Here is a 41,507-nt window from a genome sequence, read left to right on the forward strand (position 1 = left end):
ACAAAAGGCAACGAAAGAATCGCAGCGCTGCATCCTTCAAGGATGCGGCGCTGCGGTTGATGTTTAATTCCTAAAGCAGGCCCTTCTTGTAGAGAAGACGGCCTACTGCTATCGTTCCAAAAACGGAAGCAACGATAACAACCCAGGTCTTTGTGAGGTATGTTAAACCTACGGCAGGGGCTACAGTGTAAAGAAGCAGAGGAATAGCAAAACCAGCGACTGCCAATTTGGGATATTTCAGGGTGAACTGTCCAAAAACAGCACCGAAGATAGCGGCTACAGTGTACTGTTTAAAGGCGATAGCGATAGGTTCGGGGAAAATAGCCAAAAGAGCTGCTCCAGCGACAGCTGCCAATGTTGTGAAGAAAAGGTTGGTAACAACAGAACCTGATACACCGAGAGTAGAAATAATTTCAGCTTCAGGAGTTCCGGCTTCTACTCCAACAACTTCCTGAGCTACTGCGGAACAAGGCAAACGAAGGTTGCCGATATTTCCGCTCAAGAAGGAAATATATGTTCCTGTCAGACCGAGAACAGGATAGTATGAAACAGGTTCAACAACATAAAAAGCGCCGAAGATAGCTGCAATCATGCCCCATGACTTCAATGCTACAGAGATAGGAGGAAAAACGCCAAACTTCATATAGAGGTACAGGTTGGGTAAGAAGCACATAAGCATAGGAATCAATACAGTGACAACGCCTATTTTTATAACTGGTTTTTTCCATATATTTTCAAATTCGTCGTGAGATACCATAATGAGATCCCTCCTTCAACTAAACAAGAATGACGGCTACGGCCATTCCGATAAGCATGGCTATTCCGAGGGTATATTCTCTAAGCCAGGTCAGTTTCTTGGCAAGGGTCAACATCAAGACCATACCGAGAAGACCGCCGATGGCTGCATAAAGAGGGCCGCCGCCGCCAGCAGTACCAGCCTGAAGGCCCTTGAATCCAGCCATGATATTTCTGGAATTGAGGAATCCGAAGCAACCGAGCATGGCTCCACCAGAAACGATGGCAAGCCATTTGGCATCTCCACCGCCGATTTTTTCTCGAAGATCTTCGAGCTTGTGTGTAAACAGGGCTGTAACAAGAAGCCAGCCTGTTCCATTAATGGTCATGGTCCACCAAGAGGTAGCCAATGCCATCATATCGTAATCTGCAGAACCGAATTTGACACCGAGAGCCTCAGCTCCAACTGTTGCAGCGGTGAGCTCTGTGGGAGCAGCACCGATAATGGAAAGGCGGAGCCATGTGATAGGTCCACCGACAACGGACATCATACCAACCATAACGATAAAAACGGCAATAGAAGGACCAATAGCTGAAATGGCACCAGCACGAAGACCCTGAACACATTTTTCTCTTGGGAAACCGATCTGGTCTGCAGTTTTAAAAGAAAGGCGGATATACAGAAGAGACTGAATAAGAACTATAACTACGATTGCGATGGCAATAGCCCACACACCCCAGCCATTCGCTGCTTGAAGTACTGCTTCCGGCATAATAACACCTCCATTGAAGTATGAACAGTTTCATAGCGATTAAAACACTATTACACGCTCAATAGTTGTGAGTCTGAGTTGTCACCTCCTTAGTGTGCCTTCGATTAGATTATGATTAAATAAATTCGTTACATAAAGCCTAATGATGAAAAATTAATTTAGTTTTGATTTTCACGAAGTGATTCTATCTTGTAAAAGAGGGGGATTCATCGTTTCTGGCGTACAATAAAAATGATAATAATATGTCTTATAGATACAATAAAAAGAGTATTTTAGAACAGGAGAAACTAAAATACTATTATTTGTCAAGATATTTGTCCATGAGGTACAATTTTAATGAGAGCGCAACATTTAATCGTTGTTCACTGTCATAGACATCAAATTCCATAAGCTCGCAAATTTTTCTGAATCTATATTTTAAAGTGTTGTAATGTATAGACAGTTCTTCGGCGGCAGCTTTTAATTGCCAATTGCAACGAACTATGCTTTCTAAGGTTCCGACAAGTTGCGTTTTTTTATTTTTATCGTGCTCAATAAGTTTCCCAATATAGTCATAATAAAAATTTACAGCATCTTTTGTGTTGTAAAGATTGCCAAGAAGCTTGTAGACGCCTAAATCCTTCCAAAAGATTACATGTCCGGTTCCACACGTTTTGCGTATCATTTCGAGAGCTTTTCGAGCTTCATCGTAGCTTTGATAACAACTGAAGATGCTGTCTTTTATGCTGCCAACACCCACTGTAACAGAGAATTTTGTTTTTTTAGCAACTTCTTGTTGCATTAAAGAAATGGTAGAGTATAGCTTTTTTTTGAAAGATTCATACTCTGTAAACGGCGATGGTAGTATGAAGGCAATGGAGTCGCTCATCTCTGCATACGGGATATTAGAAAATTTCATTTTTATCATTGATGTAGCAATGTAGTAAATTCGTTTTTTTATTTCTTCGAGATTTGCTACAGCTTCATCGATTTGTTTTGCCATTTCAAACTGATGTTTATAGTTATCTATATCAACAACTACGACAGTTTGAGGGCCGCGTAAATCCCAATTGAAGAGTTGGGCTCGGTTCCAGACTTCTTTTTCAAAGCGAACATTTTTTAACAAAATATCTTGAACAAACTCATCTCTATAGCGTTTCTCTGCTTCGCTTTTTGCTAGTTTTTTTTGTGTAGATATGAGAAGGGCTGATATGGCATGAGAAAGAGAGATCCCCCAGCTTTTTTGGATATCTTGGGCATCAACATCAAAAAAAAGGTAGCCGTAAATTTTATCCCCGATAGCTACAGGACGGTTGGGAATTTCTCTAATAAGTTGAGGGAGATTGGTCTCTTTGATAATTTCTACAAAAGCATCAGATTGAGCACAAAAATAGCTTTGCCCAAAAAATGTATCAATAAAGGCAATGTCTACGTGAATAAAATTGCGTAAGTTATTGAGGATAGGCTCGACTTCTTCTCCGTTCATAATAAGTTCAAAAAAAGATTGACTTACTTTTTCCGAAAAGCGGAGTTCTTGTGCTTGCGCATTGACTACTCGCGAAAGAACAGGATTGATAATATCGCTAAAAGCATAATCAATAGGAATATCAACAACTGGGAAGTGAAGACGATCGGCCGCTTCTTTAACGTTGGGAGGGAGTGTTTTTAAAAACCGCTCTAATTTAATGCCAATAGCTGCCATTCCACCCTGACTGAGGTATTCTATAATTCGCACCAAAGAATCAGGATCATCTTTTAAGATATATCCAGATGTAATAACAAATTCTCCACCATGTACCCATCGTTGTATGTCTGGAGCGTCAAGTACAGTTACTGTTGTGACATAGTTTGTATCTAATCCACTTTCTCCGGCGACGACTTTCATTCTATTCAATTCTGGAATGCGAAGCATTTGGCGGACTGTAATTCCCATAACAATTGTTGCCCCCTCTGAATTATTGTTGCGTGTCAGTAGTGCTATCTTGCGAATCTCCTTCAGAGGGAGTTGTGGAATCGTCTCCGCTCTCTCCGGGTTTTATGATTTGCTTAAGCAGGTTTTCCATAAGTTGTTTTTTCACCTGTTCTCCAGGGCTTAAAGAGTTATCTTTTCCCTCTCCCGTAGGGAAGGATAACTTTATTTTTATGTCATCAACTTTTTCCTTTTCTTTCTCATCAGAAAAAGTACTGTCAAAAGGAATAGGAGTTGATTGTATTGGTTGTGAAACTTTCAAATCGTACATTTTCATATCGTTCCATGTGCCTGCAAGTGTAAAGCTTGTCTCTCGAAAATCGCGTACTGAATATCCCCCAACCAGTCCGGAAAGAAATTTTTGGAGTAAGAGCGGATCTGTAATATTATCTCCGACGCTGATGAGTCCGCGGATTGCTCCTAAAAATGTATTTAATGCTTTTAAATTTATATCTCCCAAACATTTTAGAGAGATACTTTTATCTCCTATTCCTACAGTACCACTGGCTGTAAAATATCTGTATATGGTGTCGTCTGGATAGGCAGCGGCACGGCTTCCCGGAAGAAGATAAAAACTTTTTCCATCTACGTTAAAATTGGCGAGAATAGATCGATAACGAATTTCATCGGATGTGCTGATCTTCTTCACCAGGGGGAACCCGGAAAGAGCTCCCTCTGTAGCATAGAGAGAACCATTGCCGAATACTAATTTTAACTGACCGAGAGTCCCAGACACTTTAAGATTCAATGTTCCTATTCCTGAAACTTTTCCTGGAGCTGTTAACCAATCAGCCGAGGCCTTCTCAAGATTCATCCCTTCAAAGTTCATAGTGCTTTCCCAGCGAAATTTATGAGGATCAAAGGAACCCGAGATCTCTCCTTCGCTGTCATATGCATTCGCGCTTCCTTTCGCAATGGCAATCAACCCTTGCTGTGTTATTTCAAAAGGCAAGCTAAGCTGAGAGAGAGAGAACCCATATAATTTTACCTCAGGTGATGTAATGATACCTTCTCCGGTCATTCCTTCCTTGGTTATCATGCTGTCTAGAGACACGTGTAACGCTCCTGAAAAGTATGTTTCATTGTTGCCGTTTGCTGTTAATTTTTCTAGGGGTAAACCATCATCTGTTGTAGATAGTAAAATGTGCCATCCACTGGGATCAGGAGTAATTGTTCCATTAAGAGAAACCGGACATTTCTTATGAATCCCGGCAAGAGAAAAGGTAAGAAGGCCTTTTTCTTCTGGAAGGATAGAGAAAACGACATCGTTGAAGGAAAAATCCCCAACATGGACAACCGGCATAGAGGCTTTAGCATTAATTGAAGGTTTAGTAAAAGGCCCTGAAATTGAAATTTCTCCAGCTATCGTGCCGCCCACCGCTGTTTCTGGATACCAAGGTGCTATAAGCGTTTGTATATTAGTTGGAGGAACGTTGATATTAAGCATGATTCCATTTTCATAAGAAATATTTCCAGCAGCTGTTAAAATTGAATCATCAAGAGCTGCCTCTGCTTTTTTAATCAATATCCCTTCCGTTGTGCTCTCTGTTTCCATGCTGAAGTGTTTAAACATAACGCCCATAACTGAAATATCTTCTCCCTCAAGAGATGCTGCTAACAAAGGAGTAGCGAGATTTCCTGATATTTTGAATGTACTAGAGATATTGCCTTCAAAAGAAGGCCAATGAGAAAGTTCTCTCGATACATTTGCAAGGTTGATTTTACGAAGCTCTCCGACCATTTGCATAGTAGGAACACTCTTTTCGAGAGAGATATCTCCAGCTAACGAGACGAGGCCGCCGAGTGCTCCTCCTTCCATTTTTTCTATCTTCAAATTCCCTTTTTCATACTGACCTGATAAAAAGATATTTTCAAGAGAAATATTTTCAAAAAGAGTCGCTTTTGTTGTTTCAGCACTGAAGGTAAGCTGCGGCTTTGAAAGTGGGCCGAAATATGCCCACGTAAGTGACAAAGGACCTTGCGCCTTTAATGTTTTTATAGAGGGCATGCTCTCTTCCAGAGAAGAAATTTCAAGACCCTTCCCTTCCCCCTTGAGGTCAATGAGAATCTCTTCTTCCGTGAAAAGATTAGAAAGAGTTCCCTGTCCAGATATGGAAGATTTCCCTAAAAGGGCATTGAAAGATGAAATTTTTGTCAGATTCCCTTGTTGTTCGAAGTCTAAAGAAATATTGTTAAGCAATGATCCATTAAAACGAATACGGTCAGAACGAAATTGTCCAGCGATGGAAAGAGAAGACGCAGGGCCTTTTATGGATATCATTCCCGAAGCGTCTCCCTCTAAACGTAGAGAATCAGATGTTTTAGAAATTTCACTAATACGTTTTAAATTTAGCCGATTAGTAGAAAAGGAAAGATCTAATAGTGTTTCTTCTTGAAGGGAGATTGTTCCTTGCCCATCAACAGGGGTTTTGTGCCATTCTCCTTGAGTTTGCAAAGATAGAGTGTTGTCGGGGTGAATTACAACTTCTCCATGAATGTTTTCAAGGGGAAAGCTTGAGACAATGGCGGATGGAGAAGAGAAACTGACGGATCCTTTCTCTGTTTGGCCTGTTATTACCAGATTTACATGCATTTTTTCAACATTTCCCTGAACGAAATCTAACCATGGAAAAACTTCGTACCACTTTGAAGTATGAAGATTTTCACCCAAAAGATCAAAGTGCACGCCTTGGTTTCGTGTCATACTAATAGAGCCGCTAACTGGAGATTCGAATATGTGTCCCTTTATATCAGTAAAACTGAGAGTTGTTCCATTCCAAGTCCAGAGACTTTTTGTTTTAGAAAGGAGAAAACCATCAAGATTAGCATTATCAATTGAAAGATTTCCCTCTACTACAAGATCAGGCCATTGTCCATGAATCATTAAGCTGGATGAGGCTTGTCCTGTAGCTATTACGTTTTCTTCTTTTGACAGGGCAGCAGATGCTTTTTGAAGGTCCGCCATATATAAAGATTCAATATTGCCGCTAAGAATAATTTCAGGAATTATACGCCCAGAAAGAACGATGCGGCTTTTCTGGCTTTTTGCAGTAAGATTCTGAATGAGAACGCTACTCTCCTCTGCTTTCCCAGATGCTTCTACTTGTACTGAAAGCGCATTAATATTGCCACGAGCTTTAACGTCAAAATCTCCATCTTTCAGAAGAAAGCGTCCTTTTTCTATGGCAATATTACCTAAATCGGATTTTTCTATAACTCCATCTTCCATACTTATATGAAGAGTACTAGGAAGAGAAAAATTCTTTTCCTCCTTTGAAGCAACGCTCAATGGGATAATATTATCTGCTGAAAAGAAAAACGATTCAAAGTGAAGAGAGCGTATCGTAGGATTTTTCGTCAAAAGAGAAAAAAGAGACGGTCTAACAAAAATAAGCGTAACCTTTCCAACAGGATTTTCTCGCGTGGAGAGTTCAGCATCATGTATAGTGAATCCAGAAAGGGGATTCCCTTCAATTGCTCCTATTGATAAAGAGTAAAGAGATTGAGATTCAGAAAACTCCTTTATAGCAGAACGAAAAGTTTTTGTGCCAAAATTAATCTGGCTGAACACATATATAAAGACAACACCTACGGTGAATATTGTCATTAAGGCAAGTAAAAGCCTATATTGTTTCTTCATAAATACACCTCAAATTTTTATCAAGCTGAAGTCAATGTTTACAATACCCTTTTATACAGAATTTGTCATCGGCCAGAGTACGTATGCAATACGATACTGATAATTCTAATTTTTCAGTTAAGAATTACCCACATATAGGGTGTAAAGTGTTCTTATATTGGTGTGGATAAGTGGATAAGTTAGTGGAAAAGTAGTGGATTTGTCAAGGGTTTTGTTGGATTTTATGGGGAATGTGGACAACTTATTCTCTTGTGGAGAGTTTTTTTCATGCCACTAGGAAGTTTTTAAGGTTTAATTAAAATTATCTGAGAAGGATCACTTAAAATGATTTCACTTCCTTTATAGCTACTGTATATTTTCCCCATAATAAGAATCTGATTTCCTTCGCGTAAAGAAAAATGGCGAAACCTATCCATATTGTTTCTATAGATAATAAGGGAAAAAGTTCCATCCTTAAAGAGCGTTCTGGATTGTGTTGTTGAAATATCTTTAATAGTAGCGGCAACAAGAATAAAATGTCCTCTTATGAAGGGCAAAAAGGTCCAGATCTCTTCTGGTGTGAATAATCGTCGTGAAGCTTTTTTCCACAATCCTACCTGTGTTTTCTTTGCTTCTGAACAAGCTTTCTGAATGGTATGAATATATTTTTCATTAGGAGCTATAACAAGTGGAAGTGCCAGTCCATTGCGTATAAGCTCCGCATTAATAAGTAAAAATCCTTGTTTATTTTTGCTCCAGATGTAGGCAAGGAGGCGGTTGTAACGATCTCTTTTTTCAATATCGAATTCAAGATATGCCTCTCCTGAAACTAGAAGTTCTCTGTTTCGTCGAAATGCTAATTCTCCAAGTTCTTCTTTTTTTCGCCGAGGGTGATGTATTTCAGGCGTATCAATAAGAAGATAACGTACTCGTTCAGACTTTCCGTCAGGCATTTGAACGACAATAGTATCTCCATCAATAACTTGCGTCACTACGACAGGAATCAAAGAGGAGCATGTTTGTGCACATAAATCGGAAGAGAAAAAAATAAGAAAAGCAATGCATAACGTAGTAATTTTTTTAAGGTTCATAGGAAATATACATTCCATGAAATGTCTCGACAAAGCATCGGGTGCCCGCCTGCAGATATATACTGTGTCACGTTCATTTCTTCAGTTGGGGATATTGTAGGTAGAATAAGATGTGTAATGCCTGCTTCTCGAAATAAGGATGGTAAACAGGGAAGGCCAGGCCCTTGTAAAAATATGCCTTTCATGTGACTGATATACGGTTGAATAAATGTAAACCACCTATTTCTGAAGGCTTCGGCCGTTAACCAACACCATTGACATGAAGGTAATTTTTCAGAAGCGGCATGTTCGGGAAAAATATCGGGAGCCTCACGTTGATTATCAAGAATAGACATATTCCATCCCCAATCTCTGAGATGAGGAATAAGGATTTTATCGTAACCAATGACGGCGACAGAGTCATTTTCTGGAATTCCTGCAATTGAATCAAGGGGAAGAGAGCATTTAGAAGCTGGTACAAGAGCAGAAACAATTGCAGAAGCAACTGCAAATTCTTGTGGATAAGGTGAGGCAAATAGAGAAACAAGACCGTGGGCAGATGAAGAAAGTAAATGACGCGTATGCTCTTCTCTAGTGTCGAGAGGAATCTTATCTCCAGGAGGAACCGTTCCTATTCCCACTCGCCCATCTCTAAGTCGAACAACGCTTGCATGCCAACCAAGCACAATACCTTCTATTGAAGAATCTTTTTCTTTTAATGCTTGAGCTATGAGTTTTTCAAAAAAGCGCACTCTCTTGCCTCCATTTCTAAATCAGTCTGCAGTATATATGCTATTCTATAATAATTATACTGTGTGTTCAGATAATGAGGAGGAAGGTTTTGTGGACTTGTATTGTAATGAAAATCTAGTTGCTGAAATAGCAGAAAGAAATCGCCCAATGCTTTTAAAATATATTGAGGGACTTGTCTCTTTTTCTGGACGGGTCCGTTTAACTGGTCCGCAAGATCCCGAGACCCTTTGGTCGGAACATATCGTAGATTGTCTTTATTCTGTTCCACTACTTCCTCCTGAAGGAAATATTATAGATGTTGGTACTGGAGGCGGACTTCCCGGTGTTGTCTGGGCAATTTGCAGACCCGACTTGACTATAACTCTTCTGGATAGCGTGCGAAAAAAGTGCAAAGCTTTGGAGGAGTTAACCGCTCTTTTAAAGCTGGAAAATGTTCGTATTGTATGCAGTAGAGCTGAAGAATATGCTCTAGAACGGAGAGAGCATTTTTCTCTAGCAGGTGCGAGAGCGGTTACAGGAACAGGTGTATTATTAGAATACCTCTCTCCTTTTGTCTCCTTGGGAGGAAAGGTTCTTGCGTTTAAGGGACCGTTGTATAAAGAAGAAATAGAACCTCTTAACGGAAAGGAAAAACGTTTAGGTCTTTCTGCCCCCTCTGTCTTCCCTTATTCTCTTAATGGAAAAGAACATTTCCTTTTAATATGGCAAAAGAAACAGCCATGTTCAAAGGAATTCCCAAGAAAAACTGGAATGGCAGAAAGGAAATTTTGGTGGAGGTGACATTGTGCTTTCTATAGCTGTAACGAACCAAAAAGGTGGCGTTGGCAAGACAACTACATGCATAAATCTTGCTGCAGAATTAGGACGATTGGGATATTCTGTTTTGGCTGTTGATATGGATCCTCAAGGTAATTGTAGCAGTGGTTTGGGCATTGAAGCTGACGCTGTCAATGTAAGCTTATACGATGTCCTTCTTGGCGGAGCATCTATCCAAGAGGCCCTTGTTGCTACTCCGTGGGAGGGCGTTTCGCTTCTTCCAGCTACAATTGACCTGGCAGGAGCAGAAGTGGAACTTGCATCTATTATTAGCCGTGAAACGTGTTTACGAAGACATATGGCTAAGCTTGATCACTATGATGTAGCTATTATCGATTGCCCCCCTTCTTTAGGTTTGTTGACAATTAATGCTCTTGTTGCTGCGCAAAAGTTGATAGTGCCTATTCAGTGTGAATATTATGCTTTAGAAGGCGTTGGTCAGCTTGCTAGAACAATAGGACTTGTTCGTGACTGCCTCAACCCTGACTTATCTATTGATGGGGTTCTTCTTACAATGTTTGATTCTCGAACACGTCTTGCCCACGATGTGGTAGAAGAGGTACGAAGGCAATTTGGGGAGATTGTTTTTTCTACTGTTATCCCTCGTAACGTAAAGCTATCAGAGGCACCAAGTTACGCCAAACCAATAACATACTACGAACCAGCCAGTACGGGGGCTCAGTCTTATACATTATTTTCCAGGGAGGTTGCGACACGATGGCTGCATCTAAAAACAAAGCGTTAGGACGAGGGCTTGGAGCTTTAATTCCAGGGGCTAGAGATAATGTAGAAAAAGGTACACATGATATAACAACACTTCCTCTATCTCTTCTTGAACCTAACGAAAATCAACCGCGAAAATCTTGGGATAAAGAAAAACTAGAGGCACTCGCTGATTCAATTCGTATGCATGGCATCATACAACCTCTTGTTGTACGTAAGCTTGAAAATAGTTATCAAATTGTTGCAGGAGAGCGTCGTTGGAGAGCTGCTCAAATAGCTGGACTACAGGAAGTTCCAGTCTTTTTCTTTGAGGGCACAGAGAAGGATGTTCAAGAAATTTCTCTCATAGAAAATATACAAAGGGAAGATCTTTCGCCAGTTGAAGTTGCTCGGGCTATTAAAGAGCTTTTAGATTCTTTTTCTTTAACCCAAGAAGATTTAGCACAGCGAATTGGTTGGAGTCGTACACTTCTTACGAATAAGTTGAGGTTATTGCAGCTTCCTGAAGAACTCCGAAATATGATAGATAGAGGAGAAATATCAGAAGGTCACGGTCGTACTCTTTTAGGGTTAGAGACTGAAAACCAGATGTTGGCATTAGCTCAAAGAGTTGTTCGAGACGGGATATCAGTTCGCAAATTAGAAGAAATGGTGAAGAAATTAAAAACGGATAGCCAAGAAAAAATTACTCCAGTAAAGCATCGTCCTCAAGAAGATTATCCTCAGTCGGTGCAATTAGTAACCCAAAAGCATGGTGTTAATATGAAAATTTCAGGTGCAGGTATAAAGAAAAGGTTATCTATAGAGGGTTTAACAATTTCACAAATAGAGATGTTAGCAAAACTTATAGAAGAATCAGCAGATATTTTATTTCCCGGGAAATAAATAGGAGGGGATTAAAATTCGTAAGGGGCAATCGGATCTTATTCTCTTTGGCAAGGTTATAGCTACAGCTTTGCTCATATCAGGTTATATTGTATTAGGGTATCTGATAGGCAAAAAGCTTGCCTCTATGGGATATCCGGATGCAACAATAATGTTGTGTGCAACATTAGGTGCTGCAATAGGGCTGTGGCAAGGTTGGTTGAACTTGCGGCAAATTTGGCAAAAAACGAAAAATGATAAACGCAACAAAAAGTAGACCACTTCACATATACCTCCCTACGGCATGCATGACATAACTATAAAAATTCATTATAAATTAATGACGATGCGGAAGATATGTTCTTTTAGCCTTTCAATAAAGACTAAAATTATATTATGATGTTTCACGTGAAACATCATAAGTATCAATTTTGGAGGTGTATTCGTTTTGGAAAGTATATTTGCACCCTGGAGAATGGCATATATAGCAAATTCGAGCAAACAGGAATCATGCATCTTTTGTGACTTCCCTAAAATGAATGAAGATGAAAAGAATCTGATTATTTATAGGGGAAAATGTTGTTTTGTTATTTGCAACGCTTTCCCTTACAACCCAGGTCACCTTATGGTTGCTCCCTATCGTCATACTGCTCTGTATGAAAGCTTATCAGACGAAGAGCTTTTAGAAATGCATCATTTGGCGGGGCATTGTTTAAAAGTTCTAAAGAAAGTTATGAATCCCCAAGGGTTTAATCTAGGTGTTAATCTTGGTAAAGTTGGCGGAGCTGGATTCGATGGACATCTTCATTTGCATATTGTTCCTCGATGGAATGGAGATACAAATTTTATGCCAGTTTTAGGTGATACAAGGGTTATAGCAGAGAGTCTTGAAGAGACATATAAGAAAATCAAAAAGGCATGGCCTTTGAGCGATGAGAGATGAGTTTTGGGAGCCTGCAAAAAAGGCAGTATATGAAATAAAGATAAAGCGTTCTCTTTTTATTTCTCATGCTGCCCTTACGAAAAACGAAGAAGAAGCCAAAGAATATATTTTAAAAACTTCACAGGAACATAAACAAGCGACTCATAATTGTTGGGCATATAGATTAGGTGTCGAGCCAGTGCTTGAATATTATTCCGATGATGGCGAACCTTCGGGAACAGCCGGTAAACCAATATTGGGTGCCATACTCCATTCTGGGCTAACAAATGTAACTCTTGTGGTGACAAGGTATTTCGGTGGGATAAAACTTGGAGTAAGAGGACTTATAGAAGCATATGGAGAAGCAGCGTCTTTATGCCTAGAAGGGGCCGGACGTAAAAAGGCATATCTTGAGAAGAATTGTATTATTGTAGTTCCCTATTCTTTTTATAGTTCATTACTCTATCAACTTAAAAATATGGGGTTGAGAGAAGAAACATTCATCCCTTCTTTTAAGGAAGTTGTAACTTTTAACTGTTGTGTTCCCTTATCTATGGAAAAGGCCTTAGAATCGTATCTATGTGATCTTCAAGGACAATCTCTTATTGAAGAATGGAAGTGGGAAGATAATTAAGGTCAAGTTAGGTCAACTTCTTCGTTCTCTTTTTATATTTAAAAAGTAGCTCTTTACACCTCCTATTGTCAACCTATATAATATTGGAGTTGACAATAGGAGGTGCTGTTTGTGAGATTTTCGATACGATCAATGGCTTTAACGTCTCTCTTTGCAGTTTTAACGGCAGTAGGAGCTCAAATACGTATTCCTTTCCCCTTTGTTCCCATGACATTACATGTTTTCTTCGTCTTCCTTTCTGGATTTGTTTTGGGCCCCAAATATGGATTTTTATCACAATTTCTTTATGTGATGCTTGGACTTATAGGTTTGCCCGTTTTCACATCGGGAGGAGGAATACAAGTATTTATCTCTCCAACTTTTGGCTATTTAATTGGTTTTATTTTCGCGGCCTATTGTATTGGATCTATTTCGCATAACGAGAGAATGCCTTTTTTTGTGAGATATGGAGTTGCGCCCTTAATAGGCCTTATTCTCATTTATACAGTGGGGACATTGGGTCTTTATTTGAATTTGAATTTTATAGCAGGTAAAAATGTAGGTTGGTTAAAGGTTTTGCAAATAGGAGTGTTCCCTTTCATTATTTCAGATGTAATAAAAGGAATAGGAGCATCAGCTCTTGCGTGGAAAATTTTGCCTCTCCTTAAGAAATCAAACATGGTTCCTAGAAATATTTCGTAAATATAGTTTTTATAAATAAAAGGGGCACCTAAAAAGAGAACGAAGACATTGACTAATGTTGATCATTTATTGCTGTTGCAATGATTTCATCGATGTATTGTTTCACGTGAAACTTTCTCTCTGCCCCTTTATAGTTCATATAACGCACTTTTCCAAAAACCTTTCGCTCAGGCCAAGGACGATCGTGAAGACCTCCTATACTCCATGCAATTCCAGTATATCCATTGGGGTCTCGTCCATCGATTTCATAGGCGTCATTGAGGTATATAGCATTTTTAAGTGCTTCTTCTGGTGACCTAGACCACTCTAATATTTTTTTTGCCCAGTACATGCGCAACCAACCGTGTAATTTCCCATAAAAAATCATATCTTTTTGACATGCGTTCCATAGCGGATCATGGGTGTTGCTTTTTTCAAGGTTTTCTAAGGAGTAAAGAAACTCTCTTTTATCTTCTCTGTGTTCGTTAAGTGTTTTTTGTCCCCAATCAGGGAGCCCGTTAAGGGAATCATAATCAGGGGTATAAAAACAAAAATTATCAGCGAGCTCCTTCCTGATAATGAGTTCTTCTAAGAAAATATCAGATTGAGCTTTCACTTTGTTATTGTTTTTAGCATATTCATTTATAGTAAGAGCAACACGTTGCGATGAAATTTGTCCAAAATGTAAAAAGGGGGAAAGACCTGAAAGACAATCTTTTGTTGGATCATTTCGATACTCATTGTAGAGATGTAATTTAGTGTGAATAAATCTTTGGAGTTGTTCCATTCCAGATACATATCCTGGTTTTTGCAAAAACTTTGGAATTTCTTGTTTTAAGTATTTATATTTTCTAAGTAGAGCCTCTGGACTAATCTTACTGGAAATACTGTCTTCGTTGAAGGGATGAAATTTTAAAGGAGGGAAGGAAATTAAAAAATCTGCGATTTTTTTTAAAATTTTAGGGCGAAAAGTGTGTGCTGAATATTCTTTTTTTGGCGATGCTTCCCAACATGGAACGATATTATGGGCATCGACTTCATATATTGGAATATTTATGTTTCTTTTTAATTGATCAAGCCATTCTTTTTTAATACGGAGGGGATTAAAATCAGTAAAAAGTGTAGATGCCTTACTTTTATGAATAAATTGGGGTAGAGCACTAGAAGCTTCTCCTTCTAATAATATAAAGGGGATATTCAAAAGTGAAAGTTTACTCTCTACTTCTTTAAAATTACTGAGCATAAAATGATATGCCCGATAAGAAGCTTGTAAGTAAATAGGTGTAAAGCAAAAGACAACAAAAAACTTTCTTTTGTGGCGAATCGCAAAATCCTGACTTAATAAGAGTGCCCAATTGTCATCTGCACGTTGATCTCTGTTCATCCAATAAATAACTGGCCCTTCTCCGTCCACTCCTTCTTGAATCAAACGAATTCTTTTATTTCTCATTGTTTTACCCCTTTGTCTTAAAGTTTAAAAAATGTTTATTTTTTATTAAATACGACAAAATGAGTAGCACTAATTCGTATTGATGATAAGATTATATTAACTACTTTTATAAACATTTATATACATACGTTATTTCCCGGGAAATAACTGTTGCATTAATTATGACATGAAGGGTGGCGTATTGTTCGATGATCCTGGCTTATATAGCACTCATTGGTCGAATTATTATGTTGGGTTTTGAAAGAATTGTTGTTAAAAAATTAGGTACTGGAGCAAATCCTAGCGCTGCCTTGATGTTGTTTGTTGGTTTAGCGGCATTATTTCTCTTTCCCTTCGCCATAGCAATCATTCTAAAAGGAAATATTGATTGGCTCTTTTTAAAATATGTAGCGACAAGCAGTCTAATTTATGCTTTTGCATTCCTTCTATATATCAAATCTTTGGCAGAAGGTGAAGCATCCCTTGTAGCACCTCTTTCTAACTTTAATATCCTCTTCTTGCTTTTTCTTTCCATAATTTTTCTTTCAGAAACGTTGTCTGTTTCTAAGGTGGTTGGGTTTCTTGTTCTGCTTTACGGCGCGACCTTTCTCAATAAACAGAAGAATATCTATTCTTCTGTAAAGGCGTTGCTAATTGATCGACCGTGTCAAATGATGATGATCTCTTCTCTTCTTGTTGCTGTGGGACGAGTTATAGATAAGGGAAATTCGACTTCTGCTTCGCCAGTTCTTTATTCATTTTTCCTCTATTTATTTATAGCGATCTATTTGGGGTTTTTTATGTTTTTGAAAGGAACAGCGAAAGAAGTATTTATTCTTTTTAAAGATCGTCCTTGGGTATCTCTGATAAGCGGGTTTATTAATGCGTATGCTTATTTATGCCTTCTTGTTTCGTTTAAATCTATAGAGGTAAGTATAGCGGAACCTCTTTCTATGTTAAGCATGGTTGTTACAGTTATTTTATCTTCGATTCTTTTGGGAGAAGACATCCGTTATCGTATAAAAGGGGTTATTTTTATGTTTGTAGGTGCCTGGTTTTTGTGCATAGCATAAAAAATTGTATTTTTAAAAATTTAACAAGAGATGAAGTGTTGAAATCTTTAACACTTCATCTCTTTAGAAACTTTTTATTCGAGCCATTCATCAATATTTAAAAGATAAATATGGTGTAGATGCTGGGTTAATTTTCCTGGTGTTCCATTACCCACTATTTGATCGCCTATTTTAACAACGGGTACAACTTCTTTTACTGTTCCCGTGATAAAGGCTTCTTCTGCATCTTTTAATTCTGATAAGAGAGGGCATCGTTCTTCAACTGGAATACTCTCTCTCTTGGCAAGTTCAAGTATAATTTGCCGTGTTGTACCAGAGAGAGCCCGACTTGTTGGCGCCGTAATAAGATGCCCATTTTTTACGAGAAAGAAGGTGCTGTGGGCTCCTTCTACGATTTCTCCTTCTGGACAATACAAAATTTCATAAGCTCCTTTGACATTCTTTTGCCCAGTGAAAGAAAGCATATAATTTATGCTCTTTGTGCTTGGAAGGTACCGCTCTGCATTTATGGGGTGGAGCATGACTCCTTTTTTATAGATATCTGGATTAGGCTTTTGTACAGCTTCAAAAACTACAAAAAATCTTGGTTCATTGAAAAGATGGTTTTCACCGAAGGAGTCTCCACCAGTAATATAGGGACGAATCATTGTTTCGCATCCCATTTTTTGAATTCCTTCACGAATAATGCGAGCAATGTTCTCTAGGGTAAGGGGCATGACTATAGACGAAGAAACAGCCGATCCTTCAAGACGTTTAAGATGAGGAGTCAACATGAGTGGCTTTCTTGAGTGAGTGCATATTGTCTCGAATACTCCAACGCCTCGCTGGATAATTAAATCAGTTACAGGAAGTTGAGCTTCATTGAGGGGTAAAAATTTCCCGTCGATATAACAAAGATTCATACAATTGTCACCTCTTTCGATCTCTGACGCCGTTTGCCATTATAACGTGGAAGATTGTATGTTGCATCTCTTTTTTGAAAGCCATGAGAAATGGTATTATTAATATATATGTGCAAGCAAAAGGGGGAAGGGGCCCTGCTTTTTTTCTTCGAAGGCGGCAAAAAAACAAGCAATAGAGCTGCATATTTTAGGATAAAGATAGGCAGAGTCCTTTTTATTTCGCTTATCTTAGGGGTATTATTTTACCTTCCTACAGGAGCCTATGCTCAAGAACGCTTAGTTCTTCTTCTTCATTCTTATCATAAAGGTTTCCCGTGGAGCGATGGAATAAGCAGAGGAGTATTAAATACTTTTCTTCAAAGTGACATAAACACTAGAGTTTTCATTGAGTATCTTGATGCCAAAAGATCTAGTCCTAAGCGGTATACATTCTTTCTGGAAAACACTCTTCGTTTAAAGTACCAAAAGAGAACTCCAGATGTTGTGATTTGTAGCGATGATGATGCCTACACTTTTATGCGTCATGCTGGGCGGCGAATTTTCCCTCATGTCCCTGTTGTATTTTGCGGGGTGAACAGCAGAGATTCTCTGCCAGTGGAAATAGATAGTCTTACAACTGGAGTTATAGAAAAATTGGATATCAAGGGGACGATGAATCTTGCCTTAAAAATGTTCCCCTCTACAGAAAATGTTGCTGTTATTTGCGATTTATCATCAACAGGAATGTGGGTTATAAATCAGCTACGAGAAGAAATGAGATTTTTTAAAGATAAAATTAATGAAATTGATTTAATTGGATTGCCTCACGAAAGTTTAGCCACGGAGCTTCAAAAACTTCCGCCTCAAACAATTATTTTCCTATTAATATACTTTCAAGATGGTGAAGGACATTTTTTCCCCACCGATGAAACGATTGCTTTTATACAAAAAGAGACTTCTTTCCCGATCTTTTCCGTGTGGGAAATGATGGTTGGAAATGGAGCCATTGGTGGGAGTGTCTTGCGAGCAGAACATCACGGGAAGCAAGCAGCGGAGCTTGCCATAGAAATACTTAAAGGTAAGGCACCGGCATCTATTCCAATAGGGGAGGATATCCCTGTCTTTATGGCTAATTATTCGGAACTTCGGCAACAAAATATTTCTATTCGTAGTTTGCCAAGAAAGACAATTCTGCTTGGTGAACCAGAAACTTTTTTTTATCGGTATAGGCGAATCATAGGTATAAATATTGCCATAATAATTATTCTTGCAATGCTGGTTCCAGCTCTTTATTTTAATGATAAGTTGCTTAAAAAAGAAATATCAGAATTACGAAAAGAGACAGAGCATTTAGAAAAACTTTTTGAAAACTCACCTCACGGAACAATCCTTACAAATGCTAAAGGTGAGATTCTGCGGGCTAATCGTGCCTTCCTTCGAATGTTTGGCTATGGTCGAGATGAAGTTAAAGGTAAAGAAATTGACTTCCTTTTGACAAAAGGAGGGACATTACAACAACACGCCCAAAATCTTACACGCATAACGACATTGGGGGGCGTTATATCGGAAAATGAAACATCAAGAGTATGTAAAGATGGAAATGTTATCCCAGTATCAATTTCAGGTTTTCCCTTAATGATAAACGGGGTATATCGTGGTAGTTACGGTATCTACACTGATATTTCCTCTCGTAAAGAAAATGAAAATATTATCCGTAAGCACTTAAAGTCCGAAGAAATCATTTCCTCCTTTTCAGCTCAACTTGTTAAAGGACAAGAGGTCGAAAATGTTATTTATACATCTCTTCATGAATTGAGACTTTTTTTAAATGCCCGATATATGGCTATATTTCTCTTTAGCGGAAGCGAATATGAAGACGGAAGAGCATATGTCAGGCACGAGAGAGAGAAAGAAAAAGATAGCTTTTTTACACTCTCTTTTGATGAGACGGAACCTTTGCGGCGAACATTGAAGTCTCAGCCTTTCTTTTCTTTGGATGATAGTCCCTTTACTTGGAACACCTCAGAGAAGAATGCAATTCTATTGCCTCGTAAGAATGAAACGATGGTTCTTTTTCCTCTTTTAAAAGAAGGGATCACTGCTGGTTGTATCTGTAGCGTTTTTGTGCGGAATAATGAAAATGAACATATTATTGAGGGGCTTTTAGGAATTTATTCTCATTTGTTGAGTTCTGCTTTTTTACGCAATGAAACAGAAAAGGTGCTTAAAAAAAATATACAGCTACTATCGAAAACATTTGAAGAGACATTCCACTTAATGAGCCGATTACTTGAAATAAAGGATCCCTACACAGCAGATCATCAGCAAAAAGTTGCCTTGCTTGCAAGAAGGATTGCCGAAAAAATGAATCTTACAGAAGAGCAAATAACAGCTGTTTATTACGCAGCCCTTGTTCATGATATAGGTAAAATCCCTATCCCCTCCTCAATTTTGAGCAAACCTGGACGTCTTAACGAGGCAGAATTTACCATTATTCAAAATCACGTAAATTTGGGGACAAATATCCTTTCTGCTATTGATTTTCCATGGCCCATTGCTGATATAGTGAGGCAACATCATGAACATATAGATGGAACTGGGTATCCCCGTAGGTTGAAAGGCGATGAGATTTCTATTGAAGCCAGAATAATCTGTATAGCAAATGTTGTAGAAGCCATGTCTTCTTTTCGTCCCTATCGACCGGCACTGGGCATTGAGGAAGCTTTGGAAGAAATACAGAAAAAACGGAATATATGGTTTGATAGTAGAGTTGTAGATGCATGTCTTTCAATTTTTGAAGAAACAAATGGAGTTTTTTGGGATAAAATATAAAAAGATATTCAATAATATATAAAGTAGAGCAATAGTGAGAGTAGGCAAAATTATAATCAAGGGAGGTCGTTTTATGGTATTCCAAGTGTTAGCCATCAATCCTGGATCCACAAGCACGAAGGTTGCCTGGTTTCATGATGATGAGGAACAGTGGAGAGAAACGGTTCGGCATGATCCTGACGAGTTGGCACACTTTGAAGCCATAGCGGATCAATTTGAATTTCGCCTTGCCACAATTGAAAGAGCGGCTTTTTCTCATGGTTCTTCTTTTGATAAACTTAGTGCAGTTGTTGGGCGAGGAGGTCTTGTTGATCCTATTCCTGGTGGGACTTTTGCCGTTGATGATACATTATTGAAACGTCTAAGAGTAGGTAAACCTTGGGAACACGCATCGAATCTTGGCGGCATCATCGCTGATGCCATTGCCCGACCTCGTCATATTCCTGCCTTTATTGTCGACCCTGTCGCTGTTGACGAAATGAACGATATCGCTCGTATCACGGGTTTCCCTGAGCTTCCTAAAGTTTCGCTAGCCCATGCCCTTAATATCAAGGCGACAGTTCGTCGTGCTGCTAAAGATCTTGGGCGAGAATGGAATAAGTTAAATGTTGTAGTTGCGCATATAGGAGGTGGGTCAACTGTTTGTGCTCATTGTCAGGGGCGAATGGTCGATCTTAACAGCGGAAATGATTTCGGTCCCTTTTCACCAGAAAGGGCTGGAGGCTTGCCTGCCGGAGATTTAGCCAGGCTTTGTTTTAGTGGTAAATACAGCGAAAAAGACTTACTTCGAAGGTTAGTTGGTAATGGGGGAATGAAGGCATATCTTGGAACCAGCGATGTTCGAGAGGTAAAAAAGCGAATTGAATCTGGAGATGAAGAAGCCAAGCTTGTTTACGAAGCAATGGCATATCATTTCTCTAAAGAAATTGCGGCTCAGGCAATTGCTATGTCTGGAGACGTAGACGCTATTCTTATTACTGGTGGAGTCGCTTATGATAGTGATTTTGTCGCGTTGTTACAGACGAGAATACAATGGATTGCGCCAGTACTTGTTTACCCAGGGGAAGACGAAATGAAGGCGCTGGCTGAGGGGGCTCTTCGTGTGTTAAGAGGCGAGGAGCAAGCTCAAAATTATGAACAAAGGGTTGCAGGAGGCGGTGGTAGACATGATGCATAATCTCGACTTTCTGCTTGAATTATGCCAAACAGGAAGACGCATGAATCTAGCTGTAGCTTGCCCTTATGGGGACGATGTTCTTGGAGCAGTTTGCGAAGCCCATAAGAGAGGATTAATTAATGGGATTCTTGTTGGAGATTCTGAACAAATTAAGAAAAAAGCGGAAGCGCATGGTTTTGACCTTAAGGGACTTTCTTTTGTAGATGAAAAGAATGACTACGCAGCTACAGAAAAAGCGGTGCAAATGGTTTCATCGAAAGATGCTGATTTGTTAATGAAGGGTTTTGTAAAGACAGCTGTTTTGCTTCATGCCGTTTTGAACAAAGAGTGGGGGCTACGTGCAGGCTCTTTACTTTCTCATCTTTTCCTCTTCGAAATACCACTTCTCGATCGCAGAATTTTAGGAATATCTGATGGTGGAATGAATATGTATCCTGACCTAAATGCTAAGGTTGGTATTATTGAAAATGCTGTAAAATGTTACCATAAGATTGGTGTGAGCAATCCTCTCATTGCTGCGTTGGGAGCCGTTGAGGTTGTAAACCCCGATATGCCCGCCACCCTAGATGCTGCGGCTTTGACACAAATGAACCGACGTGGACAAATCAAAGGTTGTACTGTTGATGGCCCCTTTGCTCTTGATAACGCAGTAAGCGATGAGGCCGCTCGAATAAAGAATATAGATTCTCCTGTTGCAGGAAAAGCTGATATGTTGCTTGTTCCCTCAATTGAAGCAGGAAATATGATCGGAAAAGTATTGCTCTATATGACAGGTGGACGCGGGGCAGGTGTTATCCTTGGAGCGAAAAAACCCATAGTTTTGACGAGTCGTTTTGATTCAATGGAAACAAAACTGCTCTCCATAGCTTTGGGTGCTGTCGTTGCAAGTAAGGAATAAATATATTTTTAATCTATATAAGGAGGTTCTTTATACTCATGGAACAAATTCGTTCTTTGTCTCAGTTACTTGAATATGCGAAAAAGATAGGTGCAGAAAAAGGGCCGAAAAAACTTTCTGTTGCAATGGCAGAAGATGCGGGTCTGCTTTCTGCTATTGAAGAGGCTCGTGTTGCTGGCATTGCTGAAGCAATTCTCGTTGGACGCAAAGAGAAGATTGAAGTAGCAGCTAAAGAAGCAGGTGTTGATCTTGCTAACTATGAGGTTGTGGATGAGCCCAGAGGAGAATCTGCAATGGCTATGACGGCTGTTGAAAAAGTATCTTCTGGTCAGGCACACATCTATATGAAAGGACAGCTTCATACCAATCATTTTCTTCGGGGAATGCTTAATAAGGAAGTTGGTCTTAGAAAAGGCAAAAACACGATTTCACACTGCTATTTCCATTCAGTAGAAGGATATGACAGAGTTTTCTTTGTAGCAGATGCGGCCTTTAATATGTATCCCGACCTTCCCGCTAAAGCAAATATACTTCAGAACACTGTCAATTTTGCAAGGGCTTTTGGCGTTGAGGAACCTAAAGTTGCTGTTTTAGCAGCTGTCGAAGTAGTTAATCCCGATATGCCTTGCACTATAGATGCATCTGCTTTAACTCAGATGAATCGCAGAGGTCAGATAAAGAATTGTGTTGTTGATGGTCCCTTTGCCCTTGATAATGCTGTAAGTGAAGAGTCTGCTAAAACAAAGGGTCTCGTTTCTCCTGTGGCTGGTAAGGCTGATGTATTGCTTGTGCCAGATATTGAGGCTGGCAATATGATGGTCAAGGCTCTTGTTTACTTCTCAAAGAATGAGACAGCAGGACTTATTCTTGGAGCAGCCGCTCCAGTTATTCTTACAAGCAGAGCAGATTCACCCAGAGCTAAACTCCTTTCCATTGCAGCAGCAGTTCTCCTTTCATCCTTTGAAGAAAAATAATAATTTTAATATATGGAAGGGCTACATAATGTAGCCCTTCTTAAAAACTGAGGGGGAAAAAAATGAGAGTGCTAGCAATTAACCCTGGTTCCACGAGCACAAAAGTAGCTCTTTATGAAGACGGAACAGAGCTTTGGAGCGACACTCAACGATATAGCGTAGATGACATTAAGCGATTTCCCTCAATTTCAGATCAAGAAGAATTCCGTCGCAATGAAATAAGAAAGGCACTAAATTCTCACAATACGGATTTATCCTCTCTTGACGCTGCAGTAGGACGTGGCGGCTTGCTAAAACCTATTCCAGGCGGAACGTATGTTGTAAACGAGCCTATGTTAGATGATTTACGTTCGTGCCGATATGGTTCTCATGCGTGTAATTTAGGTGCTCCTCTAGCGATTCACTTAGCGCAGGAAGGCGGATGCAACAAAGCATTTATCGTCGATCCTGTGGTTGTTGATGAAATGATTCCCGAAGCTCGTCTTTCCGGTTTGCCCGAGATTGAACGGCGGTCTTTATTTCATGCTCTTAATCAGAAAGCTGTTGCGCGACGTGCTGCAGCAGAGATTGGTAAAAAAGTTGATGACTGTAATTTTATCGTTGCCCACATGGGAGGAGGCGTATCGGTCGGTGCCCATGATCACGGCCGAGTCGTTGATGTAAATAATGCCCTTGATGGCGAAGGTCCATTTTCACCTGAAAGATCAGGTTCCCTTCCCGCAGGTGGATTAGTCCATTTAGCCTTTAGTGGAGAGTATGATCTTAACAGCCTTTTGAAGCGTATGGTTGGTGGAGGAGGTCTTGTTGCCCATCTTGGAACAAACGATTTACGGGAAGTTCAACGTAGAATCGTTGAAGATCATGACGAGAAGGCATCCCTTATTTTTGAAGCCCAGACATACCAGATTTCTAAAGAAATAGGTGCCTGTTCAGCTGTTCTAAAGGGATGTGTAGACGCTATAGTCCTAACAGGAGGTTTGGCCTATAGTGAAATGTTCGTTGAGAAAATCCGTCAACGAGTATCATTTATTGCTCCAGTAATAGTCTATCCTGGCGAGGACGAAATGAAGGCTCTTGCGGAAGGGGCCCTTCGTGTTCTTCAAGGAGTTGAAAAAGCGAAAGAGTACCGCTAAAAACAGATAAAGAATCAGGTTTTAACATGATTTTGAGGGACTGTCGTAGCCGGCTGTCCCTTTTTTTATGTTTACAGAAAATTCGTATAATGTTACCATAGAAATAATTTCATATAATAGATTTTAAATTCATGGAGTGAAACGAATGGTCGAAAATAAGGAGAACCCAAACAAAAGTCAGATACGCGTTATAGATCGTGTTTTTTCTATTCTTTTCTTTATGGGACACGCCAAGGAACCGCTTGGAGTAACAGAGATCGCTAAGAGCGTGGATTTGCCGAAGGCAACAGTATATCGCATTCTCGACAGTCTCATAACACATAGAGTCGTAACAGAGCGTGAAGGGCGATATGAGATAGGGCCCGCTACTCTTTTTTTAGCTGATGCATATCGCTCTCAAGTTGTATTTTCTGAGATAGCACGTCCTTTTCTTGAAAATCTGAATCATGAAACCAAAGAGACTATTCATCTCTTTATATTTGACCGCGAAGAACTTTTTTATATCGATAAGCTTGAAAGTCCCTATCAGGTAAGAATGCATTCTCGTGTAGGAGTAAAAGGTTCTCTCATTAACCTTTCTGCAGGTAAGGCTATTCTGTCCTCTCTTCAGTGGGAGGATGTTTGTCGTATTTTAGGTGCGGATGCAACACAGGAACTTCATGAAGAGTTAGAAGAAATTCGACTAAGAGGATATGCAGTGGATAACGAACGAAATGAGAAAGGCCTTCGATGTGTTGGATCTGTTATTGTAAATGGTAGCTTAAAACCATTGGGAGGGTTAAGTCTCTCTGCGCCCGTATATCGTTTTGATTCTGCAATGATAACTGACTATGGTGATAAGGTTCATAAAACAGCGCAAGCCATAAGTAGCGCATTGCTTCAATATGAGCAAAAAAGATTTAAAAAATAAAGAAGCTTCAAGGCGAAGGAGGAACATGAAATGCTTAAAACCCCTAAGTTAGTAATGATTCCAGGTCCCACTCCCGTAACCCGTTCCATTCAAGATCAAATGGGCAGAGAGACAGTAGCTTTTGGTGACTCATCCTTTGTTCAGGATTACAAAGAAGTTTTGGCTGATTTGAAAGAACTCTGGAAGTGTAGTGGCGAAGTTTTCGTTATTGCAGGTTCAGGAACATTAGCTATGGAGATGGCCATAGCTAATATTACCAAACGAGGCGATAGTGTTCTCATTTGTTCCAATGGTTTTTTCGGAGATCGTTTTATTGATATGTGCCAGAGAAAGGGGCTTGATGTCGAACTTCTTTCTGCCCCATGGGGTACATCTGTTACAGCTGAAGATGTGGAAAAAAAGCTTGCCGAAAAAAAATACGATGTGGTTACAGTGACTCACGTGGAAACGTCTACTGGCGTTATGGCTCCCATCGAAGCTATTGGAAAAGTTGTTAAAGCCCACGGAACTCTTTATGTTGTCGATGGTGTTGCTGCATCTGCAGGGGCAGAAGAATATGTTGATCCAATGGGAATTGACGTTCTTCTTACATGTTCACAAAAAGCTTTTGGAGTTGCCCCTGGCCTTGCAATCCTTTGGGCAAGTACCAAAGCAGTGGAAAAAAGACGTTCTCTTGAGACAATCCCCGAGTCATACGCAGACTTTGAAAAATGGCTTCCGGTAATGCATGATCCCTCTAAATATTGGGGAACTCCCGCTGTTAATCTCGTATGGGCACTTAAAGAATCTGTACGAATCATAAAGGAAGAAGGAATTGCTGAACGCTATGCACGCCATCTTCGCCAGGCCGATCTCTTTGATGGAGCTCTTGAGACGTTAGGTTTTAACGTAGCCGCAGAGAAAGCATTCCGTGCGCCGACCCTTTCAGTTTACCTTTACCCAGAAGGAAGCGCTGTTGATGACGCCACATTTAGAAAAATATTGGCTGAAGAAGGAGCGCAGACAGCTGGTTGTCTTGGAGATTTTGCAGGAAAGGGTTTTAGAATGGGGCATATGGGCAATGTTGATAAACATATTCTAGTTTCTGCTATTGCCGCAGTAGAGCGAACGGCTATGCGTTGCGGAATGGATATTGAACCAGGGAAAGGATTGGCTGTCTTGCAAAAAGGATTGGTGGAAGAACATTAATTTTTAGAGTGGGGGTATCTCTTATGTTTGAACCACGAGGTATTTTTGCTCCAGTAGCGACGACTTTTAACGACTTAGGTAACATTGATCTTCAGAAATATAAAGAGAATACTGTGAAATTTAGTAAAACAGGTCTGGCCGGTCTGGTTATTCTCGGAAGTAATGGCGAATTTGTTATGCTTGATATGGAAGAGAAAGTCTCCTTGGTTGAAACGGCGAGAAAAGCCCTTCCTTCCTCAATGAGAGTTATTGCGGGAACAGGATGTGAGTCTGTTCGAGATACTATAGAACTTACCAGGCGATGTGCAGATGTAGGGGCAAATGCTGCCCTTGTAATAACGCCTCACTTTTTTAAAAAAGATATGAATTCTCAGACACTTGAAAATTTCTTTATTGCTATAGCTGATGCCTCTCCTATCCCGATTATGCTTTATAACATGCCTGGAAATGCCGGAGTCAATATCCCCCCATCTCTAGCAGTAGCTCTTTCTAAGCATCCCAATATAGTGGGAATTAAAGATAGCTCTGGAAATATTGTTCAAATAGCTGAAGTTATTGCTGGGACAAAAGAAAATAAATTTTCGGTTTTTGCAGGATCAGGAAGTTTTCTCCTTCCTACCCTTCTACTTGGTGGAGTTGGTGGAACTCTCGCAGTTGCTAATGTGGTTCCTGAATATTGTGTATCCCTTTATAACGCCTGGAACAATAAGGAACTCGATAAAGCCAGGGAACTTCAATTGGGATTGCTTGAGCTTAATGCTGCTGTTACGGGACGTTTTGGTATTGGAGGCATGAAAGCCGCTATGGAAATGGCAGGATATTGGGGCGGAAAACCAAGATTGCCGATTCTCCCAGCCACTGAGTCAATGAGAGAAGAGATTCAAAGAATCTATGACAGGACGATTTCCCATTTCTCTCGAATTGAAGGAAAAGAATATTGAAAATAAGAGGCCAGGGATTATCTTTTCCTGGCCTCTTCGATTATACTTATGCCCGAGCTTGAACCGAAAATGGTTGCTCCTACGTCAATGAAAGCCTGAATTTGAGCTAGATTTCTAACACCGCCAGATACTTTTATTCCTTTTTCTCCATTGATTGTTTTTGCGATAACTTCCACCTCTTGTAAAGTAGTATCCTTTCCACAAAAACCTGTGCTTGTTTTTATGAAATGGATTCCTTTGTGATTCAGAGCGATACGGCACACTTGTTCTATTTCTTCATAGGAGAGAAGAGGTGTTTCTATAATCAGTTTAAGAATCTTTCCTTTGGCAGATTTGCAAAGTTCACTCATCTCTTGATCTATTTCGTTCCAGTTTCCCGACTTCACATTATTAATATTAATAACAACATCAAGGTCCGAAAGAGCGTTATCCAGATTTTTGTACAGGTCAATTTCATAACATTTTATGGCAATCGAAGTATATCCAAGAGGGAACCCAACAACGGCGGAGAAAAAACAGGGGATATTTTTAGAAAGAGAAGAGTGAATAACTTTTTCAATAGCAAAAGGAGGAATAACGAGAGATCTGAAATGATAAGGTAAGCTTTTTAAAACAAAATTTTTAATATCGGCCCACGTTGCCGTTTGTTTAAGCAGAGTATTGTCTACTATTTTTTCTACATTTTTGAAATCCATGCGAACCCCTCCGATCTTTTTATAACTATATCATTCTTGATAAAAATGCCTTTTTGACGGACGCTACGTCACCATGTAGAATAAGACAACACTCCTTATAAAAGGAGATGAGAGGAGGCCCTCATGGTTCAGATAAAAGAAGGTAACACGGTATCAGTGCATTACAAGGGCACTTTAGATGATGGTACAGTATTCGACACTTCAGAAGGCCGTGATCCGTTAAAATTTACAGTAGGCGCAGGCCAGGTTATTGAAGGGTTTGATAAAGCGGTTTTAGATATGTCTATCGGAGATTCTAAGACAGTTACAATCCCTGCAGCAGAAGCATATGGGGAATATGAGCCTAATTTGATGGCCGAGGTCCCTGCAGAGCATATTCCAGGTGATCTTGAACCCAAGACTGGGGAAGTGTTACAAGTCCAAACACCAGATGGGCATGTTTTCAATGCTTTAGTTGTGGATGTGAGTGAGAAAGGCATGATGCTTGATGCCAATCATCCCCTGGCAGGAAAAGCGCTTACGTTCGAAATAACAATTGTGGAAATCGAAGAATAAAAAGGGACCCTCCGAAGGAATGCTTAGCCTCTCGGGGGTTTTCGCTTATAAAAGGGTGCTATCATACAGAATCATTTCTTTTGTAGGCTTGAGACAAAACTTTTTCCAGTGTAAAGTAAGGGTAGAATAATAAATAATATGAAAAAGAAAAAATAAAAAAGAGGAATATATATTCCTCAAAATCCAGCCGCAAGGAGTGATGTGCATATGCTGACGGAGAACATCGTTACGGTGGCCGGGACTCTGCATCACGTCCAGGGTAAAAAGATTCTTCAAAATAGGTTGGGTGAGTATGTGACCTTTGCACTAAAGCAAGAAACCCCTTGGGACGATGGGAGTACCCGGCGCGATTTTCTACTTATGCGGGCGTATCAACCGGAACTGAGAAAATGGGTTCTGAGCCGTAAGGAGGGCACGACTGTACGAGTAGAAGGAGATGTTCGTTCGTCACTTGGCAGCGGAGAGATGTATGTTCTTGTTCGGGCGATAGAAGAAATTTAAGGGAGGTTTTGTGCCTCCCTTTTTTCGTGGCCTTGTTGCACTTGGCGAAAATGTCCTGTTCGTGGTATATATGTTCTCCATACGAAGCAAGGTAAAGGAGTTGGAAGAGGCAAAATGATGGAAAATAACGTAAAAATAACTGGAGTATTACATTTTATTGAAGGCGAAAAAGAGCAAGTCAGCCGTATGGGAAAGTATGTTGCTTTTGCGGTAAAACAGGATACGCCATGGGAAGATGGCAACGTTCGCCACGATTTTCTTCTGATGCGGGCGTTTGGTTCCACTGAGCAGGCTTGGGTATTGGCTCATGAGGAAGGGACGCCTGTTCGCGTCGAAGGGAAACTTCGCTCTTCTGCTGGAAGTGGCGAGATGTATATTCAGGTAGATACAATCGAAGAAGTAAAAGACTAATAAGTTATTAAAGAAAAAAGGCAGAAAACGGGGTATTTATAAATCCCGGTTTCCTGCCTTTTTGCGTAGCATCAGCGAACTATTGTTTCGAGAGCTTGAAGAGCTTTTTCATAATCTGGTTCGTTAGTAGCTTCTGGAACGATTTCTATATACCTAATAATATCGTCTTTATCTGCAATAAAGACGGCACGAGTAAGTAAACGAAGTTCTTTAATCAAAACACCCCAATTTGTGCCGAAAGAGGCATCTCTATGGTCAGAAAGAGCAATAGCGCTTTCAATGCCTTTGGTAGCGCAAAAACGTTTTAAGGCAAAAGGAAGATCCATTGAAATATTTAAGATGGCCACGTCATCAGGTTGATTGGCAGCATCTTCGTTGAACCAATGGATTTGCAAGTCGCAGACGGGAGTATCAAGTGACGGGGTTACAGAAATAACTTTAATGCATCCTGAAAAATCGCGTAGAGTTTTCGAAGTTAGATTCTGGTCAAGAACGTTGAATTCAGGAGCTTTGTCACCTATCGAAAGAGCAGGGCCAATAAGGGTTAACGGATTTCCCTTCATAGTTACGATTCCTGTTTTTTCCATAAAAAGTCACCTCCATATACTTCATACCAGTATTTAATTTTATCATAAAAAATATTTGAATACTGCACCCTGATAAAATAGTGGCGTAAATATGAAAAATGTGTAAAATAAAATAGGTATATGAAAAAATAACCAAAATGTAATCTAAGGTATTTTTAGAAAACGGGGGCGTAGCGCACACTGTAAAGTGGAGGGCGTTCAATGAACTTGGCACGGCGGATTCCAGTATGGGATATCCCTTGTTGTTCTGGCGTGATTATAGAAGACGTATTGTCTCCAGGAGGAGCCTTATTAGTTCCTAAAGGGATGAATCTCTCTAAACTGGGGGATTCACGCTTGTCTTTTGCCAATACACTTCAGGAGCGCGGAATTTGTTACGTAACTGTTAAAGAGGATGTTGATTTTGTCCTTGGAGAAGTTTTTGATGTTCTGGAAGCCTTGGATCTTCCTTCAAATCCTGTCGATTCGCGAATTGCCCTTCAAACTATTCATGAAGTTCGTCGTATTTTCAGTGCCATCGCATCAGGAGAGGTCTCTCAAGTTTGCCTTGTTCCTCTTTTACGAGTTGGAAGGTTGCTTGCGCAATGCATTACAAAGAACCCTCGAATCTTACTTTCATTGGGTAGTGTAAGAGAGCAGGATCAATATACGTTTGTTCATTCCTTTAATGTAGCGTTATTAAGTGGTTTTCTCGCATATCGTCTTTTTCCAGAAAATCTTGGTCTTGTAGAAGCTGTAACAACAGGAGGGCTACTTCACGATTTGGGGAAAGCCCGACTTCCTCTTTCCATTTTGAACAAACCATCTCGTTTATCTGAAAATGAATTCGAAGAAGTAAAAAAACACCCTGTATATGGTGCGAGTATTGCAAAACAATTAGGTATTGATGATGAACGAATTCTTACAGTGATAGAGTCTCATCACGAGAGAATTGATGGAACAGGCTACCCCTATGGTCTGAAATTAGGAGAGATACCGATTGAAGCTCGAATTGCTTCTGTAGCTGATGTTTATGATGCTCTTACTACAGTTCGTATTTATAAAGAATCCGTTCCTTTGCACCGAGCTATTTCTATCATTATAGAAAATACGGAGTATCAATTTGATAGAACAGTAGTTACCGCTTTTTTGAACGCTGTGGGGATGTACCCTCCGGGAACAATTGTTCAATTATCAGATAATCGTGTTGGTATTGTTATTGCAGCAGGTGAAAAAAGTATTCTTCGCCCGCGAGTCCTTTTGAAGACAGACGAATATGGAGATCGATATGATGATCATATGGTTTTAGATCTTGCCGATAATGCACACTTGTTTATCCGTTCCACAATAGATGATATTGGCAAACGTAAAGACTCCTTCACTCTTCGAGAGTTTCACTAATATCCATATTTATGTAAATAGTTTAATATAAGACGTCCAGAAATACTTGCTTGTGTCGGTATTGATGGCAGGTTTTCAGGAGTGTACCATTCAGCAGCTTCTATTTCTTTTTCGTCTATATGTATATTCCCTGATTTCCATTGAGCAGTGAAACCGACCATAAGAGAGTGGGGAAATGCCCATGGTTGACTTCCAAAATAATGAATGTTTTTAATCTCTATTCCTACCTCTTCCATTACTTCCCGAGCCACAGCCTCTTCCAGATTTTCGCCTGGTTCAACAAATCCAGCTAGAATACTGTATCTTTTGGGAGGGAAATGGGGGCTTCGAGCAAGCAAAAGCTGCCCATCTTTTTCTATGGCTACGGCAATAACCGGTGAAATTGTAGGGTAGATAACTAAATTACATGTGGAACACTCCATAGCTCTATCTACAGCGTGCTCTTGTAGAGGTTGCCCACAACTGCTACAGTAACGTGTCGTGCGACGCCAATACATTAATTGAAAAGCTTGTCCGGCAATGGAAAAAAGGGCATCTCCCAGAACTTCGTAAAGCCCACGCAAAGGAACAAATTCCATTCCCGAGGGAGCTTGCTCTTCTGCCGCTGCTTCTGCCCAGAAATGACCGTTCCCTTTAGGTGAGCCGACTTCTCCCTGGCGAATAAAAGAGATGGGGATACTATCCCTCTCTGAATATTTAGGTATCGTAACAGGGGAATTCTTTCTGACAAGAATGGTCTCCTTTTGAAAGATAAATAAGAGTGAACTCTTCTTTTCCATATAACACTCTCTCCTTATTCTATACCCCATTTGGCTGCTTTTTCCCAATTAGGGATCCGCCAAATTTTGCGGTGAAGTTCTCGTAATTGGTCTGGGTCTCGTAGTAATTCCATCTTTTCTTTGGCTGAAAGTCCCTCTGGTCCTTTCTCAAGGGCTTTTTTCTGAATGTCTTCCCGTCTTTGCCGTATAGATGGGGCGGCGACGCGATGTCTAAGAATGAGCGATGTGTGTAGAGCAAGAACTTTGGGATCAACGACAGCCCGAACAAAACCTTCATTTTGTGAAAGGGGCAAGGGAGAATAGGAAGCTGGTTTTGTCATATTTTCATCCACTGTTGCAAGTTCGCTAGGAGCTTCTGTTTCCTCTGGAGTTATGAGCAAAAAAAGTTTCTTTAACTTTTGTCCAAAAGAAACACGACTTGAAAAGGCTGAAATAGGTATAGATAGAGCCATGGGGCCTAAAATTGGTAGCATCCACCAGAAGAAAGACCTATTAAAGACGTAAAGGATGCTTCCCCAGAGCAAAGCAATGAGAGTCTGGCTGATATGGTACTGAAAAGCATCATTCCACGTGGTTCCTCTATCATCTCTGGTTTGTGTGCCCCAACCTGTCGCTTTTCCCAAAAGTGTCATTACGACAAAGTGGCTATGAAAAGCCATACGTATCGGTGCCAACAACGTCGATGTTAGTGTTTCAATGATCATGCTTAGCGTGAGACGGACACTTCCTCCGTAAAGATGTGCCTTTTTTGTATAGAAAATAATATACGCGATACTAAGTATTTTGGGAAGAAAGAGAACGATGGCCGTTGATCCTAGAAGAGTGATGGCCCACATTGGGTACCAAACAGGCCACTGCGGGAAGAGAGTCATCTCCGCAGAAGGGAAATACTGAGGCTCAATAAGAACCTCGGTAATGGCTTCAGCAGAACTTAGAATCAGAAAAACAAGCCAAAGCAAGGCTGAACCATACGACATTACACCATTCACGAAAAGAGCTCTATGAACAGGGAAAAATCCTCGTGTGAAAATAAGCCGTAAATGTTGCAGATTTCCTTGGCACCACCGTCTGTCTCGCTTCAGTTCATCAAGAAGAGTGGGTGGAGTTTCCTCATAACTGCCTTCCATATCGTAGGCAAGCCAAACTCCATAACCAGCCCTTCTCATGAGGGCAGCTTCTACGAAGTCATGGCTCAGAATATCTCCTCCCAATGGGCCCTTTCCTGGTAAACGAGGGAGTTGACAATGTTCCATAAAGGGAGCAACTCGTATGATGGCGTTGTGTCCCCAATATTGAGCATCGCCTAAAAGCCAAAAATGAAGGCCCGCTGCAAAAATAGGGCCGTATACTCTATTAGCGAATTGCTGTACTCGAGCAATAAGAGATTGCCGATTTACAGCGGCGGGAGGTGTTTGGAGAATCCCTATATCCGGACGAAGTTCCATAGCCTGAACCATTTGTACCAAAGTTTTTCCAGACATAACACTGTCAGCATCAAATACGATCATATATCGATAATCTTTACCCCATCGTCTGCAGAAATCGGCGACATTTCCACTCTTTCTCTTCACATTACTTTTACGATGACGATAAAATATCGTTCCAAAAGCATCTTCATCTTGGCAAAGCTTATACCATGCCATTTCTTCATGAACCCAAATGTCGGGGTTTGTCGTATCACTGAGAATAAAAATATGAAACATGTGGCTCAATCCGGTTTTGCGCAATGCCTGAAGTGTTGTCTGTACTCCGGCCATAACGCGAGGTACGTCTTCATTATAAATAGGTATGAGAATAGCCGTTTTTGCCTCAGTGTCTTCTATGGAAAGAGGCTGCTTCTTTAAAGCCTGAGAAAATGAAAATTGGTCTTTATGGCGAATCAAGACAAAAAGGCCCAGCATAGCTGTCCAGAAACCAATGGATATCCATGCGAAAAGAATTCCAAAAACGACAACAAGGGCTATTTCCAGAAGGGTTGCTCCTTTATAAGGAAGCACTCCGGCCATATAATGACTTGCCGTAAATGTAGGAAGAAGAATAAGAGCTAAAAGCAGAATTCTTCTCCAACTGGCGGCTCGAGTCCATTTAATTTCGAGAGTATCAGTGCTCATAATTAACAAGCCTCTCTTTATCGTGTTCGAGATGGACCGAAGAGATCTCGCATCCATCGTCGCATAAATTTCTTTGTTGCAGTAAGCCACGGAATGCGATCAAAATTTTTCGAGACCATTGTTCCTCTGTTCATTGGCGGAATCGAAGCAATGTGTTTTCCCTCTTCGTCAAGAATTTCTGCTTGCAATTCCTTGCTTAAAATACAACGTTCAAGGGCATTCATAGATTCATCAATACTTGAAGCATTTGATTCTTTTAATGCTTGCAGCGCAAGTTCCAGCCCTTGAAAAGGTGGAAGATCCATAGCTCGAACGTAAAGAAGCACTCTATCTCTGGCAATTTGCCAACCTTCTGATTTTTCTATCATTATGGTTCACCTCTAGGGGCGGAAGTCATAGGTCCATATTTCAGTTAAAGGGGTGGGAATGTTTTCCCCTTTTTTGAGAAAAGCAGAAAGTTTTACGACAGGTTTCCGGTCAGGAACGACACTTTTTATTTTTTCCACGGGAACCGATATCTTAAAACTTAACCGCCAACCGCCTGTTACTATATTTTTAAGCAATTGGCGCTCCACAAGAGTGGCGTCACCCTCAACGTTAAGGTCACTTGCCAGACCAGTATCTGCGGGTATTTCATTGAGCTCTTTCCCTTCAAAATCAATAATAAAACGATAGGCTCCCTCTTCTTTTTCCTTTACAAGCCGTGTATGGGAAGCTCTGGCTATTCTTTCTTTATCTACATCAGGAGTTAACCATTCCATGGTATATGTAAAGGTAAGAGGGTGAAGAGATGTCCCCTCTTCGATTTCGGGAACCCAGTAGGCAACAATATTATCGTTGATTTCACTGTCTGAAGGTATTTCTATCAATTCGACATGACCTTTGCCCCAATTGTTTTGCGGGGTAATCCAAAGACTTGGCCGTTTTTCATATCGTGCTTCCAGGTCGAGGTAATGATCAAAATTAAGATCTCTTTGCATTAATCCAAAACCTTTGATTGGTGTTTCAGTTTGTTTGGTTATCAAAAGACGAGCTGGATTGATAAGAGGACGCCATATTAACTGCTCGTCCTCTGTTTCTATCAAAAGTCCGTCTGAATCGTGTACTTCAGGTCTAAAATCACCGGGGCGGCCATTCTCTGTTTCCCCATACAAGAACATGCTGGTAAAAGGAGCAATACCAATTTTTTGAATTTCTTTGCGTCTATAAATATTACAGATGACATCTATCTGAGTTTCTTTCCCAGGAATAATTGTAAATTTATAAGCACCAGTACAACTGGGGCTATCAAGGAGGGCATACATGACCATTGAAGAAGATTGTTTTAATGGTTTTACAAGCCAGAATTCTTTAAACCAAGGGAATTCTTCCCCTGTTGAGGATCCTGTGTCTAGAGCAAGCCCCCTGGCCGAGAGTCCATACTGCTGATTTTGAGCTACGGCCCTGAAGTAGCTGGCGCCAAGAAATACGGCGACTTCGTCAGCATATTTTTTCGTGTTAATAGGAAAATGAATACGAAATCCGGCAAACCCCAGATCTGGTGGAAGTTTTTTTAAATCAAGCTGATTCTTGCCATAATCGAACATTTCAGGGGAGAAGGAAAGAGGGGTAACCTTTTTCCCATCAACAATATGTATCTGAACAGCTCTGTTATAGAACATGCCAAGATGAAAAAATTGTACAGAGAAAGGGAGGTTATCTTCTTGCCAAAGCGCTTTTTCAGAACGAAATCTAATATCTCTCCATTGATCGTAGCTTAACTTCATGAGTTCTTCTGGCACGGAGTCTTTAGGCTCTTCAAAAGGTTTTGAGGCTAAATCCTGAGCTTTATGGCTTACGAAAGCAAGGCCGAAACCTTCCTGAGATGAGGCAAAAATTGGTGTAGATATAAAAGAGAGAGTAAGAATAACTAAACATAGAACTGTATAGGTTTTCATTTTCATTAAACACATATATCCATCACTCCTTATTAAACAAACATGACGTCTTGCCTCCTTCTGAATGCTTGAGTGAAAGGGCATTTGACGCCATTCTATAGATTAATGAGCAAGCAATTTGTCTTTCTTTCGCAGTCATATCTCCTAAAATTTCTGTCATGAGATCTGCTAGAATTTGCTCAACGAATGGTAGCACATTTTGCCCTTTATGAGTAAGAAAAACTTGATTTGCTCTTCCATCTATTTTACTTCGTTTTCGTTGAATATAACCAAGCTGTTCTAACTTTTTAAGAGACCTCGCTGTTGTCCCCTTGTCAAAGCCAAGTTCACTACTTAAATCTTCTTGTGTCTGACCATCTTGACGCCGAAGAACCAATAAAAAAGCATAATTGCCATATCCAAGCCCAAAAGGCTCAAAAGCTCGGTCAAGTAAGCATTGCATTTGCCTGTATAGACATGATATCCATCGCCCAATATGAGGCTGTTTGGAATCCATTATTTAGAAATACCCCTTTCTACTTTGAGCACTTTTAGCTGTTTAGAAACCAGGAAAAATGTTACAAGAAAAGCCAAAGTGTCAGCTATGGGAAAAGAATACCAAATCCCTTGAAGATTGAAAAAACGCGGAAGAACGACGAGAAAGGGGATAAGGAAAATAACTTGTCGGCTCAAAGATAAAATGAGAGATGCCCGAGCTTTTCCCAAAGCTTGAAACATTGAAGAGCCTGTAATCTGAAAACCAGCTAAAAAATAGGTCATGGTAACAATTCTAAGAGCCCAACTTGCCTCTTCTAAAAGAAGAGAATCTGTTGTAAAAAGTCCCACGACCTTTTCAGGCATAAACCAGCAAATGACAGAAGCAATAAAAGCTATGATAGAAGCAGCACCTATGGCAAGGTGGGTAACATCTCGTGCTCTTTTATAGTCTCCTGCACCGTAGTTAAAGCCGAGAATAGGTTGCAGGCCTTGTGCTACACCAATAATAGGCATAAAGAAAAAGGAGAGTGCTCTATGCAAAATACCATACACAGCAACAGAGATGTCACTTCCATAATAAATGAGACTATTGTTGAGAAAAACAATAATAATGCTTCCAGAAGCCATTCGTACAAATTCAGATACTCCTACAGAAAGAATTTCTTTTATAGTCTCCCATTGTGGAGTAATTGATGATAAAGAAAGGGAAAGCAGGCTCTTTTTCGAAAAGAAGAAGTAATGGACCATCCATATTGCCATTGCTATTTGAGAAAGCACTGTAGCAATAGCGGCTCCCCGAATTCCTAATTTTAATTTGAAGATAAAAATAGGATCAAGAATAATATTAAGAATAGCCGATATAAGCATGCTTATCATGGCTACTCGGGCATTTCCTTCCGATCGCGCCGCGTGATTGGCTGCCATTCCAAATCCAACAAAGGGTAATCCGAACAGTATGACTTCAAGGTATTCTTCCGCGTAAGGAAAAATTGCTGGCGTTGCGCCGAAAAGGCGAAGAATATATTGACGCGTAAAAAAGCCTATGGAAAAAAGAGAAAAACTAAAAATGAAGGAAAGAAATACCATATTACCAAGGGCCTTGTTTGCATAAGAATGTTTTCCGGCCCCTAGACTTCTTGAAATAAGAGAGGAGCCGCCTACTCCTATTGTGATAGCCAAAGATGTGGATAGAAGCTGAAGAGGAAAAACAATAGCTGTTCCAGCAAGACCGAGTGGGCCGACGCCCCGACCGATAAAAATAGCATCTACAATATTATATGATGCTTGTACGAGCATTCCGATAATGGCAGGCAGAGAAAGTCTCCACAATAATCGTCCTATTTGTTCGTTTGCAAGTAAATCCCGCCGATCCATACACATTCCCCCCATGTTAATTGAGAGAAATAGTATAGATTATATTCGTTGCATGCGCAACTATCTTTCTGTGTCGGCCATGCTCTTCTTACGATGAGCCTTAAATTCATACATTCTTTTGTCTGCAACTTTAACTGTTTCTGTGAGAGTCGGTGCATTAGACGGACAATGAGCAACTCCATAATCGGGGTAAATAGCGAAATCGGCCCCCGCAATATGTCGTTGCGTAATTCTTTTATAGACTCGCTCCATTATTTTTTCAGCTTTTTTAAGAGGAAGGTCAGCAAAATAAATTAAAAATTCATCTCCTCCCGAACGAGCAACATAATCTGTTTGCCGCAACCCTTTTCTTAGAATAGATGCTATTTCTACAAGCGCTTTGTCACCACGTGCGTGACCATACGTATCATTAATTTTTTTAAAATTTCCCAAGTCTATAATGGCGATACATGCACTTCCTTGGGTATGTTCTATGCGTGTATCTTCTTCATCAAGACGCTTAATCATATACCGCCGATTCCATAACTCAGTAAGGGGGTCTATCATGGCATCATATTCGGTCTTTTTAACCATTGCATTGAGTGTGAGATTGACCTTCTCTAATTCACGGGTTTTATCTTTTAAGTCAGCAAGAATTTTTTTGCGACGTTCATATTCCATAATAAAAAGAGTTGCGCCGAGAGAGAAGAGAACTACAATTATCCCGGCCATAATCTTGAAACGATTTCGAATAGAGGCCCTTCGCCCTTCAAGAATAAGAGAAGGAATCATCGAAACCAGTTTCCATCTATAAAAAGTTGATCCTTGCGCTGACAATTTAGTCTGAAGAGGGTCTATCGTTACAAATGTAAAAAGACCCCGTGGCGACTCAATTTGACCTTGTTCCTGGGCGTAGATAATCGCTGCTTCTTCAGGGTATATTTTAAAAAAGTTATTTTCTTTTCTTTCTGGAATTTGGAACCCCCATTCAAGGTTATGGTTTGTGTTTTTTAACCAATAACCATCACTATTAAGGAGCATTACATCCGCCACAGTAGATGAAGATTCGAGAAGGGAAAATAAATCGTTAGCAAGATAGTTTAAAACAAAAATTCCTGCCTTTTGATGATCTTGAGTAAAGATGGGGGTAGCAATTCTAAGCATAGGTTTATAAGGCATTTCTAATACCCCTTTTTCTATATTTAAATCTAGGGGAGACATATAAACTTCATTGCTTTCGAGTTTTATCGTATCTTTGAAGTAGTACCTATTGGCCTTATTCTGAAGTTCCGACTGAGGAACGACTATCGGATTCTCAGGGCCTGCGTTGAGACGAACAAGTTCCTGTCCAGACGCATTTAGTACGCGAATTTGATCGTAGAGAGGATTATTTTTCATAAAAGAAAAGAAAATTTTTTTTAGTTCTTCCTGCTCGGCAGATGTCATAACACCATCATTGTATTGATGATTGCATATCCGTCCTAAAAAGAGAAGATCTCTATAGACGGTATTCATCCGTTGACGAACAACTTCAAGCCTTGAAAGACTAAATTGCTGTTCAAGGCTCTCTAAAAGACCTTGTTGTTGGGAGATCTCTAAAGAATAGAGATGGCCTATTAGCCATAGTATGACTAATAAAAGGGGAATAACCCAAACAAAACGGCGCAAAAATTTTTTGCCTACTTCCCAACGTATACTGTTATTGCTCGTGTTAGGCAAAAGATCACACTCCTGGTAGGGAAAAGTCAAAATATCTTTAAAAGACACAATAGTTTTTAAAAATTTTACTGAAAATGGAAGGATGTGAAAAGAGGCTGAAGACTTGTTTTATTCGTTTTTAATTTTTAAGGATAGAAATCATTATATATTCAATGTTATTTTAATGTTATATGTTTTCCAGGGCGGAAAATAAAAGAATATGTATTTATTAAAAGCTGTTGTTTCTTAGAAGAAACAACAGCTTTTATCTTTTGGCAAGTTTTTATAACAACTTCATATCTCCAGGTTTAATTTTGTTGCTTTTTTCGAGCGCATAGCAGAAAAAGAGACTTATACATGCTGGGAGTAAAAAATGGAGAAAGATTATTCCTGTCCAGCCGGCTTTCCCCATAACAGCTAATGTGCCGAATTGTCCCACCAATCCGCTTGTTCCCATTCCTGCGCCGATTTTATTATTCTCCATAGAGAAAAGAGTAGTGGAAAGAGGGCCCAAGATTGCAGAAGATAGAATTGGAGGAACCCAAATCCAGGGGTTACGAATAATGTTGGGTATTTGTAACATAGAGGTTCCTATACCTTGAGAAATAAGTCCTCCGACTCCATTATCTTTATAGCTTTGAACGGCAAAACCTATCATTTGGCAACAACATCCCACTGTTGCCGCTCCAGCAGCAAGTCCGTTAAGCCCAAGAGCAATGGCCAGGGCGGCGCTGCTTATGGGAAGCGTAAGGATAATGCCCATAAAAACAGAGACTAAAATTCCCATTGGAAAAGGATGAAGCTGAGTTGCTGTATTGATTAGTGCTCCAAGAAAGTTCATTCCCTGCGCGATCCAGGGGCCGGCAATATGACCAACAAAACCTCCTGCAAGAATTGTTACTGCTGGAATGGCAACAATATCCACCTTAGTTTTGCCGGAGAAAAACTTAGCTGTTTCAGCTCCGACTAAACTTCCTACAAGAGCTCCCATAGGTTCTCCAATAGAAAGGAGTGCTCCTTGAGCAGATAGATGTATGCTCCCTGCCCCGATTGTTGCCGCAATAGTTGATGCGAAAATACCCAAAGATGGAGCTTTTACGCTTATGGCAACTCCTGCTCCTATGGCAGGGGCCATCAATAATTGGGCAATCTGTCCAAAATTTTGTAAGAGTTGAATGGAAAAAATAACTCCCAGTTGTTTAAGAATAAGTCCAATAATGAGAGAAGCGAATAATCCTAAAGCCATGCCGTTCAAAACTGAACTAGCGTAGGTGCGAATATTTTTATGGATCGACATTTCAACAGCTCCTTTACAGGTGTCTTGACACATGTAAAGGAGTATAAGCTGTTTATTCTAATCCATCAAGTACCCTTTTCCTTTTAAACTGGCAATAATACGTTGGAAAGAGTCTTCATCAGAAACTTCCAGTGTGTGGAAGTGGACTCCTCCAGTGAGGATAGAGAGGGGTTCTGCCTTCGTATGGATAACTTTAGAAATAAAATTTTGAACATCAATGCGATTTTTAAGCATGAGGTTTCCTGCAATTTCTCCATATACAGGATGTTCAACTGTAACATCAACAACTGTAGCTCCATTATCGACCATAATATATAATTCGTCTCTCATCTCTTCGATTCCCGTATGGGCACACATCACAGATTTCATAAAAGATGGACGTTTCAGAGTCATAATCATATATCCTTGAGGCGTTGCTACTATAGAGTGTCCTTCGGCTCGCAAGAGGGCTATATCCTGAACGATGACTTGTCGGCTTACTCCTAAAATTTCAGCAAGCTCACTTCCTTTTATGGCATCATTTCGTTCTTTTAAGAGTTCGAAAATTTGTTCTCTCCGTTTGGTCCCATTCACGTCTTATACCTCCTTACGTATCTTTTTAATTATAGCCCATAAACATATTTCTTCACAAAAATGTAAGGGGCCATAGTTTGCTTCCTGATAACGTGATAAAGTGAATGGCGGGAATCCCAGTCCGTACGATTGGCTCCCGCCAATTCAAAGATAAATGGGCTCACCCTGTCCAATAGTAGTGGCGGAATGGAAGTTGCGGC

38 protein-coding genes are annotated in these 41,507 nt (G+C 40.1%); 19 read left to right on the plus strand and 19 right to left on the minus strand.

The annotated features are described in order from the left end of the window. Positions 1-70: 70 nt before the first annotated feature. From VB083_RS10150 to VB083_RS10175, 6 genes are all read right to left on the minus strand, one after another. On the minus strand, positions 71-757 hold the full coding sequence (locus VB083_RS10150; RefSeq protein WP_213692049.1) for a hypothetical protein: 687 nt from the start codon (positions 755-757) through the stop codon (positions 71-73). A gap of 19 nt (positions 758-776) precedes the next feature. Next, on the minus strand, positions 777-1,508 hold the full coding sequence (locus tag VB083_RS10155; RefSeq protein ID WP_213690356.1) for a DUF5058 family protein: 732 nt from the start codon (positions 1,506-1,508) through the stop codon (positions 777-779). Positions 1,509-1,806: 298 nt separating this feature from the next. Beyond that, complete coding sequence (locus VB083_RS10160; protein ID WP_213690357.1) at positions 1,807-3,420, minus strand: PucR family transcriptional regulator; 1,614 nt, start codon at positions 3,418-3,420, stop codon at positions 1,807-1,809. 22 nt (positions 3,421-3,442) lie between these two features. Then, complete coding sequence (locus VB083_RS10165; RefSeq protein ID WP_213690358.1) at positions 3,443-7,096, minus strand: hypothetical protein; 3,654 nt, start codon at positions 7,094-7,096, stop codon at positions 3,443-3,445. 284 nt (positions 7,097-7,380) lie between these two features. After that, positions 7,381-8,166, minus strand: coding sequence for a thermonuclease family protein (locus VB083_RS10170; RefSeq protein WP_213696143.1), 786 nt, complete (start codon positions 8,164-8,166; stop codon positions 7,381-7,383). Further along, positions 8,163-8,897 carry a Rossmann-like domain-containing protein gene (locus VB083_RS10175; protein ID WP_213691854.1) on the minus strand — a complete coding sequence of 245 codons (735 nt, stop codon included), beginning with the start codon at positions 8,895-8,897 and terminating at the stop codon, positions 8,163-8,165. The genes VB083_RS10170 and VB083_RS10175 overlap by 4 nt, the downstream gene beginning before the upstream one ends. Before the next feature lie 91 nt (positions 8,898-8,988). On the opposite strand from VB083_RS10175, the gene rsmG reads away from it, so the two are divergent. The 6 genes from rsmG (at position 8,989) to VB083_RS10205 (ending at position 13,538) form a co-directional block, all read left to right on the plus strand. After that, positions 8,989-9,678, plus strand: a complete 690-nt coding sequence (rsmG, locus tag VB083_RS10180) for a 16S rRNA (guanine(527)-N(7))-methyltransferase RsmG (RefSeq protein ID WP_213696142.1) — start codon at positions 8,989-8,991, stop codon at positions 9,676-9,678. A 4-nt stretch (positions 9,679-9,682) separates the two neighbouring features. After that, a complete protein-coding gene (locus tag VB083_RS10185; RefSeq protein ID WP_307879670.1) occupies positions 9,683-10,459 on the plus strand; it encodes a ParA family protein in 777 nt (258 codons plus the stop codon). Beyond that, entirely contained in the window at positions 10,432-11,322 is an 891-nt protein-coding gene (locus tag VB083_RS10190; protein ID WP_213696078.1) for a ParB/RepB/Spo0J family partition protein, read from the plus strand. The genes VB083_RS10185 and VB083_RS10190 overlap by 28 nt, the downstream gene beginning before the upstream one ends. Before the next feature lie 427 nt (positions 11,323-11,749). Next, on the plus strand, positions 11,750-12,244 hold the full coding sequence (locus tag VB083_RS10195; RefSeq protein ID WP_213691851.1) for an HIT family protein: 495 nt from the start codon (positions 11,750-11,752) through the stop codon (positions 12,242-12,244). Next, the gene (locus VB083_RS10200) at positions 12,234-12,857 is read left to right on the plus strand and encodes an IMPACT family protein (protein WP_213699758.1); all 624 of its coding nucleotides are present in this window, start codon (positions 12,234-12,236) and stop codon (positions 12,855-12,857) included. The genes VB083_RS10195 and VB083_RS10200 overlap by 11 nt, the downstream gene beginning before the upstream one ends. A 111-nt stretch (positions 12,858-12,968) precedes the next feature. After that, a complete protein-coding gene (locus VB083_RS10205) occupies positions 12,969-13,538 on the plus strand; it encodes a biotin transporter BioY (RefSeq protein WP_213696080.1) in 570 nt (189 codons plus the stop codon). A gap of 52 nt (positions 13,539-13,590) precedes the next feature. Here the strand turns inward: VB083_RS10205 and VB083_RS10210 are convergent, their stop codons facing one another. Continuing rightward, positions 13,591-14,967: a deoxyribodipyrimidine photo-lyase gene (locus VB083_RS10210; RefSeq protein ID WP_213699757.1), complete on the minus strand. Its 1,377-nt coding sequence runs from the start codon at positions 14,965-14,967 to the stop codon at positions 13,591-13,593. Positions 14,968-15,155: 188 nt separating this feature from the next. On the opposite strand from VB083_RS10210, the gene VB083_RS10215 reads away from it, so the two are divergent. Further along, positions 15,156-16,019 (plus strand): EamA family transporter, encoded by an 864-nt coding sequence (locus tag VB083_RS10215; RefSeq protein ID WP_213695946.1) that lies wholly within the window; start codon positions 15,156-15,158, stop codon positions 16,017-16,019. Positions 16,020-16,093: 74 nt separating this feature from the next. On the opposite strand, the gene VB083_RS10220 is transcribed toward VB083_RS10215, so the two are convergent. Continuing rightward, positions 16,094-16,921 (minus strand): aminotransferase class IV, encoded by an 828-nt coding sequence (locus VB083_RS10220; RefSeq protein WP_213692063.1) that lies wholly within the window; start codon positions 16,919-16,921, stop codon positions 16,094-16,096. Between the two features lie 90 nt (positions 16,922-17,011). On the opposite strand from VB083_RS10220, the gene VB083_RS10225 reads away from it, so the two are divergent. The 8 genes from VB083_RS10225 (at position 17,012) to VB083_RS10260 (ending at position 26,953) form a co-directional block, all read left to right on the plus strand. After that, complete coding sequence (locus VB083_RS10225; protein ID WP_323402024.1) at positions 17,012-19,732, plus strand: ABC transporter substrate binding protein; 2,721 nt, start codon at positions 17,012-17,014, stop codon at positions 19,730-19,732. A gap of 73 nt (positions 19,733-19,805) precedes the next feature. Continuing rightward, entirely contained in the window at positions 19,806-20,909 is a 1,104-nt protein-coding gene (gene buk, locus VB083_RS10230) for a butyrate kinase (protein ID WP_213692065.1), read from the plus strand. Continuing rightward, positions 20,899-21,807: a bifunctional enoyl-CoA hydratase/phosphate acetyltransferase gene (locus VB083_RS10235; RefSeq protein WP_323402025.1), complete on the plus strand. Its 909-nt coding sequence runs from the start codon at positions 20,899-20,901 to the stop codon at positions 21,805-21,807. Before buk (VB083_RS10230) ends, VB083_RS10235 begins: the two co-directional genes overlap by 11 nt. Before the next feature lie 38 nt (positions 21,808-21,845). Then, entirely contained in the window at positions 21,846-22,781 is a 936-nt protein-coding gene (locus tag VB083_RS10240; protein ID WP_213692067.1) for a bifunctional enoyl-CoA hydratase/phosphate acetyltransferase, read from the plus strand. A gap of 62 nt (positions 22,782-22,843) precedes the next feature. Further along, entirely contained in the window at positions 22,844-23,914 is a 1,071-nt protein-coding gene (buk, locus tag VB083_RS10245; RefSeq protein WP_213692068.1) for a butyrate kinase, read from the plus strand. Between the two features lie 145 nt (positions 23,915-24,059). Next, a complete protein-coding gene (locus VB083_RS10250) occupies positions 24,060-24,824 on the plus strand; it encodes an IclR family transcriptional regulator (protein ID WP_213692069.1) in 765 nt (254 codons plus the stop codon). Positions 24,825-24,854: 30 nt separating this feature from the next. Further along, positions 24,855-26,012: an alanine--glyoxylate aminotransferase family protein gene (locus VB083_RS10255; RefSeq protein ID WP_323402026.1), complete on the plus strand. Its 1,158-nt coding sequence runs from the start codon at positions 24,855-24,857 to the stop codon at positions 26,010-26,012. 23 nt (positions 26,013-26,035) lie between these two features. Continuing rightward, positions 26,036-26,953, plus strand: a complete 918-nt coding sequence (locus tag VB083_RS10260; protein WP_213695279.1) for a dihydrodipicolinate synthase family protein — start codon at positions 26,036-26,038, stop codon at positions 26,951-26,953. 17 nt (positions 26,954-26,970) lie between these two features. Here VB083_RS10260 and deoC read toward each other — a convergent pair whose 3' ends face one another. After that, a complete protein-coding gene (deoC, locus tag VB083_RS10265; RefSeq protein ID WP_213695278.1) occupies positions 26,971-27,648 on the minus strand; it encodes a deoxyribose-phosphate aldolase in 678 nt (225 codons plus the stop codon). Between the two features lie 123 nt (positions 27,649-27,771). Between deoC and VB083_RS10270 the strand changes: the two genes are divergently transcribed. The 3 genes from VB083_RS10270 (at position 27,772) to VB083_RS10280 (ending at position 29,115) form a co-directional block, all read left to right on the plus strand. Beyond that, complete coding sequence (locus VB083_RS10270) at positions 27,772-28,203, plus strand: FKBP-type peptidyl-prolyl cis-trans isomerase (protein ID WP_213692073.1); 432 nt, start codon at positions 27,772-27,774, stop codon at positions 28,201-28,203. A gap of 207 nt (positions 28,204-28,410) precedes the next feature. Further along, the gene (locus tag VB083_RS10275) at positions 28,411-28,704 is read left to right on the plus strand and encodes a DNA-binding protein (RefSeq protein ID WP_213692074.1); all 294 of its coding nucleotides are present in this window, start codon (positions 28,411-28,413) and stop codon (positions 28,702-28,704) included. A gap of 117 nt (positions 28,705-28,821) precedes the next feature. Further along, positions 28,822-29,115, plus strand: a complete 294-nt coding sequence (locus VB083_RS10280) for a DNA-binding protein (RefSeq protein ID WP_307879681.1) — start codon at positions 28,822-28,824, stop codon at positions 29,113-29,115. A 71-nt stretch (positions 29,116-29,186) separates the two neighbouring features. Here VB083_RS10280 and tpx read toward each other — a convergent pair whose 3' ends face one another. Further along, positions 29,187-29,702 carry a thiol peroxidase gene (gene tpx / locus VB083_RS10285; RefSeq protein ID WP_213692076.1) on the minus strand — a complete coding sequence of 172 codons (516 nt, stop codon included), beginning with the start codon at positions 29,700-29,702 and terminating at the stop codon, positions 29,187-29,189. A 201-nt stretch (positions 29,703-29,903) separates the two neighbouring features. Between tpx and VB083_RS10290 the strand changes: the two genes are divergently transcribed. Next, positions 29,904-31,082: an HD-GYP domain-containing protein gene (locus VB083_RS10290; RefSeq protein WP_213692077.1), complete on the plus strand. Its 1,179-nt coding sequence runs from the start codon at positions 29,904-29,906 to the stop codon at positions 31,080-31,082. Here the strand turns inward: VB083_RS10290 and nudC are convergent. From nudC to VB083_RS10335, 9 genes are all read right to left on the minus strand, one after another. Beyond that, positions 31,079-31,861 (minus strand): NAD(+) diphosphatase, encoded by a 783-nt coding sequence (nudC, locus tag VB083_RS10295; RefSeq protein ID WP_213692078.1) that lies wholly within the window; start codon positions 31,859-31,861, stop codon positions 31,079-31,081. The two genes, VB083_RS10290 and nudC, sit on opposite strands and share 4 nt — an antisense overlap. A gap of 14 nt (positions 31,862-31,875) precedes the next feature. Then, complete coding sequence (gene mdoH, locus VB083_RS10300) at positions 31,876-33,972, minus strand: glucans biosynthesis glucosyltransferase MdoH (protein WP_213695277.1); 2,097 nt, start codon at positions 33,970-33,972, stop codon at positions 31,876-31,878. A 17-nt stretch (positions 33,973-33,989) separates the two neighbouring features. Next, positions 33,990-34,340: a hypothetical protein gene (locus tag VB083_RS10305; RefSeq protein WP_213692080.1), complete on the minus strand. Its 351-nt coding sequence runs from the start codon at positions 34,338-34,340 to the stop codon at positions 33,990-33,992. Positions 34,341-34,352: 12 nt separating this feature from the next. After that, the gene (locus VB083_RS10310) at positions 34,353-35,924 is read right to left on the minus strand and encodes a glucan biosynthesis protein G (protein ID WP_323402027.1); all 1,572 of its coding nucleotides are present in this window, start codon (positions 35,922-35,924) and stop codon (positions 34,353-34,355) included. A 7-nt stretch (positions 35,925-35,931) separates the two neighbouring features. Continuing rightward, complete coding sequence (locus VB083_RS10315; RefSeq protein ID WP_213692081.1) at positions 35,932-36,405, minus strand: MarR family winged helix-turn-helix transcriptional regulator; 474 nt, start codon at positions 36,403-36,405, stop codon at positions 35,932-35,934. Then, complete coding sequence (locus VB083_RS10320; RefSeq protein WP_213692082.1) at positions 36,405-37,760, minus strand: MATE family efflux transporter; 1,356 nt, start codon at positions 37,758-37,760, stop codon at positions 36,405-36,407. Before VB083_RS10320 ends, VB083_RS10315 begins: the two co-directional genes overlap by 1 nt. Before the next feature lie 60 nt (positions 37,761-37,820). Further along, positions 37,821-39,458, minus strand: a complete 1,638-nt coding sequence (locus VB083_RS10325; RefSeq protein ID WP_323402028.1) for a diguanylate cyclase — start codon at positions 39,456-39,458, stop codon at positions 37,821-37,823. A 262-nt stretch (positions 39,459-39,720) separates the two neighbouring features. Beyond that, a complete protein-coding gene (locus VB083_RS10330) occupies positions 39,721-40,734 on the minus strand; it encodes a PTS transporter subunit IIC (protein WP_213695169.1) in 1,014 nt (337 codons plus the stop codon). Between the two features lie 57 nt (positions 40,735-40,791). Then, the gene (locus VB083_RS10335) at positions 40,792-41,307 is read right to left on the minus strand and encodes a transcription repressor NadR (protein WP_213691417.1); all 516 of its coding nucleotides are present in this window, start codon (positions 41,305-41,307) and stop codon (positions 40,792-40,794) included. Positions 41,308-41,507: the final 200 nt, after the last annotated feature.

It is taken from the genome of Aminobacterium sp. (assembly GCF_034926885.1).
Lineage (GTDB): Bacteria > Synergistota > Synergistia > Synergistales > Aminobacteriaceae > Aminobacterium.

Bases quoted from the DNA above. Each gene is read 5' to 3' on its own strand.
- VB083_RS10160 (WP_213690357.1), bottom strand. From the start codon at position 3,420: ATGGGAATTACAGTCCGCCAAATGCTTCGCATTCCAGAATTGAATAGA.
- VB083_RS10225 (WP_323402024.1), top strand. From the start codon at position 17,012: ATGGTATTATTAATATATATGTGCAAGCAAAAGGGGGAAGGGGCCCTG.
- VB083_RS10290 (WP_213692077.1), top strand. From the start codon at position 29,904: ATGAACTTGGCACGGCGGATTCCAGTATGGGATATCCCTTGTTGTTCT.
- VB083_RS10315 (WP_213692081.1), bottom strand. From the start codon at position 36,405: ATGGATTCCAAACAGCCTCATATTGGGCGATGGATATCATGTCTATAC.
- VB083_RS10235 (WP_323402025.1), top strand. From the start codon at position 20,899: ATGATGCATAATCTCGACTTTCTGCTTGAATTATGCCAAACAGGAAGA.
- VB083_RS10275 (WP_213692074.1), top strand. From the start codon at position 28,411: ATGCTGACGGAGAACATCGTTACGGTGGCCGGGACTCTGCATCACGTC.
- VB083_RS10165 (WP_213690358.1), bottom strand. From the start codon at position 7,096: ATGAAGAAACAATATAGGCTTTTACTTGCCTTAATGACAATATTCACC.
- VB083_RS10305 (WP_213692080.1), bottom strand. From the start codon at position 34,340: ATGATAGAAAAATCAGAAGGTTGGCAAATTGCCAGAGATAGAGTGCTT.
- VB083_RS10170 (WP_213696143.1), bottom strand. From the start codon at position 8,166: ATGAACCTTAAAAAAATTACTACGTTATGCATTGCTTTTCTTATTTTT.
- VB083_RS10280 (WP_307879681.1), top strand. From the start codon at position 28,822: ATGGAAAATAACGTAAAAATAACTGGAGTATTACATTTTATTGAAGGC.
- VB083_RS10155 (WP_213690356.1), bottom strand. From the start codon at position 1,508: ATGCCGGAAGCAGTACTTCAAGCAGCGAATGGCTGGGGTGTGTGGGCT.
- VB083_RS10210 (WP_213699757.1), bottom strand. From the start codon at position 14,967: ATGAGAAATAAAAGAATTCGTTTGATTCAAGAAGGAGTGGACGGAGAA.
- VB083_RS10330 (WP_213695169.1), bottom strand. From the start codon at position 40,734: ATGTCGATCCATAAAAATATTCGCACCTACGCTAGTTCAGTTTTGAAC.
- VB083_RS10190 (WP_213696078.1), top strand. From the start codon at position 10,432: ATGGCTGCATCTAAAAACAAAGCGTTAGGACGAGGGCTTGGAGCTTTA.
- nudC (WP_213692078.1), bottom strand. From the start codon at position 31,861: ATGGAAAAGAAGAGTTCACTCTTATTTATCTTTCAAAAGGAGACCATT.
- VB083_RS10215 (WP_213695946.1), top strand. From the start codon at position 15,156: ATGATCCTGGCTTATATAGCACTCATTGGTCGAATTATTATGTTGGGT.
- VB083_RS10220 (WP_213692063.1), bottom strand. From the start codon at position 16,921: ATGAATCTTTGTTATATCGACGGGAAATTTTTACCCCTCAATGAAGCT.
- buk (WP_213692068.1), top strand. From the start codon at position 22,844: ATGAGAGTGCTAGCAATTAACCCTGGTTCCACGAGCACAAAAGTAGCT.
- VB083_RS10310 (WP_323402027.1), bottom strand. From the start codon at position 35,924: ATGTGTTTAATGAAAATGAAAACCTATACAGTTCTATGTTTAGTTATT.
- VB083_RS10260 (WP_213695279.1), top strand. From the start codon at position 26,036: ATGTTTGAACCACGAGGTATTTTTGCTCCAGTAGCGACGACTTTTAAC.
- VB083_RS10270 (WP_213692073.1), top strand. From the start codon at position 27,772: ATGGTTCAGATAAAAGAAGGTAACACGGTATCAGTGCATTACAAGGGC.
- VB083_RS10150 (WP_213692049.1), bottom strand. From the start codon at position 757: ATGGTATCTCACGACGAATTTGAAAATATATGGAAAAAACCAGTTATA.
- VB083_RS10320 (WP_213692082.1), bottom strand. From the start codon at position 37,760: ATGGATCGGCGGGATTTACTTGCAAACGAACAAATAGGACGATTATTG.
- buk (WP_213692065.1), top strand. From the start codon at position 19,806: ATGGTATTCCAAGTGTTAGCCATCAATCCTGGATCCACAAGCACGAAG.
- tpx (WP_213692076.1), bottom strand. From the start codon at position 29,702: ATGGAAAAAACAGGAATCGTAACTATGAAGGGAAATCCGTTAACCCTT.
- deoC (WP_213695278.1), bottom strand. From the start codon at position 27,648: ATGGATTTCAAAAATGTAGAAAAAATAGTAGACAATACTCTGCTTAAA.
- mdoH (WP_213695277.1), bottom strand. From the start codon at position 33,972: ATGAGCACTGATACTCTCGAAATTAAATGGACTCGAGCCGCCAGTTGG.
- VB083_RS10200 (WP_213699758.1), top strand. From the start codon at position 12,234: ATGAGAGATGAGTTTTGGGAGCCTGCAAAAAAGGCAGTATATGAAATA.
- VB083_RS10240 (WP_213692067.1), top strand. From the start codon at position 21,846: ATGGAACAAATTCGTTCTTTGTCTCAGTTACTTGAATATGCGAAAAAG.
- VB083_RS10255 (WP_323402026.1), top strand. From the start codon at position 24,855: ATGCTTAAAACCCCTAAGTTAGTAATGATTCCAGGTCCCACTCCCGTA.
- VB083_RS10250 (WP_213692069.1), top strand. From the start codon at position 24,060: ATGGTCGAAAATAAGGAGAACCCAAACAAAAGTCAGATACGCGTTATA.